Source organism: Coleofasciculus sp. H7-2 (genome assembly GCF_042747725.1).
Taxonomy (GTDB): Bacteria; Cyanobacteriota; Cyanobacteriia; order Cyanobacteriales; family FACHB-T130; genus FACHB-T130.
This window is the reverse complement of record NZ_JBHZGO010000034.1, coordinates 1-57,671: the sequence shown is the minus strand read 5'-3', so window position 1 is coordinate 57,671 and position 57,671 is coordinate 1. Positions and strand designations below refer to the sequence as shown.

The following is a 57,671-nucleotide window of genomic DNA, read 5'->3' as shown; positions in this document are numbered from 1 at the left end:
GCTCCTGAGTTTTTTAAACGCTGGTCATTTGTTACAAATGTGTATGGTGAACGAGTGCAAGTGGATCACTGTGTCCTGACCCTTCCTGATTTTCCACGTCTCGAAAATTATGCTGAAGCTTTGTGTCAATTGGGCGGTCGGATTGTGGAAGGACCAGGACTCTTTCCTCTCGAATTTTGTCCCAAAACCTATGTGCTTACCAACGATTTATGGTTGCATTTGTTGACAATATTGATGCCATCGGGTGGGTTGGTGGTTCTGGCTGCGCCCCACGCACCAGACGATCAACTTGACCGCTTCCTACATGAGCGGGGAAACGCTGGCGTCCACCATGTTGCGATTCGCGTTGACGATGTGCATAGTGCTGGTTTAGTTTGGCAGAAAAAAGGGTTTCATCCATTGTCTAGCGAACCGCTGAAGGGTGATTCCCTATGCCAATGGTTTTGGCAAAACTCGGCAGGACAAATTATCGAGCTGATTGGTCGTAGCCCTGAAAATAACGCAACTTTTTACTGCCAGAATATAGGGGGTCTTCGCCTCTCGGAGGTGACAGGGGTTCACTGAAAATGACTGTGTTTCAATAGACAGAGGAGCCGCTCTTAGAGTATGTTTGAAAAGTAGGGGATTTCGCATTCGGTAAACAAGCTATTGCACAAAATAGAAAATGTCGCCCGTAGGCGTAAGCCTTGCCGAAGGCTATGCTTCGCTCGTAAATAGCGATGGTGTCATAACCGACTTTTCTTCTCAAACATCTTCTTAGCGGCTCTCTTTCTACCTCCCCAAAAGCGATACATTAAGTTTAAATAGTCCCTCACGCTTGATAAGAGTTATGTATCAGGTACAATCTCCTGCTCAGCCAGAGGTCATCTACCCGGACAGCGACGGCAAACCTATGTCAGACAATACCAAGCAGTTTCGCTGGATTGTCGTCATCCAGCAGAATTTAGAATGGCTTTTTGCCAAGGAGCCAAATGTGTTTGTGGCTGGAGACTTACTTTGGTATCCAGTTGAAGGAAATAATAAGATTCGGAATGCTCCTGATGTTATGGTTGCTTTTGGTAGACCTAAAGAAGATCGGGGTTCTTACCAGCAATGGAAAGAGGAAAATATTGCGCCGCAGGTTGTATTTGAAATTCTTTCTCCTGGCAACACTCTGACCGAAATGAACAAAAAACAGGTCTTTTACGACCGCTACGGCGTAGAAGAATATTACCTGTACGACCCCGATAAAAACGATCTAAGTGGCTGGTTACGTTCTGGCGGTAGCGAAACAGTAGCGCCTTGGGCGCATCGCTTGGATGTGATTGACTCAATCGATAATTGGACGAGTCCCAGGCTAGGAATCCGCTTTGATGTGTCTGGAGAAGAGTTGCAGATTTATCGTCCTGATGGAGAGCGATTTGCTACTTATGTAGAGATTTCTCAACGGCTAGAGCAAGAACGGCAAAGGGCAGAACAAGCTGAACAACGTGCGGAACAAGCTGAGCAACGTGCAGCAAGGCTTGCAGAACGGCTAAGAGCGGCGGGGATCGATCCAGAGGCGTTTTAGAATTGATGATGGTGCGATCGCTATCTATATCTGGGAATCTGGGATGAAATCGGAGAAAAGCGACCTAAGCCCATAATTCCCCTATCCAATCATCCCCCGCTTCCCAATCCCGACAAGGTTCTTCTTTGGGGCCAGAAGGATGAACAGCGCAGATAATTTCGCACTGTCCGTAATAGAAACGGCATCTCCGACAGGTTTGGAGAGCTTCTATATGGACGGTTTCAATGACTCCACCCACCGAGGGGATCGTGTCTCGAAGTTCTTGCTGACAGGAAAGGGTTGGTAGCCACACGCCAATCGAGAGTTGGTCGTTGATTCCCTCCGGTTCCCCAAAAAAATTGTCGTTGATAGCACCCGGTACGCATTGGCAAGCCGTGATTCTACCTCCGACTCGACTGATAGCCTGACGAATGACCTTAAGAGTACACTTAGCTTCAACCGTAAAGTAACCGCAGATATCAATACGTTGCGTTCCCGCCGTGGCTACGAGAGTCAGACTGGTGCGAATAAATCCTGCTTGAATAACCAGCAATCTCAAGTGATGGTCGAGTTCTTGAAAAACCGGCTCAACCTCCGACATAATTTTGCTAGTTATTTCCTCAGTTAGACCAAGCGCTCTTTGTAACTGCTGCCAAAGTGCCTGTAGCGTCTTCAAAAGCCGTAATAATAGGGACTCTAGCTTTTGGTCAACCTGAATTGGATACTCTTTTATTACCTGGAATCCATTTTCTAAATGGTGGGCGGTTTCTTGAATAGTTGTTAGTCCCAACATCGCTGCTCCGCTTTTGATGGAATGAGCGGCGAAAAAGAGCTGATTAATTTCTTCTGGGTCTTTGATAGTGCTTGTTCCAGACAGCAAACCTTGCTCAATTGTCTGGATATATTCTTTCGTTCCCTCAATAAACAAGTGATTGAGGTGATTGTTGAGTTCCTCAAAAACTGGCTCAACTTTCGACATAATCTTGTGAGTCAGCTCATCATTCAGCCCAGAAGACCAAGAAAGCTGCTGCATCAGAGCTTTTAGGGTATCAAAAACCTGTTGTAAGAGTGACTCTAGCTTTTGATCGACCCTAATAGGACAAGCGTTGAAGACTTGGAAACATTTTTCTATGCGGTAAGCGGTTTTCTGAATGCTGAGGAATCCCAGCATTGCTGCACCGCCTTTGATACAATGAGCAGCCCGAAAAACCTCATTAATCTTTTCTGGGTCTTCAATGGTGCTTTGTAGATCCAGGAGACCTTGCTCAAGTGTATTGAGGTGGTCAATTGCCTCTTCAATAAAGTAGCCAATGATTCGCTGATGTTGTCCCGACATCATTCTCTTTTCTCCTTGTTTTCGCGTAGGGTATGTTCTACCGCAACGCGCTAGGCTTCGCTCAAGAGTAAACTCCGCACGGGTCGCGTAGCGTATGCGCTCTCTTCGCTGCTCTCCCCGGTTTTAGCACAGCTTGAGGCTGATTGAGGTTTTTTCAAGAATTGTTGCCAGCGATTCCCCGATCAATGTTTCTAAAGTTTCAATAATGCCGACTCCAGTTGTAAGCCACAAGCGATCGCCATTGCATAGCACCGATACGGCAATCTCGGCGCAAAAGTGCGAAAACTTCGTGAAAAATGAGCCAGCACAACTCCTTTATTGCTTATACCATTTCACTTTATGTCTGCAACAGATCGGTCTGCTGCCCCCTTGTTAAAAGGGTTGGGGGGATCGGATGTGTAGCATCAAAAAAGTGAATTGGTATTAGGGGGTTTTTAACATTTTCAGGACTTACGCAAAGCTTATACATATAGCGTTTTTTCGGGTTCAATCCCCCTGTGGTTGCCCTCAGATGTCGCGCAAGTTGCGTAAGTCCTAATTTTTATAAAAAAATGCTGCGTGCAACGAAACCCGCTGAGCAAGTAAAAATGTCCGACGACTCGCATTCGCGGCTAAACAAACAAAGCCTGCTCTCGTCAGGCTTCGTTCTTCTAGCCCCAGGCTTCTAGCCTGTGGGCGTATATTTGCTGGCATCGGGATGCTCCCATCAATCATTCTTTGTAAATAATCAAGCTCTTCCTGTTCACGCTTGCTTGTTGCCTTTGTTTTTTTGCCTTTTTCTGACTAACCAGAAAACAAAGGCGACAATAAGAGCAACAAACACAATTTTAGAAACAGGCCCAAGATACTCATCTACAAGCTCATAGTTTTCGCCCAGTGCGTATCCGGCATAAGTCAGCAAACCCACCCATAAAATAGTGCCAAGGGTTGAGTAGACTAAAAAAGGCACCAAGTGCATACCGCTGATGCCTGCCGGAAGCGAAATTAAAGTGCGAACTCCAGGCACCAAACGGCAGAAAAACACTGCTTTAGGGCCGTGTTTATCAAACCAATTATCTGCTTTTTCGATATCCTTGCCTGATAGCCCAATCCACATACCATACTTGTTAGCTAATCGCTTTAAGTTTTCCTCGCCTACGAGTTTACCCACGTAGTACCACGGCAATGCACCCAGCATCGTGCCGATCACCCCCGCCGCGATCGCTGGAAAAAATTGTATCTTGCTATTTGGTAGCGTTGATGCATACCCTGCCAAGGGCATAATCAGTTCGGAAGGGATGGGGGGAAACAGGTTTTCTAAAAACATCAGCAGTCCAATTCCCAAGTGACCGAGGGAATTCATGGTGTTCGTTATCCATTCCTGCATAAGTTAGTGTTGGGTATTAAGGGGTCAGTTATTTTAATTCAAAATTCCAATACTTCTAGCGATCGCGCTGTCTTAACATCACAATTAAACTGTTAAGTTTAGTTAACGACCTAAGTTTGCTTAACTTTATCAGGTTTTCGAGATTCTGAGAATTGATTTATCTGAATCTTCATCGTAAATTTGCAAATGTCCAATTTTTGCCGTAAAAATTTTATTGGCAATTTGAAGTAGCAATCCTCATTTTTACTTGCCCATTTTCACCAGAGATAGGTTTCAGTTTTCGGCAAGCTCAGTTTGACTGCATTAGGAATATTGTCAGGTATAAAAACTGTTAGGTAAACCTGCCGCTTCTCCTGGTCAATTCCCACAAATTAGGCTTTATTTGCAGAATTTTCGGTAACACAAACAAACCGGATAAGCGGCAATAGTTGTTACCGCATGATGACGAAGGGTGGGCAATGCCCACCCTTGCCGATTTAGGTTCCAGAAGTCCAAGAATTGATGTACTCAATTTGGTCGGGTGTCAAGCTATCAATTTGAACGCCCATTGCTTGCAACTTCAGCCGTGCAATTTCTTTGTCAACCTCGACTGGAATGGAGTGCAAACCGGGTTCCAGCTTGCCTTTGTTCTTAACAAGGTGTTCGCAAGCTAAAGCTTGGTTGGCAAAGCTCATATCCATCACTGCGCTGGGATGTCCTTCCGCAGCCGCCAGGTTAATTAAACGTCCTTCGCCCAGCACAATAACAGATTTACCATTCTGGAGGCGGTATTCTTGGGTGAAGTTCCGCGCTTGCTTAACTTCAGTCGCTTTGGCACCCAATGACTTTAGGTCAATTTCAATATCAAAGTGACCGGAGTTGCAAACCATTGCCCCGTCTTTCATCACATCGAAATGTTCGGCGCGAATGACGTGCTTGTTGCCGGTGACAGTAATAAACAAATCGCCTACAGGGGCGGCTTCTGACATTGGCAGCACTCGGAAGCCATCCATCACCGCTTCAATCGCTTTGGTGGGGTCAATTTCGGTGACAATCACGTTGGCACCCATTCCCCGCGCCCGGAGTGCCGTGCCTTTGCCGCACCAGCCATAACCGGCAACGACAATCGTTTTACCAGCTAGCAAGACGTTGGTGGCGCGAATAATGCCATCCAGGGTTGATTGCCCGGTGCCGTAGCGGTTATCAAAGAAGTGCTTGGTGTCGGCGTCGTTGACATTGATGGCGGGGAAAGTCAAAACACCATCTCTGAACATGGCGCGGAGGCGGACAATGCCCGTTGTGGTTTCTTCGGTGGTGCCAATCAAATCGGCAATCTGGTGTTGACGTTCCTGAATCAGGGTAGCGACCACATCGCTACCATCGTCGATGATGATGTTGGGTTTGTGGTCGAGGGCGATTCGCACGTGGCGGCTGTAAGTCTCGGCGTCTTCACCTTTGATGGCAAATACGGGGATGCCATGATCGGCGACGAGGCTGGCAGCCACGTCATCTTGAGTGGAGAGGGGGTTGCTGGCAATGAGGAGGGCGTCGGCACCCGCAGCTTTGAGGGCGATCGCCAAGTGCGCGGTTTCTGTCGTTACGTGGCAGCAGGCGATTAACCGGATACCGGCGAGGGGTTTTTCTTGGGCAAAGCGATCGCGAATTTGCCGCAACACGGGCATTTCTCGACCAGCCCATTCAATCCGTTGTCTACCTTGGGACGCGAGGGACAGGTCTTTAACTTCGTGTTTGGGCGGTGTAAAAGTTGCAGTCATGAGATTGCTTTCTCAACAAATATTAACTTGCAGGTTTTTACTAGGTTACTCGACCAGACCGCTAAAACGGTAGCCTCATTTTTTAGCCCCACGCCACCAGCTAGACAAAAGTTTGAGGCTGGGAGAAATCCGGAATCGAGTCAGAACCCTTACCCTGCCAAGTTGCTGCTTAACTTCTAGCTTTGGCGTGAAGTTAGTTGAGAAAGGGGTTGTTAGGCTGGGTGCGGGTTATTTGGACAAGCAAATGTACTTTACTCCAGCCGGAGATTTGGTTTAACCGTTCTCTCCCTGCAAAATCTCATCTGGATGGACACGAATCCAACTCGCCAATTCAGTACAAATGTACTATAATAAAAGGGTAGGCAAATTCAGTCCTTGCATTCGCTCTAACCCCAGATGGAGTCAAGTATTCAAGCCATGACCAAGCACTACATTCTCAGCCTGAATCCGACCGCTCAGCATGACTGGGATCGCTGCACTCTCAGAAACCCCATCACTGCTGAACGCCCAGACTTGGCGAGTTTGATTGCCGAAGCTGTGGGAGCGGATGCCGGTTCTTACCTGGTGGCTGTCCATGTTGAAGTCCAAGTTTTGGAAAAAGCACCAAATCTGCAACCAGAGCGCCACCTGGATGTGCCAGTGACGCCGAAACAGCTAAAGGAATTAGTCGCGTAGGGGCGGAATACCGAATTAATTTGGCATCCCAGCCATCGTTGTTGTAAACCCGCCCTCCGGTTTGAAGTTGGTATCCGGTGAGGCTGGGGCTACAAGAACGCCGCCTCCTTTGATCAAGGCTAGTACAGATTTTTCTACAGCTTCTCATCTCCGGACGACTGTAGGGACAAGGCAGCGCCGTGCCCTTACCGACGACAGGAACGAAGTCCGCTTTTGGCGGGCTAGTACAGATTTTTCTACAACGAGTATTCTTCAAGAAGAAGATGCAAATGAAACTGAGTCAATATCCATCTGCGATCGCTCAAGCTGCCCATACTGTAAATGAAGTGGATGCTCAGCTTGCCGCCGCTCATCTGGTGATTAACCGCATGGAAGGCAATGCTGATAAAACGGTGGCATTTGAGCAAGATTTGAAAAATGACAATCAACGCAAGGCGCGTCGCTTTGAATTACTGATGGTGAATTTGGAGTATCAGCAGGCGCTGAATACTATGATGCGCTTAAGTGCTGAAAAAGCGAATGCGGTGGCTCACCTGGAGTATCTCCGCAACCAGTTTAGCGTTGCCAAGCTGGAAACACGTCTGGCGATCGCTCGACAGCTTGCCGGTTCCGAAGCCTTAGAACTGGTGGGTGTCTAAGCGATAAAAGCTTCACCGATTACCAGAAGATGGGATAAATCGGTGTTTCTACAAACAAGCCGGGGTGGGCAATGCCCGCCCTTTTTTTGTCGCTCCACAATGGCAATGCTTTGGCACAATAGTTGTAATTGTCTATCAGAATTCCAAATAGGCTACCTTTAACAACAATCTCATGACTATCGTTACATCGGCAGAAATTGAAAATTTTCGCTCCGAATTGGCAGATTATCCAGACGCGCTGGCAGCTTTGGATGTAATCGAGGATTGTGAAGGAGATTTAGAAGATGCGGCGATGGTGCTGGCAATTCGAGTGGGGCAGCAACCAGAGATAGCTAACGCCGAATGGTTGCCTATTTTAACTAAAAAATGCCGCGCTGTTATCTGCCAAGAAGAATTTCGCGACGAGCTAGTCAAGGGAAAATTTGCCCACATGATGGGACATTTGGCAGCAACAAAACTTTGCCCAAGTCTTCTAGTAACGCCCGTTTTGATGTATGTGGCGCAGCAGGGTGTGGACAATTTTTGCGAACCTTTCGATCCGCTAACTTAGCCACACAAGTCTGTTTTTCAACGCCAAGAACGCCAAGGTACGCACAAGAAGGATTCCCTTAGCGTACCTTGGCGCTATCCTTAGCGTTCTTGGCGTTTAAATAAGAATCTAGCAATGCTGTTTAGGCTTGTGGGGAATCAGGAAATTGACGCGATCGCACTTCGCTACTATAATCCTGCACTGCCTGGGTAATCGTTTCTCGCAGATTGGCGTAAGATTTGGCAAAGGGCGGCTGTTGTTCGGATAGTCCTAGCAAATCGGCAGTGACGAGTACCTGTCCATCGCAATGCACCCCAGCACCAATTCCTATCGTAGGAATCGATAATTTTTGGGTAATCTGCAATCCTAAATCGGACGGGATATGCTCCAAAAGCACGGCAAAAGCACCTGCTTGTTCTAGCGCGATCGCTTCAAGTAAAATTTTCTGTGCCGCTTCTGGTGTTTTTCCCTGCTGTCGGTAGCCTAACTGATGTACCGATTGGGGAGTCAGACCAACATGACCCATCACCGGAATGCCTGCTTGCACGACTCTGGCAATCGTTTCCACCATTGCCGGATATCCTCCCTCCATTTTCACCGCCTGAGCGCCGGTTTCTTTTAATACTCTCCCGGCTGAGTGCATCGCTTGCTGGGGACTTTCTTGATAACTCAAGAATGGTAAATCGCACACGACTAACGCCTGTTTGACACCGCGACGCACCGATGAGGCATGGTGTAGGATTTCATCTAGCGTCACTGGCAGGGTTGTCTGATAACCGAGTGCTACCATCCCCAGAGAATCCCCCACCAGAATCACATCCACACCGGCGGCGTCTAAAAGTTGCGCGATCGCATAATCCCAAGCCGTCAACACTACAATGGGACGCCCCTGTTGTTTCCACTGGATTAATTGCTGGGTGGTGACTGCCATTTTTAGATGCGATGATAGAGAAGGTTGTTAGCGATTGGTAGGGATAGGCAGCGCCCACCCTACTTGTAAAAATTAACAACTATTTCAGCGCTCCGGTTTAATCGTTTGCACAAATCTTAGAAAATCGTCAGTTTCCCAGCCATCTTCAATATCTAGGGTCTGCACGTTAAAAACCCCTACAGAATTGTCAGTAAGTTCCACTTCCATTGGCACTGTTCTACCAAGACCATAGGCGCTCACTACCTGTTCTACCAGAGTACAAGGCATATTAAACGTACCCATATCGATTCTGCCGTTGTTAGCTCGGTAATCCCAAACGACTACCTTTTCAATTCCAGCAGAATAGGGTTGCTGACAGTAAAATCGATGACTCAAGGCAATCATCCGCGCCATGTGGACATCGTAGCGGCGCATCTCACCCCCGAAAGCAGAAACAGTTGTGTTTCGATCGGGTACTTCAAAGTAACCCAGTCGCACTTTAGCACTGGCATCGAGGGTATTTTCTAGGCGGATGGTATTGATCGGAATGTCTGCTGGACTAGCAGCTTGAGCGATCGCACACAAAGCAGTAGCAGCGATCGCTGTACTCGCAACGGTTTTGGCAATTTTTTTCAGCATGGAAGCGTCAATCTGTTAATGACTCAAACAACCTGTAACAGACTTCAACTTCCGGCTGACTTATTCCGTCAAACTAGAGCTTGACAAATTGTTCACTCTTCTGCCCGAACGAAAGCTAAGTGCGGTGTCACGCGCCCCGTGGTCAAGCTGATCCAAGCGAGTCCTTCACTGGTTCCCACCCACAACTTATCGGCGACATCCGTGGATAAAGAGAGAATCCGACTGGAAGGGAGGTCAGCAACTCGATCCAGCACCGCACCCGTCTGCGGATTCAATCTCAATAAACCATTCTCCGTCCCCACCCAAACGCTCCGATCTTGTGCAAAGCGCACAGCGGTAACATTGCGCCCCCGGAGTGGCGTCACCGACCGCAGCACGTCCCCGGTTTTAGGGTCAATCACTAGCAAACTGCTGGGCGTTCCCGCCCAAATCCTCCCCTGTGGATCTAGGGTCAGGGCTTGCACTGTGGTGCCGGGGACATTCTTCAGCCGCTTCATCACAAAGGCATTGGTGGTATTAATTCGCACTAACCCTTCTAGCGTTCCCACCCATAGCTGACCTTCTCGGTCGAGGGTGAGGGCATTCGCTGAGACTCCGGGAAGCTTTTGCACCGTTGTCATCAATAATCCCTGGTCGGGGCTGATCATGGCAAGACCGCGATCGCTCCCTACCCACAGATAACCCCGCTCGTCAATCAATAGCGACAACACCCGGTTAGACGGTAAGGTAAAGTTTTGCGCCGTCACTTCATTACTGCGGGGATCTACTCGCAGCAATCCTTCGTAGGTTCCCACCCAAACTCGTCCCACCCGGTCTTGCGCTAACGCGCCGATGGTGTAGTTGGGTAGAGCAATCCGAGCTAAAACGTTGCCTGTCTTCGGGTTGATCCGCGCTAAACTCTGCCAGGAACCGACCCAGAGACTGCCGGTATAACCCGGTTGCAAGGCGGTGACGCGATAATCTGCGGGTAGGGGGATGGCTTCTTGCCGTCGGCGTTCGGGGGGCAAGGGACGACCTCCAGGCGGCGGCGACGAGGGTGGATAGGTGCGGAGGTCATCTCCTCGGTCTATCTCCGTGGATTGTTGAGCCAGTACGCCACTACCACTGGTCTGCGGAGCTGATTGGATGATTCCCCAGACTGGTACGCTTAAAGAAAGCAGGGTAGCACTAATAAACAAACCGATACGCGCACTCAAGAATGCCATCGCTAATCTCCTTAGAAGAGGCTTTGCTAACGCGCCTCTGTTCATTTAGCTGAAATATAAGATTTTCCTACTACATTTAAGCCTGTGTTAGCGACAGATTGAAAAAGTAGAACTGAAGTAGCGATCGCGGATTCGCCTAACTTGAGTATATGTACTTAAAAAATTAATCACAAACGCCAAATGTTTTCAGTTTGCCATCGACAAAGTAGAAGGCATTGGAACAGTATGCAAGGGTGCCGATTTCTAAATATTGAGGCACACCCGCTGAATCAGTTGGCAGTGCTTTCCATAGTTCAATTGCTGCTTTTGCTTTAAAGATTTGCTGTTCAGATGTTCCATATTTCAAAGGAGAATATTCACGGGCGGCTGATCCTAGCTCTCCGGATGGTTTGAAGCTGATAGCTGTGTAAATAATGCCTTCTGAGGACTCCGGGAGATGGATGAAATCCTTGACCACGGCTGGGTCGAACTGTCCGCTAGTCTGGTTAATGGCGATCAAAAATCGGAAATTATTATTTTTAGGGTTGACTAACAACAGAGCGTAATCTTTCTGCCTGTCTTCGTTGAAGTCAGCGCTGAAAATGCTACAGGTGGTTCGCTGTCCGGGATTTTCCCGCTCGTAGGCACGAATTGAAGCCACAAAGTCAGATGCTTTCGCCAACCGATACTCACCCAAGCTGGCTTTGAGCGCTGCGGGTATTTCTCCTTGGCACTGAGGTTCTGGTAGCGCTGCCACGGGTGAGAAGGTTTTAGTACCGCTGGAAGCGGAGTTAGGGCGAGAGGGCGTCAAATCGGTCAACGTACTCACCGGCAGATGGTTGGATACAGCAATCGTACTACAAGCTGCCAGGATCAAGGATGCGGCTAGGAGAGAAACTCTTTTAAGCATTGCCAAGGAAAAACAACGACCCTATAACATTCGGCGGGCGATCGCTATTTTCAGGGTATTTTTATCCACTTACTAATTGCTTACAAAAGTCAAGTCTTCCTTTGTAACAAAATATTTAGATTTATATGCAATAAGTAAAGCTTATGTTTACAAATAGAAGATTGTAATTTCAACTTATTGGCTTGCTGGTATAGTTAAAAATTAATAAAGAAAAAAGTACGGGATCGCTTAAACCCGGAACAACATTCAGGATTTCCTCAGGAAGGAAGAAATGTCTTACTCTCAAACCAAAACTCAGACAAAATCTGGCTATCAAGCCGGAGTTAAAGATTACAAACTGACCTACTACACCCCGGATTACACCCCCAAAGATACCGATATTTTGGCGGCTTTCCGGGTCACGCCTCAGCCTGGAGTTCCTCCTGAAGAAGCGGGTGCTGCTGTAGCTGCGGAATCTTCCACAGGTACCTGGACAACCGTGTGGACAGACCTATTGACCGACCTAGACCGTTACAAGGGTCGTTGCTACAACATCGAGCCAGTCGCCGGAGAAGACAACCAGTATATTTGCTATGTTGCCTATCCCATAGATTTGTTTGAAGAAGGCTCTGTCACCAATATGCTCACCTCCATCGTGGGGAACGTGTTTGGTTTCAAAGCTTTGCGTGCCCTGCGTCTGGAAGACTTGCGGGTTCCGGTTGCTTACCTGAAGACTTTCCAAGGTCCTCCCCACGGAATTACCGTTGAGCGCGACAAACTCAACAAGTACGGTCGTCCTCTATTGGGTTGCACGATTAAGCCCAAGCTGGGTTTGTCTGCTAAGAACTACGGTCGTGCCGTTTACGAGTGTCTGCGCGGCGGTCTAGACTTCACCAAAGACGACGAAAACATCAACTCCCAGCCATTCATGCGCTGGCGCGATCGCTTCCTGTTCGTTCAAGAAGCTATCGAGAAAGCTCAAGCTGAAACAGGTGAAATCAAGGGACACTACCTCAACGTCACCGCCCCCACCTGCGAAGAAATGATGGAACGTGCTGAGTTCGCAAAGGAACTGGGTACACCCATCGTCATGCACGACTACCTGACTGGTGGCTTCACCGCTAACACCACCCTCGCTAAATGGTGCCGTCGCAACGGTTTGCTGCTGCACATCCACCGCGCTATGCACGCCGTGATTGACCGTCAAAAGAACCACGGTATTCACTTCCGCGTTCTCGCCAAGTGTCTGCGGATGTCTGGTGGCGATCACCTGCACTCCGGTACCGTCGTTGGTAAACTGGAAGGCGAAAAAGGCATCACGATGGGCTTTGTTGACCTGATGCGCGAAGACCACATTGAAGAAGACCGCTCTCGCGGTATCTTCTTCACCCAAGACTGGGCTTCTATGCCTGGTGTGATGCCCGTGGCTTCCGGTGGTATCCATATTTGGCACATGCCAGCTCTGGTGGAAATCTTTGGTGATGACTCCTGCTTGCAGTTCGGTGGTGGAACCCTCGGTCACCCCTGGGGTAACGCACCTGGTGCAACCGCCAACCGTGTCGCCCTTGAAGCTTGTGTCCAAGCTCGTAACGAAGGTCGCAACCTGATGCGCGAAGGCGGCGACGTGATCCGCGAAGCTTGTAAGTGGAGTCCTGAGTTGGCTGTTGCCTGCGAACTTTGGAAGGAAATCAAGTTTGAGTTTGAGGCGATGGATACTCTGTAATTAGATTGCGGAGTAGTGAATGTTGAGTGCTGAGTTAAACTTAAACAAACTCAACACTCAACACTCAAAATTCAGAACTCTTTAGGTCTGGGGTCAAAAATGGATCTCAAGCAAATTGCCAAAGACACTGCTAAGACACTGATCAGCTACCTGACTTATCAGGCAGTGAAAAATATCGTGGCTCAGTTGAGCGAGACAAATCCTCCTTTGGCAATTTGGCTGAGTAACTTTTCCAAAACGGGCATCATCCAAGATGGAGAAGCTTACGTCAAGGAATTACTCAAAGAAAATCCAGAGTTAGCGCTTCGGATTATGACTGTGCGCCAGCATCTTGCAGACGAAGTAGCAGACTTTTTACCTGAGATGACTCGCACTGGCATTGAGCAAGCCAATATCACATATCGGCGTCAACATCTGGAGCGAATTACGCAACTTACTTTACCTGACCCCAGCCTCCAGCCGGAACAACAAACTGAATCACCAGGCGAGTCTGGATAACCTCGACCGTCACCTGACAGAACTCTTCAACTTTGGACGTTAGACCGCATCAAGCGTCCGCTTAGCAGACATACTTACAAGGAAGACCACACAACTATGAAAACTCTACCTAAAGAGATTCGTTTCGAGACCCTATCCTATTTGCCACCGCTCACCGACGCGCAAATAAACAAGCAAATCCAATACATCCTCGACCAAGGCTATATTGCAGGGGTTGAATTCAGCGAGAGTTCTGCACCGGAACAGCACTACTGGACACTGTGGAAACTGCCTCTGTTCAATGCTACGACAACGCAAGAAGTTCTCAATGAAATCAAAGCTTGCCGTTCTGAGAACCCCAGCGCCTATGTCCGAGTCATGGGCTTTGATAACATCAAGCAGTGCCAAGTTCTCAGCTTCATCGTTGGGAAGCCAAACCAAAGAGGTTACTAAACCTTAATCAGTTAGGTGGGCACTGCCTAACCGACTCATCGATAACTCGTGCAAAATTGGAGAGGCAGAGCAATCTACCTCTCCAATTTGTTTGTTTGATGCCTAGCAATCGGAGCATTCACTTTAACAGACTATGACCTACTACATTTCTCCCCGTTTTTTAGACAAGCTGGCGGTTCATATCACCAAAAATTTTCTTGACCTCCCTGGAGTACGAGTTCCTCTGATTCTGGGAATTCACGGACGGAAGGGAGAGGGAAAATCTTTTCAATGTGAATTAGTATTTGAGCGGATGGGCATTGAACCCATCCATATGTCGGCAGGGGAACTGGAAAGTCCAGATGCAGGAGATCCAGGGCGTTTGATCCGCTTGCGCTATCGGGAAGCCGCAGACTTGATCAAGGTGCGCGGCAAGATGTGTGTGCTGATGATCAATGATTTGGATGCTGGGGCAGGGCGCTTCGATCAAGGCACCCAATACACGGTGAATACTCAGCTGGTGAATGGGACGCTGATGAATATTGCCGATAAACCAACAGATGTGCAACTTCCTGGCAGTTATGATTCAACGCCCCTACCCAGAGTGCCGATTATTGTCACTGGAAATGACTTCGCCACGCTGTATGCGCCGTTGATTCGGGATGGTCGGATGGAGAAGTTCCACTGGCAACCCGATAGAGATGACAAGATTGGCATCGTCGAAGGCATTTTTGAGACAGATGGACTGTCTCGCAGCCAGATTGAACAGTTAGTCGATTGCTTTCCCGATCAAGCGATTGATTTCTTTGGTGCAGTGCGATCGCGCATTTATGATGAACAAATCCGCTTTTTCATCCACGAAATCGGGATTAACCGAGTTTCTACTAGGGTGGTCAACAGTGTTGAAGGACCACCAGTGTTTAAAAAGCCTGATTTCACCTTTTCTCGCTTGATCGAGTTTGGCAACCTGATGGTCCAAGAACAGCAGCGAGTTCAGAATTCACGGTTGGTACAAGAGTACAATACAGGGCGACGCTCCGTGACTCAAGAAGCTGGGGACGTGGCTCGGATGCCATCTATGCCCAAGGAAAATCGGAAGACAGTTGTCCGAAATGAGCTGGCGAATGAGCCATCCCACTCTGATGAGTCTCTTCAAGGCAATGGTCACAGCAGCAACGCTCAGGTAAATAGTGCCCGAATTAGTCCAGAGGTGCAGCAACAGATCCGCGATCTCCTCGCCAAAGGATATCGCATTGGTATGGAACACGCAAATGCACGTCGGTTCCGTAGCCAATCCTGGCAAAGCGGCGATCCCATTCAGACAACAGATGCATCGGAAGCGATCGCTGCTTTGGAAGCCTGCTTGAGCGAGCATAATGGGGAGTACGTGCGCCTAATTGGCATTGACCCCAAAGCCAAGCGGCGCGTTGCAGAAACGATTATCCAACGACCGAATAGTTAAGCGCTAATCGTAGATGATTGACTGCAAGCGATCGCCCCAAAAGAGCGATCGCTTTTTGTTTATCCTGGCGAATCGACGATTCAATAAGAGCGAAATGGGAACAAAAGTCTGTTTATTTCGTCGCTCTTGGCGGCTATGGATTTACAACAACGAAGTGAGCGATCGCGATTAAAATATAGAGGCTCATCTAAATCACAAAATCAATCCAATTTCTGTAAAGTTTAGGTAAAGTTGCACAATTTTTGGGCAATTTTTTTATGAAGTTTTCATGGCTGAGATAGCGATCGCTTTATTACTTTAGTTGTTACCGTTGGTTAGCGATCGCTATCTCATAATCAATCGCTCAAACAAGCTGCCTGTGCATCTTTCGACACGTCTTTGGTTCGCTATATTTGCACTTTGGATAAAAAAATCATGCAGTCCATAATCATCCTCTGGACTGATGTGTAGCTATGTGAAGCCTCTTACGATGAGATGACACTAAAAGTCTATTTACCGATACCTTGAACCGAATAATTTTATCGAAATCAGGCTGTTCTTCAATACGAGCAACTAAGCTTTTTCAGGGTGTTTCTAATTGCAAAGAGCGAATGGGTGGCGAAAAACAAATTTTTGATTGAACAGAAAAACCTGCTATGTTGCGATCGCTATTGCCAACTAAAGAGCTTTTTAGAAAGCTCAAACCAGCTCTTAAAATTGCATTGTGTTTGTTGTATAGAAACTGAAAACGTCAAAGCGTTTAATCCCGATTCCTTCACGAGAGGGATGATAACCAACTCCTGAAAAGTAGCGAAGTGAAGGCTGTGTATGCTCTACTAAGCGAAGGTTATACAAAATTTAGTCAAGATTGCCGTTTAGTCCTTGAGGCAGCTATTCAAAAAGACTACGATCGCAATAACCCTAGTGTAAGCCTAATTCTTTGACTATGAAACGCCCGATTACCTCTCCTAATGAAGATTTGGCTATTACTGATGCAAGCATTTCTAAATCTTCCTCAAAGTCAGCACGGTCTCAAGGAAATTGGATGCGTTACTTAGTCCTAGGACTATTAACTAATGCAGCTATTTGGGGAGCCGCTTTATATTATATAAAAGTTACAAAACCGAATTACAGCAGCGAGTTGGCTCTTACTTTACCCTCAACAGGTTCAGCCAGTAACATTAACCTGCCAGGAATTGGACAAGCCTCCTCTAAAAGCGACTCTCCGTACATGAGTACGAATCAAGATCCCAGAGAAAACTATAAATTTCTGGCTCTCAGTAAGCCAGTATTGGAAACTGCTGCTAATAAGCTCAATATGCCCTTGCAAGATTTTGGTAAACCCAGGGCTAAAGTATTAGACAACACCACGCTAATGACCTTTGAGTTTGAAGGAACGACTCCCGAAGAAGCTTATAAAAAATCTTTAGCTCTCTACGAAGCATTGCAAGCAAAAATCAATGAACTGAGAATTAAAGAAACCGCTCAGCAGGATAAAACGCTACAATCCACGCTTGGGGAATCCCAAAAAAAATTGAAAGCAGCGCAAACACGGCTGTCTGAGTACAAAGCCCGTTCGGGTTTAACTTCTACGGATCAACTTACTAACCTTTCACAAAATATTGAACAGCTACGCCGACAGCGGGCTGAAGTATTAGCTAAACAGCAAGATGCGAATGCCCGTTTTCAAGGGCTATCTAGTAACTTAGATTTATCGCCTAAACAAGCTTCAGATGCTTTTGTTCTTCAAGCTGACTCGCTATTTCAACAATACTTACAAGACTACAGTGAAGCGAATAGCCTCTTCGTTGCTTTGCAGTCCAAGTTTTTACCGGATCATCCTGCTTTAATTCAGCAGCAGGCCAAACTAGATGCCGCTCAAGCTGCTTTACTGAGGCAGGGTCAATCTCTTTTAAAGCGACCCGTGACGATAGCAAGCCTAGAGGAACTCAACCTGAGCAAAAGTGGTGGATCTGGAACCTCGCGGGATGCTCTTTTCTTAGAGTTAGTGACAGTGCAGACAGAAGCACAAGGACTCCAAGCAGAAGCGCGATCGCTAAACCAACAACTCGATCTACTTGAGGGTAGGCTGAAGTCACTGGCACAGCAAGAGGTTTCGTTAGCAGACCTGATGCGGGATGTGCAAATTGCCGAAGCAGTTTTTTCTTCTACTTTAGCTAGATTGGATTTGAGCAAGTCAAATGTATCTTCCTCTTATCCTCAAATTCAAATCTTCACAGAGCCTACGATTCCGACTGCTGCTAGTGCCCCAAATAAGAAATTGGTTCTGCTAGGTGCAGCCTTAGGTTCCTTGTTTTGTACCAATGGACTGCTGTTACTGTGGCTACGCGATCGCAAAATTTCCAGGTCTTCTGCCCTAGTTAAACATACTTACTTGGAAACCAGCCCGTAATTGGCAGAAATCGATTCAGTTTTCCGGAGATAAACCGCAGCAACAATATTGTTTTGATTAGACCCAAGATGCATGAGCCAGATATCAATGAAACCTCAAAATCTTGAAGAAAAGTTGATTTGGTATTACATGATCTGGATTTATGTAATTCATATTCTTGGGCTACAAATGACCTTAGTGCCTGCACTGGCTTGGTTTTTCTTATGGCGTGTAGGGAAGAAACTTTGGAACCAAACGGAGAATACGCCAGCAGAGGAGAAAATAACCATTCCCACAACAATCTGGGTGTGGATTGTTTGTATTTTAGTCATGGAGGTGGCTTTAATTGCTGCTCACATGAACTTTAATCTAGGATTAGGTAAAATTCTTAACTCATCAATCAATTGGGTTGTAAGATATGCTCCCTTAGCGTTGTTTCCTCTTGCAGGTTGTTTAAAAATTAGACCTCAGATAATTTATAGAGCAGCTTGCATACTTTGTCTGCAAAGCTTATTTGCTGTCATCATTTGCTATACAGCGGCTAGATTAAACCTACCTTCTCATATCTATACTTCCCCTTTGCGAATCATAGAACGTAGCGGTCTCGCTTACTACAGTATTAACCTCTACGGTCTCGATCCTGAAGGAGGTGGAGTTCGTCTTGAATTGTTTACGCCTTGGGCACCCGCCTTGGGGATGGTAGGAAACATCTATTTCTTTCTGGCAGCGCAAGAATCAAACAAAAAATGGCGATTCATGGGCATGATTGGTGCGGTTGCTATGATTTTGGGTTCGGTTTCGCGCCTAGGTATCATCTGTCTTCCTTTTATCATATTTTCTACTTGGGCTTTATCAAATTTTACGAAACCTTATATACAGCTAATAGCAGGAATTGCAAGTTTTATTATGGGAGTGTTTTCTTCCTGGCTAATTAATTCATTTAGAGCTTTTTCAGATATGTTTTACCAGGCTAGAGCAGGCTCTTCCAGAGTTAGAGATATATTAGCTCGTCTAGCAGTAGAGCGTTGGCAAGAAGCTCCTATTTGGGGACATGGACTTGGTGAATTTAAAGGGCCTGCCGTTGCAACATTCAAACCAATCGGCTCTCACCACACTTGGTTTGGTCTTCTGGTAACAAAAGGAGTCGTAGGTTGTATTGCACTTGCCATTCCCTTGGCTTGGAGCTTCATAGATTTAGTAATTAAGTCGCAAAGTAGTCGAACTGCGCGAGTAGGATTGAGTATACTTTTAGTCATGTTTATGTTTACATTTGGGGAAAACATAGAAGCTCTTGCCTATGTTTATTGGCCTGGATTAGTCATGCTAGGAATTGGAATCAAAGAAAAATTTCCCGAATTTGTATTAGCTGAAACAAATATTTCTGAAAACGGGTATAAAGCCAGAACAGAAGTTTAAAACTATACTGACGATCGAGCGGAGTTCAGGTCATATTTGTTGGGATTAAATTCACGCGAAGGTTAAACTAAATGCCAGTAATATCAGTAATAATTCCGGTTTACAATGCTGAACAAACAATTCTGGAAACTATTAAATCTGTTCAGCAACAAACATTTTCAGATTGGGAAATAATTTTAATTGATGACGGATCGAGCGACAAAAGCTTAGAACTTATTAAAGAAATTGTAGGTGAGCGGATAAAAGTATTTTCCTATGAAAATGCCGGAGCCGCAGTCGCTCGCAATCGCGGTTTGATTCACGCTAAGGGTGAATTTATTGCCTTTATTGATGCAGATGATTTATGGACACCAGACAAACTAGAACTACAACTTACAGCATTGCAAAAGCATCCAGAAGCAGGGGTAGCTTATAGCTGGACTTCTTTCATAGATGAAAAAGGAAAACTTTTATATGTACAGCAACCCGTGTATTTTGAAGGAAATGTCTATCCGCAATTATTAGTAAGTAATTTTCTAGTTTGTGGTTCGATTCCGCTGATTCGTAGGCAAGCAATTGAGTCAGTTGGGGAACTCGACCCGGAACTGAAATCTACTCATGATTGGGATTACTGGCTAAGGTTAGCAGCTAAGTGGTCTTACGTTCTGGTTCCTAAACATCAGATTTTTTATCGTCAAGTACCCGGCTCAATTTCTTCCAAAATAGAGGTTAGGGAAAAATATAATCTGATGGCACTTGAGAAGGCTTTTCAGACAGCGCCAGCAGAGTTGCAATCTCTCAAGAATCAGAGTTTAGCAAATGTTTATCAGCACCTTGCAGATTTGTATTTAACTCGTAAGGCAGATCCTGATGCAGTAAAGCAAGCAGGTTATAAACTAAAAATGGCAGTTCGCTTGTATCCAAAAATGTTACTAAATAGCAGCGGTCAGCGCTTGCTGCTGAAATGGCTGGTGATGCGATCGCTTTCCCCTAAATTTGCTAACTATTTTCGGCAGATATCTACTAAGTTTCGGGATTTTCGATATCAACGGTGGAGTAAAAATTTGGCAAATATGGGCAAGGAGACACCATAAATATCGATTTATTAGTAGCCATGAAGCATCCTTTCCTGGCATCTCTAATCGCAGGAGCGATCGCACCAACTTTAACAGTTTGGGCTACAGTAATTGTCAGTTTCACGGCAATGGCTTTGACCTATTTGATCTTGATGTTCTATGTATTCAATACCAAGGAGCTTTACCTATCCCTACTAAAACAGTTCAAACGACCCCAAAGGCTCTTGATGCTTAACCGTGCAGCATGATGACAGCAGAGTATCGGATGTTAGGTGAAAGTTACGATGAGAATCGCCTTTATTGTTGGTAAACTTCCTATTCTATCAGAGACGTTCATTTTAAAACAGCTAAACGACCGTTTAGTTGAAATATACGAGAAACTGCTAATTACCTGATAGGGTATGCAGTAAATATAGAAGTCAATTTACAGGGGTAAAGTTGCTGTGAAAGTTGCAATGATTGTTGGTCGATTTCCGGTTTTGTCAGAAACATTTATCTTAAATCAAATCGCTGGTTTAATCGATCGGGGTCACGAAGTGGATATCTATTCTGACCAACCAGGAGATACTTCCAAGGTGCATCCAGCAGTAAATAAATACCAACTGCTGAATCGCACCTACTACATCAAAATGCCATCTAATATCGCCATTCGCGGGCTGAAAGGCTTGGGGTTGCTATTCGCGAACAGCTACAAAAACCCAGCGCTCTTACTGCGATCGCTCAATGTTTTTAAGTATGGCAAAGAAGCTGCTTCATTGAGGTTGCTATATGCAGCAGTCTCATTATTGGGCAAAAAAGAATACGACATCATCCATTGCCAATTTGGTCCCTTAGGATTCATTGGGATGTCCTTTCGGCTGATTGGTGCCCCCCACGGAAAATTAATTACCTCATTTCGCGGTTTCGATATTAGCCAGCATATTCAGGAATTCGGTGAAGACGTTTATAATCCCCTATTCGCCACAGGAGACCTCTTTCTTTCCAACTGCGACTATTTCAAACGCCGCCTGATCAAGCTAGGTTGCGATGAGAAGAAAATCATCGTCCTCCGTTCGGGGATCGATTGTAGCAAGTTTGTATTTACCACACGTCATCTGCCCGCTGATGGTCGCATTGGGATTGTCACCACAGGTCGCCTTGTCGAAAAAAAAGGGATTGAGTATGGAATTCGTGCCATTGCCAAGTTGGCTAAGGCATACCCAAACATTGAGTACAACATCGTTGGCGATGGGCCATTAAAGGAAGACTTGCAACAACTCATTGATGAGCTAGACGTTAGTGACAAAGTAAAATTGCTCGGTCACAAACAGCAGCAGGAACTCATTGAAATTCTCGACAACTCCCATATCTTTATCGCCCCCTGCGTGACAGCTAAGAACGGCGATCAAGATGCCCCCGTGAACGTATTAAAAGAAGCAATGGCAATGGGTTTACCAGTCATAGGGACTCAACACGGCGGCATTCCAGAACTGATTGAAGATGGGATTTCGGGCTTTTTGGTTCCAGAACGGGATGCCGATACCCTGGCTGAAAAGTTGGGTTATTTATTTGAGCATCCGGAGGTTTGGCCTGAAATGGGTCGATCCGGTCGCGCCTACGTAGAAGCGCATTACGACATTAACAAGTTGAACGAGCGGTTGGTAGAAATCTACCATTAGATAGAGATTGTTCATTAAAATCGCGTTTGGCAGGTGAAAATCTGCCATTAGAAGTATCTTAATCAAAAAATATTATGATATAAAATGTATAATTTTCTAATTGAATAATTCCAAAAATCAAGATTTAAAGCAGGGCTTTTCTAATAATTACAACTTCACCAAAACTTCACATTAAAAACAGGGGAAATCGTGTTTTTTTGGTGCTTGTATAGCAAAAATTCTGGTAACATTTACTAGAGAAAGCGAACAAAGCTAACACTGTGTTGCCTGCTATCAAAATAATTTCAAAGCAAGCGTCGGCACAGTGAAATATCATGAAAAAGCGCTCCGGCAAAAAAGTTTAGCCCGGAATAAGCAATCAACGATTGGCTGTTCAAAGGTTCAGTAGCGGTAGACACTATGAGTCGAAGTCAGACATTCGGACGGGAAACAAGGTTGCGTGGGGCTAAGGCAAAGTTAAAATTGATCTTGATGAAGCGAATCGGGAAATTCGATAAACTGACATCTCTGATTTTGGAGGTGCAGAAGAAAACTCTCTATCTAGGTTTAGTGACAATGATTTTGTCTTCTATTCTAGATAGTGTAGGAATCGGGTTGATGATCCCTTTTCTTAAAGTAATTTTGAATGAAGGAGGGGGAACTCTTCTTCCTCAAATGGCTTTAACGGAAGGGTTGAACAATTGGCTAGCGCAGCAAGGTAAAGGAACTCTCATTAGCTTGTTTGCCCTAGTTCTCATGGGATCTTTAATTCTAAAAGGGTATTTTTACTACATTTCACAAGTATTAACTTCCATTTATCGGGAAGCAGTCATCAAACGCTTGAGGAAACGACTTTATCAAACCTATTTATATTCGCCAATTGAATTTTTTGATAACGTGCAGATGGGTAAAGTAACCAGCACCTTACATACAGAGGTGATGGAAACGAACAAGCTGTTGACTAACTTCTTTTATGGCTTGACCAACCTGCTGATTTTAATCGCGTATCTGGGAACGCTGGTGATCGTGTCCTGGAAAATGACGGTTCTGACGACCTTTTTGATTACAGGCGTTGCCTTATGGCTAAGTTATTTCTTGAAAAAGATCAAAACATCGGGGGGTTTGGTTGTATCTGCTAAACGCACTCTGAACGCGATGGCTTTAGATACGTTAGGCGGTGTTCGGATCGTTAAATCTTATGGTGCGGAAGATTTTGAACTCAACCGCTTCAATAAGATCAGTAACAATTATATGGAGGCAAACATCGGGCTAGCTAAGAAGCTAAACATCATCGACCCGCTGACAGAGTTAGCGACTTTGGCTGCGGCGATGGTGGTTCTTGTCGGTAGCTACACTTTGTTTATCTCCAAGGGTCTGCTGACGACCGCAGAGCTGCTAATATTCATGCTGGTTCTGATTAGAATTGTTCCGGTACTGAAAAAGGTGAATGCGGCGAGGGGTTCTGTCCAAGAGTCTCTGCCAGCGTTAACGAAAGTCACCGAGGCGCTTTCGTTACCAGAGAGATATCCGCTTCCCGGTGGAAACCAGCGATTTACAGGGTTGCGCGATCGCATGGTTTTCCAGAATGTAAAATTTGCCTACAGCGGAAGGTCTTACGTCCTCAACGGTTTGGATCTAGAAATTCCTCGTGGCAAAACTGTGGCGCTGGTTGGCGCTTCTGGAGCCGGGAAATCCACTGTGGCAGCTCTCGTTACCCGTTTCTACGAAGTGACCGAGGGTGTTATCGAGATCGATGGTCAAGATATCCGGAACTACGATGTTGTCTCGCTACGCCAGCACATCGGAGTCGTTAGCCAGGATACCTACATCTTTAACGCCTCACTTCTGGATAACATTGCCTACGGTTTAGAGGGAATGGACAGAGAAAAGGTGATTGAGGCAGCTCGCCTTGCCAATGCCCACGAATTTATCTGTCAGTTGCCCAACCAATACGACACAGTGGTCGGAGATAGAGGCGTTAGGCTTTCCGGAGGTCAACGACAACGCATCTCAATTGCTAGGGCAATGCTGCGCGACCCGGAAATCATGATTCTCGATGAGGCCACCAGTGCCTTAGATTCGCAGTCAGAACAGTTAGTGCAAGAAGCACTGGAACGTCTGCGAACCAACCGGACTGTAATTGTGATTGCCCACCGTTTGGCTACCGTCCGGAATGCCGACAAAATTGTGGTGATGGAGAAAGGTCGAATTATCGAGCAGGGAGGGCATGACGAGTTGCTTGCCCAGCGGGGAGCTTACTGGTCTTACCACAATCTCCAGTCTTTGCCTGTGTAAAACCAGAGCTGCCCAAGCCACACAGGGCAACTACACAGTACAGACTTTAAACACAAACAAGTTTCTTTCCTGTCTAGCTGAGTTGACGCAGAGCAAACAAAACAGTCGATAAACCGTTTAGTCTTTAGCGAGGAGTTTCTGATGTTAGATCCCCAAGTTACGATTGTTGTCTCACCGCGCGAACGTTTCAGCTGCGCCCGCGAGTCGCTGGAAAGCATCTACGAACATACATCAGTACCATTCAAGTTGGTTTATGTAGACGGGGGTTCGCCCGCTCACATTCAGCGTTATTTGCAACAGCAAGCGAGTGAAAAAGGATTTCAAATCATTCGCACCAATCACTACCTCACTCCAAATCGTGCCAGAAACCTTGGTGTGAGTCAGGTTACAACCAAGTATCTCGTCTTTATCGATAACGATGTGATTGTCAGCCCAGGCTGGTTGGAAAGCTTGGTTCAGTGCGCTGAAGAGACAAACGCCACCGTTGTTGGCCCCCTGACCTGCCAAGGTACTCCAGTACACGAAATCGTCCACTTTGCAGGTGGAGAAGCCCACATTTGGCTGGAAAAAGTTGGCGAAAACCCCAGACGGCGTCTCCGCGAGAAAATGTACAAGCAAGGTCAGCGAGTAGCGGATGTGCGACCCAAGCTCGAACGTCAAGAAACCGAACTGGCAGAATTCCATTGCGTGCTGGTTCGCACTGAAATCTTTGAGAAAGTCGGCTTGCTCGATGAACAAATGTTCAATACTAAAGAACACCTCGATTTCTGCATGACAGTCGTGGAGGCGGGTGGTAGCGTTTATTTTGAGCCTGCGTGTCTCGTCACTTATGTTCCAGGCCCGCCACTGAAGTTGTCAGATATGCTCTTCTATATGCTGCGTTGGAGCGACGCTTGGGAACTCAATAGCTTGCACCGCTTGCGCGATAAGTGGAATCTGGACGAGGACGGGTACTTCAAATATCGCTACAAGCGCTTGGGATGGCGGCGATATGTGACAATCCTTAACCCGATTGCTAGGCGTCTGACTCTAGGTCTTGCAGGGGGCAGGTTGGCAAATCGCCTGGTTCCTCTAGATAAGGCGTTTAACCGTTATCTCACGGATCGTCAGGCTCGCCTGCAAGCTCAGGGGATACAGCCTCAGATGCCCGCAATACCGGAGAAGTCGGCAGTAACAGCATCCTCCCGTTAGGTTGGCGGGGTTTGCGTGTAGAACAAAGAAACGAAAGTGCGAAACGAAGGTGCGAAACGAAAGTGCGATCGCTTCGACGAAAAATCCCCTTACACAGCCTTAACCCACTCTCCATCCAGAGAGCAAGCGGGGAACTGGACAGCAAGCCGCCTTCATTATCGAGCAATTCCCCGCTTTTTCACTAAGGCTTGTGTGGAAATTGAAGATGTTGTTTTTGGCTTTTTATTCCTCAAGCGGCAAATGAACGCTTGATGTCAGAAAGCAAATTGCACTCTTTTGCAGCCAAAATCAATAAAATTCGCCTAATTCGAGTGCAACAAAAATGAAGCATCCCAATCAAAAGCAACACTATGCACTCTTTTGCCCAAACCAACATCCAACTCTTCAACCAGCTACGCGCAGAAGGCTACTCAAGCAACGATCTTAGCCGCATCCGCGATGCTTATCAGCTGACAATGCATCTGTTCGCAGGTGCCTTTCGAGCCTCTGGTAAGACCTTTATCGCCCATCTAGTCAGCACTGCTAGTATCCTGGCTTCTCTTGGTGTACCTGCGGAGGTAGTAGCGACAGGTCTGCTTCATGCTACCTATACTCATGGCGACTTTGGAGACGGGAAAAAAGGCATTTCTGATGCCAAACGCGAACAGGTAAAACGTGCTGTTGGCAAAGAGATCGAGGAGTATCTTGCTAGATATGCAACGCTATCCTGGAACAAAAAGACAATTCCTGCTATTTTTCACCGCTTTGATACGCTCAATCCGCTTGACCGCGACATTCTTTTGGTGCGTTTGGCAAATGAGCTAGAGGAATACTTAGATTTTGGTATCGTTTATTGCGGAGATTTCAAACATCAACAATACATTAATTATGACGGTCATTTCATCGTAGAAATGGCAGAAAAGCTAGGTTTTCCTAATTTAGCTATTCAACTAGCAGCAGCGTTTAAAGAAAGCGCATCCGCTGAAATCTCTAGCGAACTCTGCAACACAAATGACCAGGATGTTTCGTTTCGTCTTGCACCAAAGTCCTACCAAAAGAGCCTGTCACTTACCTTTCGGAATTGGTTGATTTATAAACCTCGCCGTTTAGTTTCTGCCATCGTCCGTAAGTTTAGTGGTTTGCGTCCCACCACCTCCCTGAAAAAGAAGGTTCCTGCTGAGAGCCAGTCGGGGTAAGGCAGAGATTCGTACAGACTCAATATCTAGTTATAAAATGCTGGCTGTAGCAGATATAAAATCAAACCAATTTTTAAAATGAAAAAGGTTTCTGTCATCATTCCATTGTATGGAGTCGAAAAATATATAGCTGCTACAGTGCAATCGGTTCTAGAGCAAACCTATAAAGATTTTGAACTTCTGATTGTCGATGATGGTTCTCCTGACCGAAGTGTAGAAATTTGTCAGCAATTCCCAGATCCTCGAATTAAAATAATTCGCCAGCAAAATTCTGGCGTCTGCGCCGCTCGGAATACAGGGATTCGCCATGCCATAGGAAAATATCTGGCTTTTTTAGATGGAGACGATCTGTGGTTGCCAGAAAAGCTAGAAAAACATATTGATCATCTAGAAAATTCGCCAACTGTAGGGCTTAGTTTTAGCCGCTCTGCTTTTATTGACGAAGCGGGACAACCCTTGGGTATCTATCAAATGCCTAAACTCAAGGAGATTGCCCCACCCTTGATCCTCTGCCGTAACCCCATTGGAAATGGCTCAGTTCCGGTAATTCGACGAGAAGTTTTTGAAGCCATTAAATTTCAAGATGCTCCTCAGGGTACTGCAAAAGATTGTTATTTCGATGAACGATTGCGACATTTTGAGGATGTCGAATGCTGGCTTCGCATTTCCTTGAAGACTGATTGGCAAATCGAAGGCATTCCTGAAGCTTTGACGCTGTACCGAGTGAATTCTGGGGGCGCTTCAGCCAACCTACTCAAGCAGTTAGAGGACTTGGAAAAAGTGCTGGAAAAAACTCGCTCCTACGCTCCAGATTTGATTGCTCAGTATGGAAACCCAGCCAAAGCCTACGAGTTGCGGAAATTAGCCCGGTGGGCAGTCCGGCTGAAAGCAGCCCCAACCGCTGTAGACATGGCTCACCGAGCCTTATCTACCCACTGGCGCATGATTCTTGACGAACCCAGGCGGACACTTTTGACTTTGGGAGCTGCCTATTCGCTCTGGTTACTGCCACGTCCTCTCTACCGCCAGATAGAAAGTTTTGCCTTAAAAATGACAGGAGCTGCCCAAAAACGGCGCATTCTTCGAGATCGATCCCGACAGATGGCATAATTAGTTACAAATTCAATTTTTTTATAAACAGCGGAATAGGTTGTAAATTATGAGGGTTGTCTACCTGATCCAAACCCATACTAATCTAGAACAAATTTATCGACTGGTTAAAGTTATTAAAAAGTCAAGTTGTGACGCTTATATAGTGATAAGTCATAACTTCAATGCTAGTCAATTAGATGTAGAACTCTTCGAGAGTTTACCTAATGTTAAGGTGCTGAGGGCTAAGAAAGTTGGAAGAGGCGACTTTTCCATTACCAAAGCTTATTTAGATGTTGTTGACTGGATTTTAAACCATAATATTCAATTTGATTGGCTAACTAATCTCACAGGTCAAGATTATCCTACTCAACCGCTCTCAAAACTTGAAAATTTTCTGGCTGCAACTGAGTACGATGGATTTTTTGATTATTTTAATGTGCTTTCTGACAAGTGTACTTGGGGAGCTAAGGATGGGCGCGATCGCTACTTCTATCAATACTGGTGGTCAGGTATAGAATTAGCCAAATGGCAACGAGGCTTATTCAAACCTTTCCGAGTGTTTATTAATAATGTTCAGCCCTTTGTTCGGATTGATTCTTCCTATGGACTCATCATCGGACAGCAGGCCACTTCAGCTCCATTTAATGAAAAATTTGTTTGCTACGGAGGCTCTTACTTTAAAACAATTTCTAGAAAGTGCGTTCAATACCTTCATGATTTTTGTTCTGCCAATCCTGATTTGGTGAACTACTACAAGAAAGTTCGCCTTCCCGATGAATCTTTTATGCAAACAATCTTAGTGAATAGTGGATTATTTAATTTCCATCCCCGCAATATGCGCTATATTGATTGGGAGAACAGCCGCCACGGTCATCCCCGCATCCTTACATCTGAAGATTTTCCAAATCTAATTAAAGACAAATATTACTTTGCTAGAAAATTTGACATAAACCGGGACAGCAAAATCTTAGATATGCTTGATGAAAGAATTTTCCAAGCGGCTTAAAAAAATGGTATTATCCATGAAAAAGTTTTCGGTTATTATTCCAGCCTACCGAGTAGAAAAGTATATAGTTGCTGCACTTGAATCAGTTCTAGCTCAAACATACAAAAATTTTGAAATTATTGTGGTTGATGACGGCTCCCCCGATGGAACCGTAGAAATTTGCCAGCAGTTTATAGACCCTAGAATTAAAATTGTTAGCCAGAAGAACAGAGGACTTGCTGGAGCAAGAAACACCGGAATCCGCCATGCTCGTGGCGACTATTTAGCTTTTTTAGATGGCGATGACCTTTGGCTACCGGAAAAATTAGAAAAACATCTCGAACATCTAGAAAATTTCTCTAACGTAGGGATTAGTTTTAGTCGCTCTGCTTTTATCGATGAAACGGGAAATTCCTTGGGTACATATCTGATGCCCAAGTTTAAGGACATTACACCGCCCGATTTACTTCGTGACAATCCAGTCGGAAATGGTTCGGCTGCCGTAGTTCGGCGAGAGGTGTTTGAAGCGATTAAATTTCAAGATAATCTTTACGGGACTGTTGAAGATTTTTATTTTGATGATAACTTTCGTCAGGCAGAGGATATAGAATGCTGGCTTCGCATCCTCCTTCAAACCAACTGGCAAATTGAGGGCATTCCTGAAGCGCTGACACTGTATCGGGTAAACGCAGGAGGTCTTTCAGCTAGTTTGCTGAAACAATTAGAAGCCCTCGAAAAGGTAATTGAAAAAACACGCTCCTACGCTCCAGAATTAATCGCTGAGTGGGAAAATCCCACTAAAGCATATCAACTGCGATATTTAGCCAGAAGTGCAATACGTTTAAAAACAGGCTCAATGGCTGTGCAGCTAATGCACCGAGCCTTGGCTGCTCACTGGCGCATCCTTTTGGAGCAGCCCCGCCGCACGCTGATGACCTTAGCAGCTGCCTACTTGCTCTATTTCTTACCCCATCCTGTTTATTACCAAATAGAGGCTCTTGCTGCCAAATTAACCGGGCTTATTCAAAGACGCCGCATTCTTCAAGACCAGTCTAGCCAATCTTTATAATCAACGACTGTTTTTACTTCTATAAAATTAATCTAACTGCTCAAATAAAGTCTTGCTGCTGCATAAATTGATGTTAGTATAGTAGCGTTTTAGCAACTGGAGCAGCCAGACAATGAAAATATTTTTAGAAATAAAAAACTTTTTCAAAGAAACAATCAAAGGTTCATTTCTCGATCCGGTTGTCAGACCACTTTTAGATATAGTAACGCCTCCGAAACGCAGCGATATTCTTAACAGGCAAGACAATGCTTTCACGATTGAAATTATGTCTCGTGTTTTAACAAAAAACTCAAACTGTATTGATGTTGGTTGTAACACGGGCGATTTACTTAGTCAAATTTTACACTATTCACCTCTAGGAGTTCACTATGCATTTGAGCCAATACCAAGGTTAGCGAATAGGCTTAGAAAAAAATTTCCCAATGTAGAGGTCAGACAAACAGCTTTGAGTGATTCAGAGACAGAAACAACTTTTTGGTATGTGGTTAATGCTCCTGCTGTAAGTAGCCTGGATAAAGAATGCTGTGAAAGCCATATTCCTGATGCACTAATGGAACCAATTACTGTTAAAACTCAGAGACTTGATGATCTACTAGCCCCAGACCTTAAAATTCATTTTATCAAGGTAGATGTAGAAGGGGTAGAATTGCAGGTTTTTAGAGGTGCTATCAGAATATTAAAAGCTTATAAACCTTACTTAGTCTTCGAGAGTGGCTTAATTAATTCTCAAGAATGGGTTGATGGCACATTGAAAGATGGTAAATGGCACGATAGCAGAATTTATGACCTGCTTGTAAATGAGTGTGGTCTACAAATTTTTAAGCTAAAGAATTGGGTAGATGATTTAGCCCCGCTGAGTCGGGATGAATTTCTTAAGTGTTCTGCCTGGAATTTTTTAGCTGCGCCTTAGTAACAAAAAAATTTGTCTGAGTACTTGTTGATCTATATAAAAAGTAGCGATTGGCTAATTTTCTATTACTTTTTAGTATGCAAGTTTTATGCAGACACAATTGGTGTTGCTTGTTACCATTATTTTAATTTTAAAAGAAATATATTACCCTTTGACTTAAGGTGGAACAATCGTATAAGTAAAGTCTATCTTAAGGGGGACGCCTGCAAGATAGGCGCTGTAACAAGATGTAAAGCGTAAACATTGCGACCAGGATTGCAAGCGTGGCTTCAGTCCCTTAAAGATTTCTTTTGACTGGGATTTGAATTATGACCATAGCTGTAAATGTAAAAAATTGGGTGCAACAAAAACGTCATTACCAGTGGCGAACAACCTACTTTTGTACACCATTACCAAATTTCGATATGTGTCAAAAGATAGAGAGCGTTTTCCTGGGTTGCAAGAGTTTTCCATCAATGTGGGATAAATAACAAAATAATGTTCGGTTGAAAAACTGAAACAAAATAAACCCACAGTTCGTCTACATATAACAGGTTTGCTATTTACCATTCTGAACTTACTACTCTAGAGTGCTTGGTTGGCAGTGAAAGTACCTATCGATCGCTGTTTTACCTTCGTGGATGCTATTGCAGTTAAACAGTTTTAGTTGAGTTTCTGAACACAAGTTTCTCTATCAACTTATAGCTTTGCTTGCAAAAACTTACTAATACTTCTTATGCAGGCAATGCTAGTTTGGCAATCGTTGCAAATTTTGTTGTGACCATATAGAGGGCAGAGCATCAGTTTTTTCTAGTGACTTGCACCTAGTGGACTCTATCTATCTCTACTTGTGGCACATCCAAGTGTTGTTTATCGCACTTGGATAAATAACCGCTGCCCTTACCTTTTCGTGCATTTTTTTTCTGGAGGTCAAAAATCGTGAAAGTTCTATATCTGATTCAAAGTCATAAGAATCCGGAACAAATTTGTAGACTGGTACAAACTATAAAAAAATCAAGTTCCAAGTCTCAAATATTGGTTAGTCATGATTTCAATGGCTGTCAGTTAGACGTAAAAAGTCTAGAAATGCAGCCAGGAGTTTATGTAATTAAAAAGAATACCAAGGGAGTACGGGGAGATTTTTCTTTAGTGCAAGCATACTTGGATGCTCTTGAATGGTTGTTTACTCACAAGATTGACTTTGATTGGCTGATCAATCTCTCTGGTCAAGATTATCCAACTCAACCACTTTATAGATTTGAGCAGTTTCTTGAAGAAACTAACTATGATGGTTTTTTACAATACTCCGATCTATTCTCCAAAGATAGCTATTACGGTCTAAAAGAGAGCCGCGATCGCTACTTATATCAATACTGGCATTCTGGCGTACAATTTTCCAAGTGGCAACGGGGACTAATTAAGCCTTTCCGGGTCTTGGTGAATAATATTCAGCCTTTTGTAAAGATTGATTCTTCTTATCAATTATCTTTGGGAGTTCAGGCTTTTTCAACTCCATTTAGCAAAGATTTTATTTGCTATGGGGGATCTTATTTTAAGATTTTGTCTAAAAAGTGCATTAGTTATATCTACGACTTTTTGAAGAATGACGAAACTCTGATTAATTATTACAAAAAGACGCGAAATCCAGATGAATCTTTTGGACAGACTATATTAATAAATAGTGGTTTATTCAATTTATGTAAGGATTATAAATTCTACATTGATTGGACTGGCAGCCGCCACGGTCATCCTCGAACACTCACTGTTGAAGATTACCCAACCATCCTTAAAAAGGATGTTTACTTTGCCCGAAAGTTTGATATGGCGCGGGACAGCATAGTTTTAGATATGCTAGATTCCAGAGTATTACCAGAGACTAGCCAAGTAACTTTAGGCATAACTTGAGAATCAACCCCTCAAATCTATCTAGTCAGCTATAATTCCTTAGTTGGAAGTAGCTGACTTTGGGAGTTGAGGCTCAACAATGTTTACTGCTGCTACTAATCATTGGTCAACCATTGAAGCGATCGCTAATGTTACATTTGTAGGGCTGGCAAGCGTCCAACCAGTTCTGACAGGCTTATTAGTCTTCGCCATCGGGATTTGCTTCGCCCATATAGCCTTCAAGCTGATTACTAAATTTAACGCTCAACAAAGCCTTTCGTTAGCTCGAACGGTTCGCCTTGCTGTCATTGCTCTGTTTGCCACAGTAGCACTTCAACACATCTGGATTGCCAGCGACATTCTCAACGGTGCATCAGGGCAGGCAGAAGTCGTCACCTCCCGAAATTACCAAACCAATGTGTCTCTGGGGGAGACTAATGTTGCAGTAGGGGGAGGGGGTTATGTTACGGGGATTTTCCTGCATCCGCTACAACAGGATCTCGTTTACATCAAAACTGATGTTGGTGGCTTCTATCGTTGGAATTCAGTAGATAAAAGTTGGATACCACTAACTGACCACTTTCCACTAGATAAGAGCAACTACTACGGCGGAGAAGCCCTAGCCCTCGATCCAAAAGACTCAAATATTGTTTATATTGCCGCAGGCAAATACGTCTGGGATGAGCCTGGAACTATCTTTAAGTCTACCGATCGAGGTGCAACCTGGAAAAAGCTGGATTTGGACTTGCCGATGGGCGGCAACCAAGATAGACGGGAGGTAGGCGAGAGACTCGCTATCAATCCGTTTAATTCCAAGATGATTTTATTTGGTTCGCGGCGCGATGGACTTTGGAAATCTTTGGATGCTGGCGCGAACTGGACTAAAGTTACTTCTTTTGCTGGAAAGCTGGAAAAAGATATTGGCATCACAGCAATTGTATTTGACAAAGATAAGTCCGGCTTAGTCTACGCCAATGCCTACGGCGATGGAATTTATAAGTCTACTGACACAGGTGTTACCTGGAGCAAGATTGACGGAAGCCCAGAAAAAACGATGCGACTAGCGACAAGTCGCAACAACACTCTCTACGTAACAATTAATGGAAGTCCTGGAGTCAAAAAGTATGCAGATGGAGATTGGAAAAACATTACTCCACATGACTCCGAAGAGGATTTTAATGGGTTGAGCATTAACCCTACTAATCCTAACGATATTCTTGTTTCTACAAAAGCGAAAAAAAATACTAAAATTTACCGCTCGTTCGATGGCGGAACTACATGGAAAGAGCAGAAACGCTCGATCAATAATAGCGTTCCTTGGTGGTCTAGCTATATGCTCTCCAATCCCTCTGTATCTGCGATTGAGTTTGATCCCCAAGTTTCTGGAAGAGTTTGGTTCACCGATTGGTACGGGATATGGCGGACAGACAATATTAACAAACAGCCCTCTGTCTGGACGAACTATCAAAAAGGACATGAAGAGATTGTCACCTTCACCTTGGTTGCGCCTCCGAGTGGCGCTTTGTTGTTGAGCGGGATGGCAGATGTAGACGGGTTTTACCACAACAATGGACTAGACACTTATCCATCTAAAACCTTCGGTGGCAACGGTCCCGCATTCCAGGACACCTACAGCATTGCTTACTATGAAAAAGATCCGTTGCAAATGGTGCGCGTTGGCGGTAATCGCTGGAACAATACTTATTCGGGAGCAACTTCGACAGACGGCGGCTTAACTTGGAAAGAATTTGCTTCATTTCCAAAAGACACGATGCCGATGCGTGTAGCGATGTCAGCGACTAATCCAAAGTTATTTGTTGTCACTGTTAGTGGAGATAAAGCTCTCCGCACAGATGATGGCGGCGCTTCGTGGCAAGAAGTTGCTGGTTTACCCAAAGGTTCCAAGGGACCTTGGAATTGGTCTGTGCCGCTGGCAGCAGACAAAGTGGATGGTGACACGTTTTATTACTATAAGAACGGCAAATTCTATCAAAGTACCAATGGGGGTTTGTCTTTTGAAGTAGTGAATTCGTCACTTCCCGATGAAAGTTGGCACTCGCTTAGAACCGTATCTGGAGTTAAAGGTGAAGTTTGGTTGAGTCTCGATAAGAAACAACTTTACCGTTCGACAGACGGTGGCAAGAGGTTCTCCAAGATGGATGCAGTCAAGAGATCCTATTTGTTTGCTTTAGGAAAGCCACAGCCGGGAAGCACGATTCCAGCGCTGTATTTGTACGGAGAAATTGATGATATGGGCAAAGGAATCTTCCGTTCTCTAGACAGAGGAAAGACATGGAAAAGGATTGGTAATCCAGAAAATCCGATTGGAAATGGTCCGAATGTGATGGAGGCAAGTTTGCAGCAGTTCGGGTTAGTTTTTATTGGTACGAATGGCAGAGGAATTTACTATGGGAATCTGTAATCTAGTAGGAACATCCTCCTAAGGCTGCAAGCAAATACATCTGTGAGGCAGTTGTGACGCAGGGATTCGGAATGCGATAGACACTTGCAATATATTTGGAACCCCACCCCAACCTTCCCTGTTTACCGGAAAGAGCTTGAGGAAAGTTCAAACAACTTTTTCAAGCAGTTTAATCGCCTGCCAAGATATCTCATCACCAAAATAGACGTTCCAACGAAACGTCTATCCTGCAACAATAAATTTTAACAGAAAGCCAACAGCTTCTATGAGGATGTTTTAAAAGTCGAAAAGGGTACAATTTGTCAATCTGAGCTGAACAAAGTAGAGCATTCGCTCTAGCAGCGCGGATGCGCTGAGAATCTAGGGTTTCACGCAAATACTGAGATGCTTCGCTGCTTACCCTACGGGAGCTTGCTACTGCATGACAACAATAGGTACTTTACAAACATCCTCTAAAACAAAAGTTTCTTTATTCCCACTTAACCCGTTCCAATTTCACAGGTTTCTTGCCCCCCTGAAAGGGCTTTTTATAAAGATTAAGCTTTTGTTTCAAAATTAACCATAAGAAAGGCATATCGTCTACTAAATACCTTTTCCATAGCCTTTGTGGCTCGGATAAAAGCCTATGTAACCACTCTATCCCCACTTCACTCATCCACTGTGGAGACCTTGGTTTATGACCTGCCTCAAAGTCAATAGATGCGCCGACAGACAAGAAAACTTTGATATTGGGTAATTTATTTTTATACTTCAATATCCACTTTTCCTGTTTGGGGGCACCTACGCCTACTGCTAATACTGTAGCGCCTGACTTGTTAATCATGTCAATAATTTCTAGGCATTCTTTTTCGCTCTTTTCAAATCCAAAAGACGGAGAATGGGAAGCGACTATAATATTTCTGCCTACTTGGTTATTGATTCGCTCTTGAGCTTTACTAGCCACTCCTTGAGCGGCACCTAGCAAGAAAATCTTAACGCTTTCATTGTCCTTGTGGTGCATATAGAAAGCGGGAAACAAATCGGAACCCGAAAGCTTTTCTTTAAGCGGCGTACCCAAGAATTTAGTAGCGTACAATACTATTTGACTGTCACACACTTTATAAGTAGCGATATTGTAAGCTTTGTAGAAATCCCGATCGGTTTGTAACTTCATCAGGTGGTCTACATTTGGTGTAAATACAATACCGCCTTCCCGATCGAGTTTTGTTAATAGCTCGGCTTTTGATAAGTTGTCAATGGATACATTAAGTACATTAATTTTTTTCATTGACTCCTCTCAGACTCCTCTCACTTTAGCAATCTACTCGTGTGGTCGCAGTAATAACGACACAATAATGAGAGTCGGGCTATCACTACCTCTACCGTGGGAGAGGACAAATCTTTATGAAGGTTTATGACCCTAGATAGATTTAAAGATTGAGGAAACAAGCTTTGCTATTATTGTGAAGTTTTTTCCGATGGAAAGAATAAAGGTAGCGATCGCGCCACGACCAGACGCAACCCCTTGGTGAAAAGATTGCCCTGTTTACCTCCGACGCGCTAAGCAAGGAAATTCGCTGCTCGCTTCCCATCTTTCGCCTGTATGAATCAGTAGCGTTAGCTGAGCAGCCGTAAACTCAAACTGTAACGGTCGCTGCTGAAATTCAGTCCAAGCTAGCTGAAAGTTCTGCCGTGTCAAATCTCTAAAAGCAACAGTCATGTGAGGAGCAAACGGACGCTGCTGGGAAACCGAATCGACAATTCCCAAGTTTGTCTCCAAATCGGTCATGAAATCGGCTTGTAACGTTAGTAGTTGCGGCGTCTTGAGGACATTGATGTAGATAACACGGGGTGGAAAAGCTCCAAATCCTTGCAGGGTAATGGAGACGGGTGAACGATGCGAAGCAAACGTCCTCAAGCATTCTTCCAGCACTGGCACTGCCTCTACCTGCCATTCAAACGGCGGTTGCAGCGTAATATGGGGGGGAGATTTCTGGGCACCTTTGCTAGCATAGGTTTGAGCAAAGTGCTGCTGAATCCCTTTGGCGTAGTCCTGAATCTCTTGCGGCGGCAAGAGAGCGATAAAGAAGCGGCGTTTTGTATTGTCCAAGAAATTCCAGCGGTAGTTTACTTGTTAAATAGATATAGCCAGATAAGGGAAGAAAGTGAATGCCCTGGTTTGTAAAGATTGAAGAAGGCATCGTTGATAAACCTATCTTTGATAAATCTATACCGGCGCATAAAGCTTATGTCCAGGATTTGATTGCCAAAGGATACCAGGCGCGTAGCGGTTACTGGCGGTCGCGGCGAGGTGGCATGATGCTATTTGAGGCGTCTTCAATGGAGGAGGCGCAGGCAATTGTCTCTCAAGATCCGCTGGTGCAAAACGGCTGTGTCAAGTATGAACTCTATGAGTGGCGAGTCGTTGCCGAATAAAAGCTAACGCTGATTGCCGCTAGAGTTTTCAGTTATTACTGAATGATGTTATGCTTTAGATGATCCGGACCCATGCGATCGCAACGCCTAAACCTTGTCAGAACCGGAAGGTAGCAGCAACACGGGATGCTTGTGATAGGCGTGGCATCCGGATCACTCGAATCGCCGCATCGCCCTCGTTTGCCTTGTAATTGGTGGGCAGTTTCTGGATTTCACGCTTATGCTGGAATCAGCAGATACTTGCAGATTCAAGGAGCGAATCATTGCGATGGCTGGTTTTGGAGATATTGTTCAAAAAGCGTTTTACTTAGGAGTAGGCTTAGCTGCTTCTGCGGGTGAGAGAGCTGGGGGAAAATTATCGGAGTTGCGATCGCAAGCTCAAAAGCTAGCCGATGAAATGGTGGCAAAAGGCGAGATGACGACAGACGAAGCCCGCCGGTTTGTCGATGATATGATGAAACAAGCCCAGCAGGCACCCGTTGAGCCATCCAGCAGCACCCAACCCGGTGAGCCGCGCCGGATTGAAATTCTCTCAGAGGATGAAGATCCAAAGTCGGCAGCGGTTCCGGATAACGATGTGGACGCGATGCGCCAACAGGTGCAAGCACTACAGGACGAACTGCGTCGGCTAAAGCGCGATTAGCTTTCCAGTCATGAACGACAAACCGCGAACAGCCGAATCAATGCTGCATAGGCAAGAGCGAGTCGCTGCGAGTAGCATCATACGCCTTGCGCGATCGCAAGGCAACGGGTGCTAATCTACGCATTGCGATCGCATCATTGATTCGCGCTATTTAGAATAGGATTGCAGATTGAATTGATTGGCGTCATCGCGTCGCCGTTAAAAACTAAGCCTTTTGTGCTGAGTATCCAAAATGGAAGAGTGGCAAAAAGATTTTTTCGAGATGCTGGAAGCAGTCGCTGATGAAGTAGAGCAATTCTTCATTGGCATCACAGAAGTAGTAGACGCTGTTGCCGAAAGCGTGCAAACTACAATTGCAACCGATATCAATCAGTGTTTGCAGGAATTATTTGAACCAATTGCTGAAATTTATTTAGAATTTGAAGAGGTTGTAGGCGAAGGTGAGCAGCCTTTTAGCTATATGGTGGATACAGTTGAACCCACTCCACAAAAAAATCCTGCGTGTATGGGTTGCCACCATTACCACGGACAAGCTTATGGGGGAAACTTGTTAGTCTGCGCCATGCATCCCTATGGCTGGGACGATAAAAATTGTCCGGATTGGGAGGGTAGTACAGACTCGTTCAACTCCAGAGATATTTTCTGATCGAAGCAGGTAAAAAAGAAGGCTGAAAAGGTTCGACCTGCATCCTTACTCAAAAGTTCTTAGTCCTTTGTTTGTTATAAATGACTAATGACTAATGCCCAACGTTCGCTAACAACTACTGATGAGTCAGTCTCCAACACAGCAACAATTATCACCTGAAATGCCGCTCTCGGAAATGAAATACGGTGAGCGCAATATTGCTGAAGGACAATTAATTACCTTCCCCAATCCGCGAGTCGGACGCCGCTACGATATTCACATTACTTTACCAGAGTTTACCTGTAAGTGTCCGTTTTCTGGCTATCCTGACTTTGCGACTATCCACATTACCTATGTTCCCGATCAAAGGGTGGTGGAACTGAAGGCGATAAAGCTTTATATCAACAGTTACCGCGATCGCTACATCTCCCACGAAGAATCCATCAATCAAATTCTGGATGACTTTGTGGTAGCTTGCGATCCTTTAGAAGCCACTATCAAAGGGGATTTCACGCCGCGCGGTAATGTCCACACAGTAATTGAAGTGCGTCATCAGAAGTCGCCTGACGCCTAGGTAGCAGCACAAATATTCACTTGCTGCTGGATACTCCACCCAGTTTCAAAATTATCTTTTTCAGAAAGCCCGTCCAACGGGCTTTTTGCTTTGTGTCATCAAAAGCCTATCTATAGGTTCAAAATATAGACACCAAATCAGCCTAAAGGTGAAGGATAAATTCTCTTGCCTCACTTAGAATTTCGCAGAGCTTCGCGGCTTTTTAGATTGCGAAATGGAGGTTTCATGGCAGTTGCACAAACTTTTAACCATGTTAAGAATAGGTTAACTCAAACAAAGTTACTTCCTCCAACTTGGTTACAATTTTTTATCATTGTCTTGCTGGTACTGGGAGTATTCTTTCGAGTCGTCAACCTAGACCGAAAAGTTTACTGGGGCGATGAGACTCTGACTTCATTACGGATTGCTGGTTACACCAAGGCAGAATTAGTCCAAGAACTCTTTGATGGACATCAGATTGGGATCGAAGATTTGCAGAAGTTTCAACAACCCAATCCGGAAAAAGGTGTAAGCGGAACCATCAACTCGATAGTAGTAGATACTCCCCAGCATCCGCCACTATATTTTTTGATGGCAAGATTTTGGGCGCAATGGTTTGGTTATTCACCAGGGATAATCAGAAGCTTGTCTGCATTAATTAGCTTGCTAGTATTTCCTTGCATCAATTGGCTATGCCGAGAATTATTTGGATTTTCCTTAGTAGGATGGGTAGCGATGGCACTCATCGCCGTCTCCCCATTTCAAGTTCTCTACGCCCAGGAAGCACGACCTTATAGTTTATGGAGTGTGGCAATCTTACTATCCAGCGCGGTGCTGCTGCGAGCCATACGACTGGGAAATAGAGACACCAAAACCCTTATTTCTACTTGGGGAATGTATGCAGCAACGCTAGCACTGGGAATTTATACCCAGTTATTTTTTGCGCTGGTTGCCATTGGACATGGAATTTATTTATTGATAATTGAAAAATTCCGATTTACCAAGACAGTCTTTGCCTATTTGCTGGCATCTTTGGCTGGGTTCCTTACTTTTGTGCCTTGGCTTTTAGTTATTATTAGCAACTTGTCTACCGTTGAAGATACAACAGGTTGGTCTCGCCAGAAAGAAACCCTGTTTTCTTGGGTGAAAGCTTGGACTCGCAATATCACTCGGACAATGCTTGATGCAGACCCAGAAGGAGGAGCGATCGCGTTTGGATTTGACAATCAATGGACAGAATTAATTCGGCTGACTTTGGTAGGAATGGTTGTATTTCTGACAGGATATGCAATTTATTTTCTGTGCCGCTATACTCCCAAACGAGTTTGGTTATTTGTCTTAACATTGATTGGAGTTAGCTGCTTACCCTTCATCTTAAAAGATTTAATTTCAGGAGGAGGATTGTCAGGTTCAACTCGGCATCTCGTACCGATTTATTTAGGGATTGACTTAGCAGTTGCTTACTTGCTGGCTAGTAAAATTAGCTTGGTTTCTAGGAGTGCTAGAACACAAAAGCTATGGCAACTTGTGCTGATTGCGGTGGTTTCAAGTGGTGTCATCTCCTGCGCCATCAGTTCTCAACAAGAAATTTGGTGGAACAAAACCCTCTCTCAAACCAAATACAATCCCCAAGTAGCCAGCATTATCAACCAAGCGACTCATCCGCTTTTGGTCAGCGATGAGTTGCTAACCTTGATTCTGCCTTTGAGTCATGCACTTGACCCGAAAGTGCGGCTTCAATTAGTAGTTAAACCAGATGTGCCTCAGATTCCGGATGGGTTCAGCGATGTGTTTTTATATAGGAGTTCCCAAAAATTGAAAAAGGCACTGAAAAAGCAGAACTACAAAATAGAGCCTGCATACGAGACGGGTGAAGTCTGGCTTTGGAAACTAGAAAAAAAGGTGTGAGTGGAAAAAATTATTGATTTGCGTAGAGACGCGATCGCTCGCATCTCTACAATCCAAAATCAAAAATCAAAAATGGTTTAGGACTGGGTAGCGATCGCTTCTATCTCAACAACTGGCACTTCATCCTGGGACGGATTGCTAACTCGATCCAAAATTTCCATCAGTTCCCGTTCAAAAACAACTTGTGCGCGGTTAGTTCTGCCGCCAACATAGAAGCGAATCTCCTGCTGAGAGGCGGCGCTAACGCCTTCTTGCAGCGCCCAAATTTGCGAATGAGAAAAATAACTCATAACCACACCCAGCATCAGCAAACCAAAGCCAGCATAAACAAACGGGATACCGGGATCGGCTTTTATTTGCAAGCCAGTGCTGCCGATAACTTCATCAATGCTAAGCCTGACTCCATTCACTGGTGCCGACATCCCAGCGCGAATGGTATTTATTAGCTGACCCTTCGGATCGTAAAGCAGCAGCGTTCCCTGCAAATCCTTCGCAATTAGGGCAACTCCCTCACTCAAATCCGGTTTAGTGGGAATCCAAGTTCCCCAGATTCGACCCTTGCCGCCAGTATTTAATGACGCCATCGGCAACTGTAAAACTGGGCTATTATTCAGCCGCACCCGGATACCTGCAATTCCCCAATCGGTTTGATAAAACGTCACGCCTCGGTAACGCAGCGGCTGATTGACGTGAATAGTTTGACGATCAACTTCTTGTTCTTGTTTATCCAAAACTGACAAATCCGAATAAAACTGGTCGATTCTGCCTTCAGGTGTATAGTCAATCCAAAAACGATTTACCCGCACCGACCAATCTTTGGGAACTTGCGGCAGCGCCCAAGAACCGGCTTCGATGATATTTTTCACCTGAAACGTATCGCCGCTGGGAACCATTTCCTGGGCGACAAAACCTGTTATGCTACCCCAAATTGCGCCCCCCAGAATAATTAACATACTGGCATGAACGACAATCGGGCCAATCCGTCCCACCAGTCCTTTACGGGCGTAAAGTTTATCTCCTTCTTGAAAAACTTTATAGCGCCGCTGCCGCAACAATTCGGTAAGTTTATTCAGCGAACCATTGTCTAGTTCCGCACTCAGGGCGAGTTTCTGAAATTGACGGGGTTGGTCGTAAAACTTCCACTGCTGTGCTGCTTTTAAAGCTGGAAACTGGCGGGTGAAGGTACAGGCAGTTAAGCTGCTGCCAAATAAAATCAGGATTGCTAAAAACCACCAGGTGCGATAAACACGATCCAATCCGATTACCTGGATTACTTTCCAAGTCAGGAAACCAAACAAAGCGGGATGCTCTGGATAGTTAGCTTGGTAGAAAGCGGGCGACTGACCCTGCTCAATGACCGTGCCAGAGATGCTAAAAAGCGCGATCGCTAATAGCAACGCGATCGCTAACCGCAAATCTGCCAGCAATGGCAACAACTCCCGCCGCCAAAACCGATAGGAAGTTGACCCCAAGTTTGAGAAAAAAGAATTTTTTGCAGTCATTTTTTGATAATTGATAATTGGTAATAGCTAATTCTTTTGATTACCATTAGCCAATCGGAATCCGAGACAGCAGCGAAAATACCCCAAATCCAACCAAAAGCACACCACTAACTGGTGTAATCCAACTCGACCACTGGCGCAACTCCAGCAACTTCTTAATAGAGGCTGTAAAAGTCCCTGCCAAAATCAACGGTGCCACATAACCTGCTGTGTACGATAGCAGCAAGACTGCACCTAATACCACGTCTTGCGTCGTGGCTATCCAACCCAGTAACGTTCCCAACACGGGAGTACTACACGGAGAAGCAACCACCCCAAAAGTTAGACCAATCAGATAGGAACGCACTCCCTCTGGTAATTCTTTGGAAATCCACTCCATCCCACCCCAAGCAGGCAACGGAAGGGGCAAAGCTTCTAGTAAATTTAGCCCCATTGCGATCGCCAGAATGCTCACAAGAATCGGCAAACCAAATCCCACTTGACCGTAGACGTTTCCCAGCAACGCCGCTAAGATGCCAAGACCTGCCAGCGTCGTTGCCAATCCCAAGGAAAACCAGGTAGCCTGGGCAGCTGCTTGGAGGCGGCTTTTGGTTTCATAGCCCCCGATGTAGCCAAGGGTGATGGGCAACATGGAAAGCATACAGGGCGTCAGACTGGTGAGCAATCCGGCTGCAAAGATAATGCCAATACTGATAACGCTGAGATGTTGCAGCTGGATGAAAACGAGAGTGTTGGCAAATTCACTGAGTTCGTAAAGCTGGGTTTGCAGACTTTCAATCATGAGGAGGTTAGTTCGTGGAATGCTGACTCTGCTTGAATTTTAGCTTACTTGGAAGGGCAGAACCGGCGGGAATGGCGGCGTCCGCACAGTCTGCTTGACAATAACACCGATCGGTATTTTTTTTATCAACGCAGGTTTCTCAAGAAATTCTTAAGGATGTTTTCAGCGATTGCCCCATTAAGCTTGCAGCGAGTCTTTTATTCAAATGTTGTTAATTATTGTCAAGTCTAAAAGCGAAAACTTTTATTCTTTTTATAAAGCAACACTAAAAAATTTGTATTTCTTAACATTAAATAGCATTTAACATTAGAGTTTTTTTCCAAATTTAGGGAACCCTAAATACAGACACATCAGGACTTACGCAACTTGCGCGACATCTGAGGGCAATCCCCCTGGGGATTGAACCGACAAGAACGCTATATGTATAAGCTTTGCGTAAGTCCTGACATATTCAGGAGCCTATATTGTCCCTCCTTCCACGAGCAGACCGATGACCTAGCCAACGAACAGCTGAGAGCCTCATTGACTATTTATGGAAAACTCCAAGAACGTCGAGGAGAGTGCTACGTCCGTGTTGAATGTTGAATTTGAGCAACTTAACTTAGTTTCGATATATCTGAACCAAAGAGGAAATTAAAAATGAAGAATTCCTTAAGCCTTCCGCAAAAGCGATGGTGCTTCCGCCTGTAGAGGAAATCGCTGCTCTGTTCGAGCTAGCAATAATGGGCGACCTCAGAGGTATTGCCAAGCGAGCCGCTCAACTGGAACAGATGAATCAGGACTGGATACCGTTTGCCAGCCATTTACGTCAATTAGCCAAGGGCTTTAAAGAAAAACAAATCTTGGAATTTATTAAACAATAGAGAGAAAGTAAATGAACGTTGAAATTCCCCATAAAGGCATAATCTTAATCGTTGATGATACTCCCACAAATTTAGGGATTTTGTTCGATTTTTTAGCGGATTCCGGCTTCAAAATTTTGGTAGCGCGGGATGGCGAAAGTGCTATTCAGAAGGTGGAATATGCACCGCCGGATCTCATCTTATTAGATGTGCTGATGCCTGGGATGGATGGGTTTGAAACTTGCCGTCTCCTGAAAGCCAATCAAGCAACAAAAGATATTCCCGTGATTTTTATGACGGCGCTCACTGAGACGGCGGATAAGGTTAGAGGTTTGAATTTGGGAGCGGTCGATTATATTACTAAACCACTTCAGCATGAAGAAGTTTTAGCTCGCGTTACTATCCACCTAAGCATCCAGAATCTAACTAAGAAACTAAAAGAACAAAATGTGCGTTTGGAACAAGAAATCCAAGAACGTACAAGGGTAGAGGAAGCGCTGTTGCAGCTCAAAGAAGAACAAGAAGAACGGGTAGAGGAACGAACTGTTGAACTTTCCCAATCTAATGCTCTGCTGAAACAAGAGATTCAAGAGCGGATTTCTACAGAGGCAGTATTACAACAATCGGAAGCACGCTATCGAGAACAAGCGCATCAGCTAGAACTTGCGTTTCGCCAACTCCAACAGACTCAAAGCCAACTGATTCAAAGCGAACAACTGGCTAGTTTGGGACAGTTAGTCGCCGGTGTCGCTCATGAAATGAATAACCCGGTTAACTTTATCTACGGCAATGTTACGCACGCAGATCACTATACCCAAGACCTGATGCACCTGCTGAACCTCTATGCTAAGGAATTTCCCAATCCGGGGCCAACTATCACTGAGGAGGCTCAGGCGATTGACCTAGAGTTTCTCGTTGAAGACCTGCCGAAACTGCTGGGTTCGATGAAGATCGGGGTTGAACGCATCCGCGAAATCGTCCAGTCATTGCGGAACTTCTCTCGCGTGGATGAGGCTCAGATGAAGCCAGTGAACATTCACGATGGGCTAGACAGCACTCTGCTGATTTTGAACAACCGGCTGAAATCCAAGCCTGATTATCCGGGCATTCAAATCATCAAAGAGTATGGCAAGTTGCCTCCTGTAGAGTGTTATGCAGGTCAGCTGAACCAGGTGTTCATGAATCTGCTTTCGAGTGTGATTGATACTTTGGAGGAGTATGACCGTAAGCGATCGCCTGAAGAAATACACTTCTCCCGCAGTACCATTCGGATTTGTACCGAAATAACCGACCGTGGCTTTGTGACCATTCAGATTACAGATAATGGCCCCAGTATGACGGAGGAAGTCCGCACTCACCTGTTTGATCCCTTCTATACGCCGAAAACGAATGGCAAAGGCACGAAGATTGGGTTGTCCCTTAGCTATCAAATTGTCGTGGACAAACATGGTGGGCAGATGCAGTGTATTTCAGCGCCCGGACAAGGTACGGAATTCATCATGGCGATTCCGATTCGACAGGATCTTCAGAAAACGCCTTCGTTCCAGTCAATTTGATCTCAAAGTCATCAGCTAAAAGACATTTAACTTGCACGGTAAATTCTGGTAGTAGGTGATGGAAATTACCTAAAACCTCTGTTTCAATTTGTGCAATTTAGATGTACGGCAGCTTATGGCTCTCGGCGTCGCCGCCTAGCCGCAGACCGACGCCCTTGTAGAGACACGATTTCGGCTTCGCTACTCTCCCGCGCCACGCGAATCAGCAGCCCCCCAGCAATCAAACTGGCAATCATGGAATTGCCACCATAGCTAAACAGTGGCAAGGGCAAACCCGTAGTAGGTAGGACGCCAGTCGCAACGCCAATATTTAGCAGTGACTGCCCCACCATCAAAATCATGGCTCCAATCGCCACCAGCCGGTGAATGGGATTTTGCGCCTTTATCGCCACAATCAGCGCCAGCGTCGCATAAGCCATCAGCAGTAGCAGCAGCAGCAAACTGCCTGCAAAGCCAAATTCTTCTGCATACACCGCAAAGATAAAATCGGTGTACTGAATCGGCAAATAAAACAGCTTCTGTTGCGATAGCCCAAAACCCGACCCCCAGATGCCGCCAGAACCAACTGCCAGTAAACTTTGAATCAGCTGGTATCCGTCTTGCATGGGGTCAGCCCAAGGATTCAAAAAAGACATTATCCGACGGCGCTGATATTCTTTCACGCTGATACTGATTGTCGCCAAGAGCAACCCACCCAGTGCCGTTCCTCCCAAGTAGGAATAAGGCAACCCAGCAGCAAGTGCGATTAGCCACAAAGTCATTCCGCAAAGCGCGGTTGTACTTAAGTTGGGCTGTAGCAAAATTCCCAAAAGCACGCAGCAAAAAATTAACAGCCAGGTCAAGCGGACTTTCCACGTTAGCCTGTCCCAATGCCCAAAGATCCGAGCGCCTTGCAACACCAGGAATGGCTTGATCAATTCAGAGGGTTGAATTGGAAATGGTCCCAAGGCTATCCAGCGGGTTGCACCATTGGTGGTGGTTCCGACTCCCGGAATCAGGGTGACGAAAATCAATGCCAACAGTAGTATCACAAACCAATCGGCGATCTCTAGGACAGAACGCAGCGGGAAGTTCACCACCAGGTTAAATGCTACTAGCCCAAGGATGACTGAGACGATTTGTCGCTTGAAGTAGTACAGTCCATCCCCAAACTCAGCATCGGCACTGGGATAGGATGCAGAAAACAGCACTACTAACCCGATAAACAGCCAGAGGAAGGTTAGCCACCGCAACAATCTGGCATCTATTGCCCAATCCTGGGCAGAGGAATTAAAAACAGGAACTAGCTGGCGTAAATTCACAGCGACTTGGCGTATAGGTGACATTCAGTGGCAGGGAATTACTCGCGCGATCGCTCTAGCGTATGCATGGAGTGCTGCTCTCTCCCCAACATTAGCAGCGGTACCGACCAAAATGATAAGGCGCTTTGCCCTATATCAGTTCATCCGATCCCGATTTTCTTGGCTTTTCTATGAATTTTTCTGACATCTAACGGCATCAGGCGATCGCCCTCTAAATCAAAAATTTATTAATTACCTCTAAAAATTAAAGCTTTAAAGAAGATTGCTTTACTGACGATCTTTGTATTGGAGTTAACCGTATGATTACTGAAATCAAAATTCTAAATTTCAGTGATTTAAGTAAAAATGCGACCTTATTACTTCGTAATATCTATAGCCGCAATTATGTATAATCACGCAGACCACTTAGAGTTTTGGATTGAGCAAGCTGAAAAAGCTCAATTAGCTCCCAGGGCTACAGAGACTATTCCCGATTCCCTATAAGTTGAGCGAGATTACTTAGAAATGCAGGTCAAAACCCATCCCATCAATGTAACGGTACTGACTGTCCTGGTGCTAGCAGGATTTCTCGGCATCGCTTACATACTATTAGCCCTCAGCTCATCTTCACTATACTCATCTACACATCCAGCGGTCGTACCTTGGATAGGCGAACAGCATCAATGTGAGACAAGCGGCAGAACTTGGAGAGAAGAGAGCGAGGAAGAATGCCTGGATTACGAACGCAGCGCTGACTTCTAAAAGAGTTTGGCTTAACATAAATTTCCGAAAAATTCTTGAAAAGAAGTCAACAAATGCTTATCCAGCAAGCTTTAGTTGCTCTTTTTTCTAATCTAGTTCTCATACCATTTCACAAATTGCCTGCAACAAAATCCTCCCAACCGTCCCCTTAAAAAGGGAGCTTCGAGAATCGAAGTGTAGCGCCAATAAAGCGAATTGCTCCAGACTTACGCAACATCACCACATCTGCCACCGCAATCCCCAGGGGGATTGCCCCTACAAAACGCTATATGTATAAGCTTTGCGTAAGTCCTGTTGCTATCAGAAAGAGGATATTTAGCCACAAAAAAAGAGGTCGTAAAGACCTCTTTGCAATTAAATCTTATCAAAATGTTGAAAATTCCGTAAACAAGCCTATTTCAGCAAATTAAAGTAGACCAGTATTTACTCCTGGCTTACCAGTAGCCAGCTCAACCTTAACGATTTTTCCACCCATTTTCATAATCCGCTGCTGTTCGCGAAACCAATTTTCGTAGGGAACGAGTTTCGTGAAATAAGTGTTTTGCAATTCCCGCTGAGTCCGAATACGGGTCTGGCTGGGAACACAGGCAGTAATTTTAAACATCCGCATGGTTGATTTCTCCTAGTCAGGTGGTGAGGAAATTTTTGATCTCAATCAATCTTTGGATTGGCGTATCTATAAGACACCGAAGGCTGGGAGTCAAGAGTCAATACTAGACCGCTAAAACTTATCAACTCAATTCGACAAGCCTTTGACGAGCTAGCATTCACTCCAGACTTCCCAGACTTCACCAGACAAAACGCAGTCGCTTAGAACTTAAGCGATGAACGAGCGCTTACGCTTAGCTCAAGCCAGAGCAGATGTAGTCTAAATAAACGCCCATTTCCTTACCGGCATCGGCACCGACCAAGCTGGCAGTAACTTCTTTCATCGCTTGGATAGCTTGCACAGTGGCGGAAACAGGAACACCCAGGGAGTTGTAGGTTTCCTTCAAGCCATTCAGCACGCGCTCATCCAAGATGGAGGGATCGCCAGCCAGCATGGCATAGGTGGAATAGCGGAGGTAGTAGTCCAAGTCGCGGATGCAAGCAGCATAGCGACGGGTGGTGTACATATTGCCACCGGGACGGGTGATGTCAGAGTACAGCAGGGACTTAGCAACCGCTTCTTTAACGATGGTGGCGGCATTGGCGCTAATGGTGGTTGCTGCACGAACGCGCAGTTCGCCAGTGTTGAAATAGCCCTTGAGCTTTTCCAAAGCACCAGTGTCAAGGTATTTACCTTGAACGTCGGAAGAATTGATAACAGCAGTAATTGCGTCTTGCATTTTTCTTGTTTCCTTATCTTACGTAGTCAGGTTCAAATCCTCAGCAGGGAAAGGGAAACACCCTACTGCATGGCACCAATCACGTAGTCGAAGTAAGCGCCTGCTTCAGAAGCATCTTCGCCAGACATCATGGAGGAAGCAGCATTCTTCATAGCGCGAACGCCTTCGGAAACTGCGTCAACCGGGGTACCTAGAGACTTATACATTTCGCGGACGCCCACCAAACCGATTTCTTCAATCGGGGTGACATCACCAGCAACAACTCCGTAGGTGATCAGACGCAGGTAGTAGTCCAGATCCCGCAGGCAGGTAGCGGTCATTTCTTCACCGTAAGCGTTGCCACCGGGAGAAACAACATCAGGACGCTTTTGGAACAGCTGGTCGCCTGCTTGCTTGACGATGCGCTCGCGGGAGTCGGTCAACGTTTGGGCAATCCGGAGGCGACGCTCACCAGAGGTCACGAAGTTCTTGATCCGGTCTAGTTCGCCTGGGCTAAGATAACGAGCCTCGGCATCGGCATTCACGATAGATTTCGTGACGATACTCATTTGTGGATTCCTCCAATCAAAAGAAAAATTTTACCAGATGGTTTGAAACATGGCATTCGCCAAGGAATGTGTGAGCCTGTCACTGCTAAAGAATACTTTTTCGGTATCTTCAGCATTTTTCAGTGTAACCATCCGTACACACTGCCTTGGACTCAGCTACCTTCCGCAAATAATTTTGCGGCATTAGGTTCACATTCCAGGTCTGTTCTTAACAGTTTTTAACATTGCTCCTCATTTTGGGGCTTTGAGGGCGATCGCCTGTCAGGTTTACTGAACTGCTCCAGGACGCAGCAGGAGCTGAGGAGTCCCATCCTCTCGCTTGGGCCAGAATCAGGGTCAGTTGAAAGTTTTTCCAACGAGCTGGCAAAAGTTACAGTTGGCAGTAAGTATGGCTATATTGACCACAAGGGACGGATGGTCAGCCAGTCCCAGTTTGATGAAGCCCTAATTGAGTAAGATTGATTACTGACATCATTGCATTAGCCGTTCGCCTGCTTTATTTCTCTCTTGCTGGAGAGGAACAGAAAAATGCGATCGCCTCCTCTCCTCTTTTCCCTGGAGCGTCCTCTGTGGTTCGATAAAAAAGCCCTCTGACCTTTCTAACAGATCAAAGGGCAGATTATTTTGTAAGGTGGGCATTACCCACCCTACAAAAACTTACAGAATTTATCGGCTAAAGCGATTACCGATGAAAGAAGGCGACATATCTGACCAGGACTGTTTCACCAAGTCAGCTGCTGCTTTCACACTGCCCAGATAATTACCCGCTGGCAGGGACGGGAAGCGGTTGTAAGGCACCACATCCTCGCCGAAGTAACGGGCATACTCAGGACTATCCACCATTGCCTCTACAGCCGCCTTCAAGCCGCTATCCGCCAGCAGTTTGTTGTACTGCCGGATTTCACCTTGGGTAGCGGGTGCGCGTCCCAGCAGGTGCCGGAACAGGAACTCAATCACCTTGGTGTTGGGATAGGGGGTATAGAAGCGACGGCGATAGATATCGGAACTCGCCAGACTCTTGACAAACTCTCGTACCGAGATTTCACCGTTGCGGAGTTTGCTATCCAGATCCGAACGGCGCAGTTCACCAGGAACTTGACCGCTGAAGATATCCATCACCTGACAGTAGATGGCATTAATCACCTGTGCAGATTCACCCTGGTTCATGCCTGGGTTCATCCGGTGAATCCGTGCAGGCTTACGCCGCGATGTCCCAACTCCAATTTCAACGGATTGCCCGTCACCGTTGCTAAAGGAACGACCCAACTCGATAAACAGCGGCTTACTCATGTCGCGCTGACGAGCTTTGGCAGCGATATCTGCGATCGCTTTACCCATCATCGGCATCTTCGCCACATCCATGCGCGACTGCACCGGCTTAAAGCTGGGAACCACCAAGTCATCATTCTGCTTGGTCAGTTGGTTATACAGCTTCTCGGTATTCGGGAAGTTTGCCGCTGGCAGCGTCGGGAAGCGGTTGTAAGGCACCGTATCTTCTCCGAACGCCTGACCATACTCTGCGCTATTCACCATTGCGCCCACAAAGCCCCGAAGCCCCTGAGAGGCAAGGATCTGGTTATACTTGCGAATTTCTACTTGGTCTAGGGGTGCCCGTCCCAAGAAGTGCTTCGTACCCAGCTCGATCACCTTGGTGTTCGGGTAGGGGGTGTAGAACTCTTTGATGTAGAGGTCTGAACCTCCCAACGCCTCAATAAATTCCTTGAGGTTGATTTCACCATTGCCCAGCTTGCTTTCCAGGTCGCTGAATTGGTTCTTCACGATATAGGGTTCAATATCGCGCTCGAAAATCTGCCGATATGTCGCCCGGATCGTGTTTTGCACCAAATTCTTGTCGCCGGTTTCCGTCAGCTTGAAGACCTTGGTTTGTTCGCGCTTCTTGCTAACACCTTGGTTGATGCGGAATTGAATGTCCGGTTCCGTCCGCAGTTGCGTGACTTGACCGAGTTCCACAAAACGAGGGGTTTCTTGCTTCTCAACGTTGGTACCTGTGTCAGCAATGCTACCAAGCCGGAGACTACGCAAGCTGACGCCCGCTGGTGTCAGATACCGCTCGTAAGGAACCGTATCTTCCCCAAACGACTCGTTGTATTCGGGGCTATCGATAATCGCGTCAACCAAGGCGTAGAAGCCTTTTTTGGCGCAAATATCAAAATACTTGTTGGTTTCCTGACGTCCGTAGGTGGGACGACCCAACAGACGACGGTGGATGTATTCAATCGACTTGGTGACGTACAGCGAAGTCCAGTACAACTTGCGGAACAAGTCGGACTTAGCCAGAACGCGGATGAACTCCCGCACTGTGGTTTCGCCGTTTTCCAGCTTGATTTCCGCCACCTTGAGGCGTTGACCTTCATAGACATCCCGCCCAAACACTTGCAGGTAGGCTGCCTTCAGCACCGCTTGGGTGGAACTTTCCGAGTATTTGACGCTGGAATTCTTTACATACCGTCTGAAGGACGTACCGCCGTTCGCTCCTGGACCAGGGAGTTGATCCAGCTTGAACACTTTCGGACCTAGGGAACCCGGAGCTTTGGGACGAGCTGCTGGGTTGCTCAGTTGGTTGTCAATTCCTGGGCCTTGGCGGATCAGGATGCGACGAGTATCCTTACCAAACGGAGCAGGTCGGGTGTTGGGATTCTTCGTTTCTTTCGGGAAGATTGCCCCAAACTGAATTTCCAGGGGGTCGTTGCCGGAACCATACGGGTGTTGGTCGGGCAGCGGTCGCTCGTAAGCGGCAAATGTGGTAATGAACTGCGGCACCTTGCGGAAAGGGGCACTGTAGTTCAACAAATCTTGCTGCGGTCCCCAGTTGCGACACTCCTGCGCTTCTTGACCTAGACCCCGGATGTAGGGCACGGTTTCTTCGCCGAAGTAGTCGGAATATTCCTTAGAGTCCACCAGGGCATCCACGAGACCGGGTAGACCTTTGTTGGAAACGATGGAGAAGTATTCTTGTACTTCTTCACGGCTGGATGGGCCGCGACCCAGGAAGTGACGGAATGCCAGTTCCAGAGCGCGACTGTTGATATATGGCTCGTAGAAGTTTTTGCGGTAAAGAAAAGATTTACCCAAGCGGCGGATAAATTCTTTCATCGAGATGTCACCATTTCTGACTTTGGATTCCAGGTCAGAGATGCCAAGGCTGTAAGCGCGAGTAATGTCGCGCTCAAAGACTTGCCGATAGGCGGCTTTGATGATTCCTTCCTTTTCCGAAGATGACAAACCGGGCTTCATGGCGTATTTAGGACGCCGCTCGGCTGAATTAAAGTAGATTTGGGGCAGTTGCAGACCTTGCTGATCGCCAGAAGGACGCTGCCGCACTTTGTCGGAGGGGGTGGGGGCGCGGAATTCGCTAATCAGCACTTCAAAGTACTGGTTGACAATCGTTGTCCCCTCATCGTCGCGCCGGAAATAACCTAAGGCGGCTGCCCGCATTTCCTGCAACGCCACAATTGTCGCTTCGCCGGAGCAAGCATTTTCGATGATTTCCCGCAAACCCCGCGTGTTGACCGCGATGATATTGGGGTCTCCGGCAACGATTGCGTATGTCAGGTAGCGCAAGAACCAGGATAAGTCCCGCAACGACTTCTGCATATTGCCCGGACCGTAACGGGCGACGTTGATCGGTCGGAAACCGGCTGGGGTAGGGCCGCCGCCGCCTGCGCTGAAGAGCGATCGCAACCCCTGCAAAAAGCCACCGCTGCTCTCCACATAGGTGACATTTCCCAGCGTCATCCCTTGTTTGACATCCGGAACGCTAGCCATCGCCAATTCGGGTTCGCGAGGCTTTTCTAAGAAAGCCATCGGGGAACCCCCGACGAAAATGCGGTTGGCTGCGCGGGACACAATCAAGTCTGCATTTTGGGTGAGCGTTTGAGCAATCTCAAGACGCTTGCTGCCAGAACTGAAATAGCTCTTCAGTTCATCCAGCTCACCTCTCCCTAAGAAGCGGTCTTGTTGTTCCGCTTGCGAAATAGTTGCAACTGGTACTGTTTGATATAGTTGCGGACGCGCAACTGAGCTTCCACCACTTGCCTTAACACTCATTGGATCTCAAAAGCTCCCTATTCTAAATCGTCACTGCGTTAAACATGACCAGAGTGCCACTGATGAATGATGAATTGTGAAGGTTGAAGGATTAAAGTTAACCGACCGCCACGGGGGCGACTTACCCTGCGAAAGTGGCTCTTTCCCTACGGCTTATGGCTTATCAACTTCATTCTTGCGCCTTCAACATCTCAGCGTTCATTTTTGAGCCTTTATCCTTCAACTGCCTGGGGTTAATCAGCTCAGCTTTTAGATTAAAACTTTTCGGGCTTCTCAGGCGGGTTTGTTAAAAAGTGTGTAGAACCCTATCTAGGTGTTCACAAGGTCATAATACTAAATGGCGGCAGATTCCCTGAGAAGATCGATAAGTTTTGTTACCTAAACAGCCGTCTACCTACAGATGACCTGCCCGGACATCTCTAACTTTACCCTTTAACGTGATATGGAAATCAGGCAGGATATCAGTTCCGCCGTCCAACGACTCTACGATACTTACCCTTTTCCACCAGAACCTCTGCTGGATAGTCCGCCTCCCGGCTACAACTGGCGCTGGAATTGGCTAGCCGCTTATCACTTTTGCACCAATCAAACACCCCAAAAACTGGATGTCCGCATTTTAGATGCCGGATGTGGCACGGGTGTGGGGACAGAGTACTTGGTTCACCTCAATCCGGCGGCTCAAGTGGTGGGAATTGATTTGAGTTCGGGTGCTTTGGAGGTGGCACGAGAGCGTTGTCGCCGTTCCGGGGCAAATCGCGTCGAGTTTCATCACAAGAGCTTGTATGACGCGCAGCAACTACCGGGTGAGTTTGATTTAATCAACTGTGTTGGGGTTTTGCATCATTTGCCCGATCCGATTCGGGGAATTCAATCCCTGGCGGCAAAGTTAGCGCCGGGAGGCTTGATGCATATTTTCGTTTATGCTGAGCTGGGGCGCTGGGAAATTCAGTTGATGCAAAAAGCGATCGCCCTCCTCCAAGGCGAACGGCGAGGCGACTACCGCGATGGCGTTCAGGTGGGGCGTCAGATATTTGCCGCTCTACCTGAAAATAATCGACTTGTCAAGCGAGAAAAAGAGCGCTGGTCTTTAGAAAATCAGCGGGATGAGTGCTTTGCCGATATGTACGTTCATCCCCAAGAAATCGACTACAATATCGAAACTCTTTTTGAACTAATTGATGCTTCGGGTTTGGATTTTGTCGGTTTTTCCAATCCCAAAAACTGGGAATTAGAGCGACTGTTGGGGAAAAATCCAGACTTGCTGGAACAGGCTAAAAATTTGAGCGATCGCGAACATTATCGTTTAATCGAATTATTAGAGCCAGAAGCTGTCACTCACTACGAATTTTTCCTGGCACGTCCTCCCCTATCCAAAGCAGATTGGTCATTGGATGAGGCGCTGTTAGCAGCCATTCCAACGCGAAATCCGTGCATGGATGGATGGCCTAGCCGCTGTCTGTTTAACTACGATTATCAGATTGTCAATTTGTCAGAAGGAGAGTTTGAATTTTTGCAAGCGTGTGATGTTAACTCAGAAAAACGTCGAAGCGTAAAAGAAATTTTGGCTGGCGTTCAGATTGACTTGGATAAAGTGCGATCGCTCTTGAAACAACAGCTAATTATGCTGACACCGAGTTAACAAATAGGTAATTGGTAATGGGTAATAGTAAATTCGAGACGACTCATTACCGATTACCCATTCCCGTTGCCAATATTTCCTACATCAATTCAGATTACTAGACATTAGTTATTTTACTTTGATTCTGGATTCGTTGGTTCTGCCTCGTAGATGATCTCGCGTTTTGGCTCTTGGTTGCTGTCATCTGGAGTTTCAGCAGGGGTTTGATTTTGTGGTTCGGCAGGAGTTTCAGCAGGGGTTTGATTTTGTGGTTCAGCAGGAGTTTCAGCAGGCGTTTTATCTGGGGCTTCGTCTTCCGCTTCAAACTCAATCGTGATAATTGGTTTAGCCTCCCGATAGATAAAGGCTTCCATATCTCCTATGGGGTTTCGGGCACTGTTAAGGCTGTCACCATCATAAGGGGGAGTGCCATTAAAGAATTTTTCAAGTCGATAGGTTTGAGCCACGGCTGGGGAACCGATAAAGGCACTTAATCCAATGATGCAGATTAACCATTGAGTTTGAGGTTTCATTTGACCAATACCTCCTCAACTACAGCTACCTGTAGTGTATATAACCACCAAAGTTAAACGAAGTTTCCAGTTTATAACCTTTAGTGACTTATGTAAAACTTGAGAGGTCAAATAAAACCGGCAACGGGAGCGATCGCTACTGTACTCTTATGATTATTTTTTCAGCATCAAAGAATATTTCGATGTCGTCAAGAGCAAGTTCTGCTGGCATCGGCAATGGAAGCAATCGCTCTTAAAACAATAGCTGATTTTGCTGACGAGTTAACAAAACTAAGCTGCGTAAAGATGCAAATATAAATAATAAGCCCTCAGCCTTTACCTAGAGGAGATAAAAACTGAGGGCATTGTTAAAACTTGCATTACTACCTTATTGAACCTGGCTGGTTGGGCTTTTGGTTCATCGGTACTGCGTTCCTTTGTAACTGGCTTTCTGACTGATTAGGGTTGTTGTTTTGCTCTGTTAAGTTGCGATTGGTGGCTGGTGTCCCATCCTCGGTTGATTCACGAACATTTGTGTCGTTAGAGGTTTCCCTATTTCCACTGGGGTTGAGGGGTTGGGTAATATCGTCGCCCGTATATGGGGGGAGACCATTGAAAAAGTCTTGTAACGGTGTGTTTTGAGCTACGGCTGGGGAACTGATGAGGGCAGTTAATCCCAGGATGCCGATCAGCCACTGGGTTTTAAGTTTCATTTGACCAATACTTCCTTTACTATGTGTAGTCTGCTACTACTCAAGTTAAACAAGTTTGCTTTTTGTAACCTCTAGCTGCCGACGTACCACCTGAGATTAAAAATCAGTCGGGTAGAACCAGCAAAGGAAGCGATCGCTACCGTACCCATTTAATGATTCTTTTGGCGTCAAAAACCGATGGCGAGGCGATCGCTGCTTTACAGATGTTTGTCACACCTCCCCTTTTTACAAACTAAACCCCTGCACCTTCCGAGAAATATTACTGTCGGTAAGACTAAAAGTTATACTAATTTCAGTTGATACAAGGTATAACATAATGGCAAGTATCAAAACCGCCATCTCGCTGCCAGAATCTATTGTTTGAGCAAGCAGAAGCGATCGCCCGCGAGATGAAAATTTCGCGGAGTGCCGTAGTTGCGATCGCACTGGAAGAATTCATTCGCCGTCGAATAGGAATTGTCCCCTTAGGAGAAAAAAGCAACGGGAAGATCGTTGTTGCATCAACCGATAACTAGACGCGCCCAATTGCCGTAAGTTAAAACAGCGATCGCATCCTTGCACTTTCCCCCCTAATAACTGTGCGCCTCCAAATCAGACTACTCAGCGCGATCGCTCTTTTGACATCTGCTGCAACGCCTTTCGCGCCTAATTTTCCAGCGCCATTCACCACAACACAGGCGTTAGCGCAAACCCTAGATGCTCGGAAAGCCGAAGCAGACCGACTTCTACAGCAAGGGATTCAGCAGTATGATACAAGTCAATTTGAGGCAGCATTACAGTCTTGGCAGCAGGCACTAAGTCTCTATCGGGAAATTAAAGACCGTTTGGGGGAGGGAGCAGCCCTGGGCAATCTGGGAAATGCTTACAATTCCCTGGGAGACTACGCCAAGGCGATTGAGTACCACCAGCAGAGTTTGGTAATAGCGCGGGAAATTAAAAACCGTTCGGGGGAGGGAGCAGCCCTGGGCAATCTGGGAAATGCTTACGATTCCCT

General features: G+C 45.8%; 55 protein-coding genes and 1 other RNA gene (1 of these 56 running past the window's edge). 38 read left to right on the top strand and 18 right to left on the bottom strand.

The annotated features are described in order from the left end of the window. Both ACFW2W_RS08640 and ACFW2W_RS08635 read left to right on the top strand, forming a co-directional pair. On the top strand, positions 1–564 hold the 3' portion of the coding sequence (locus ACFW2W_RS08640) for a hypothetical protein (RefSeq protein ID WP_378176065.1). Its footprint begins 111 nt before the window's first position; only the last 564 of its 675 coding nucleotides appear in the window; its start codon lies off the left edge, out of view; it ends in the stop codon at positions 562–564. A gap of 265 nt (positions 565–829) precedes the next feature. Further along, on the top strand, positions 830–1,549 hold the full coding sequence (locus ACFW2W_RS08635; RefSeq protein ID WP_378176062.1) for a Uma2 family endonuclease: 720 nt from the start codon (positions 830–832) through the stop codon (positions 1,547–1,549). Between the two features lie 64 nt (positions 1,550–1,613). On the opposite strand, the gene ACFW2W_RS08630 is transcribed toward ACFW2W_RS08635, so the two are convergent. The 3 genes from ACFW2W_RS08630 to ahcY form a co-directional block, all read right to left on the bottom strand. Then, positions 1,614–2,867, bottom strand: coding sequence for an Hpt domain-containing protein (locus ACFW2W_RS08630; RefSeq protein WP_378176059.1), 1,254 nt, complete (start codon positions 2,865–2,867; stop codon positions 1,614–1,616). 739 nt (positions 2,868–3,606) lie between these two features. Further along, a complete protein-coding gene (locus ACFW2W_RS08625) occupies positions 3,607–4,230 on the bottom strand; it encodes a DedA family protein (protein ID WP_378176056.1) in 624 nt (207 codons plus the stop codon). A 476-nt stretch (positions 4,231–4,706) separates the two neighbouring features. Further along, a complete protein-coding gene (gene ahcY / locus ACFW2W_RS08620; RefSeq protein WP_378176053.1) occupies positions 4,707–5,984 on the bottom strand; it encodes an adenosylhomocysteinase in 1,278 nt (425 codons plus the stop codon). A gap of 417 nt (positions 5,985–6,401) precedes the next feature. Between ahcY and ACFW2W_RS08615 the strand changes: the two genes are divergently transcribed. From ACFW2W_RS08615 to ACFW2W_RS08605, 3 genes are all read left to right on the top strand, one after another. Further along, positions 6,402–6,659: a hypothetical protein gene (locus ACFW2W_RS08615; RefSeq protein WP_378176351.1), complete on the top strand. Its 258-nt coding sequence runs from the start codon at positions 6,402–6,404 to the stop codon at positions 6,657–6,659. Between the two features lie 269 nt (positions 6,660–6,928). Then, a complete protein-coding gene (locus ACFW2W_RS08610; protein ID WP_190814945.1) occupies positions 6,929–7,297 on the top strand; it encodes a hypothetical protein in 369 nt (122 codons plus the stop codon). Positions 7,298–7,469: 172 nt separating this feature from the next. Further along, a complete protein-coding gene (locus ACFW2W_RS08605; RefSeq protein ID WP_378176050.1) occupies positions 7,470–7,847 on the top strand; it encodes a hypothetical protein in 378 nt (125 codons plus the stop codon). A gap of 121 nt (positions 7,848–7,968) precedes the next feature. Here ACFW2W_RS08605 and panB read toward each other — a convergent pair whose 3' ends face one another. The 4 genes from panB to ACFW2W_RS08585 form a co-directional block, all read right to left on the bottom strand. Then, positions 7,969–8,757, bottom strand: a complete 789-nt coding sequence (panB, locus tag ACFW2W_RS08600; protein ID WP_378176047.1) for a 3-methyl-2-oxobutanoate hydroxymethyltransferase — start codon at positions 8,755–8,757, stop codon at positions 7,969–7,971. Between the two features lie 84 nt (positions 8,758–8,841). Further along, the gene (locus tag ACFW2W_RS08595) at positions 8,842–9,375 is read right to left on the bottom strand and encodes a hypothetical protein (RefSeq protein ID WP_378176045.1); all 534 of its coding nucleotides are present in this window, start codon (positions 9,373–9,375) and stop codon (positions 8,842–8,844) included. 92 nt (positions 9,376–9,467) lie between these two features. Further along, entirely contained in the window at positions 9,468–10,580 is a 1,113-nt protein-coding gene (locus tag ACFW2W_RS08590) for a two-component regulator propeller domain-containing protein (RefSeq protein ID WP_378176042.1), read from the bottom strand. 163 nt (positions 10,581–10,743) lie between these two features. Next, positions 10,744–11,469, bottom strand: a complete 726-nt coding sequence (locus ACFW2W_RS08585) for a hypothetical protein (protein WP_378176039.1) — start codon at positions 11,467–11,469, stop codon at positions 10,744–10,746. 271 nt (positions 11,470–11,740) lie between these two features. Here ACFW2W_RS08585 and ACFW2W_RS08580 point away from each other — a divergent pair, with 271 nt between their 5' ends. The 20 genes from ACFW2W_RS08580 to ACFW2W_RS08485 all read left to right on the top strand — a co-directional run bounded on the left by ACFW2W_RS08580 (position 11,741) and on the right by ACFW2W_RS08485 (position 35,023). Beyond that, entirely contained in the window at positions 11,741–13,171 is a 1,431-nt protein-coding gene (locus ACFW2W_RS08580; RefSeq protein ID WP_378176036.1) for a form I ribulose bisphosphate carboxylase large subunit, read from the top strand. A 99-nt stretch (positions 13,172–13,270) separates the two neighbouring features. Further along, positions 13,271–13,669, top strand: a complete 399-nt coding sequence (gene rcbX / locus ACFW2W_RS08575; RefSeq protein ID WP_378176033.1) for a RuBisCO chaperone RbcX — start codon at positions 13,271–13,273, stop codon at positions 13,667–13,669. Between the two features lie 96 nt (positions 13,670–13,765). After that, on the top strand, positions 13,766–14,101 hold the full coding sequence (locus tag ACFW2W_RS08570) for a ribulose bisphosphate carboxylase small subunit (RefSeq protein ID WP_378176030.1): 336 nt from the start codon (positions 13,766–13,768) through the stop codon (positions 14,099–14,101). Positions 14,102–14,234: 133 nt separating this feature from the next. Beyond that, positions 14,235–15,542, top strand: a complete 1,308-nt coding sequence (locus ACFW2W_RS08565; RefSeq protein WP_378176027.1) for a ribulose bisphosphate carboxylase small subunit — start codon at positions 14,235–14,237, stop codon at positions 15,540–15,542. 13 nt (positions 15,543–15,555) lie between these two features. Continuing rightward, positions 15,556–15,714: a hypothetical protein gene (locus tag ACFW2W_RS08560; protein WP_378176024.1), complete on the top strand. Its 159-nt coding sequence runs from the start codon at positions 15,556–15,558 to the stop codon at positions 15,712–15,714. Between the two features lie 753 nt (positions 15,715–16,467). Next, entirely contained in the window at positions 16,468–17,934 is a 1,467-nt protein-coding gene (locus ACFW2W_RS08555; RefSeq protein WP_378176348.1) for a GumC family protein, read from the top strand. 87 nt (positions 17,935–18,021) lie between these two features. Next, a complete protein-coding gene (locus tag ACFW2W_RS08550; RefSeq protein ID WP_378176021.1) occupies positions 18,022–19,329 on the top strand; it encodes an O-antigen ligase family protein in 1,308 nt (435 codons plus the stop codon). A 71-nt stretch (positions 19,330–19,400) separates the two neighbouring features. Next, positions 19,401–20,402 (top strand): glycosyltransferase family 2 protein, encoded by a 1,002-nt coding sequence (locus ACFW2W_RS08545; RefSeq protein ID WP_378176019.1) that lies wholly within the window; start codon positions 19,401–19,403, stop codon positions 20,400–20,402. A 20-nt stretch (positions 20,403–20,422) separates the two neighbouring features. Then, positions 20,423–20,632: a hypothetical protein gene (locus ACFW2W_RS08540; protein WP_378176016.1), complete on the top strand. Its 210-nt coding sequence runs from the start codon at positions 20,423–20,425 to the stop codon at positions 20,630–20,632. Between the two features lie 195 nt (positions 20,633–20,827). Continuing rightward, positions 20,828–22,042, top strand: a complete 1,215-nt coding sequence (locus tag ACFW2W_RS08535) for a glycosyltransferase (RefSeq protein ID WP_378176013.1) — start codon at positions 20,828–20,830, stop codon at positions 22,040–22,042. Positions 22,043–22,441: 399 nt separating this feature from the next. Beyond that, positions 22,442–24,316: an ABC transporter ATP-binding protein gene (locus ACFW2W_RS08530; protein ID WP_378176010.1), complete on the top strand. Its 1,875-nt coding sequence runs from the start codon at positions 22,442–22,444 to the stop codon at positions 24,314–24,316. Between the two features lie 141 nt (positions 24,317–24,457). Continuing rightward, positions 24,458–25,507, top strand: a complete 1,050-nt coding sequence (locus ACFW2W_RS08525) for a glycosyltransferase family 2 protein (protein WP_378176007.1) — start codon at positions 24,458–24,460, stop codon at positions 25,505–25,507. A gap of 36 nt (positions 25,508–25,543) precedes the next feature. Beyond that, positions 25,544–25,759, top strand: a complete 216-nt coding sequence (locus ACFW2W_RS08520) for a hypothetical protein (RefSeq protein WP_378176004.1) — start codon at positions 25,544–25,546, stop codon at positions 25,757–25,759. A gap of 98 nt (positions 25,760–25,857) precedes the next feature. Further along, the gene (locus ACFW2W_RS08515; RefSeq protein WP_378176001.1) at positions 25,858–26,682 is read left to right on the top strand and encodes a DUF6817 domain-containing protein; all 825 of its coding nucleotides are present in this window, start codon (positions 25,858–25,860) and stop codon (positions 26,680–26,682) included. 78 nt (positions 26,683–26,760) lie between these two features. Next, the gene (locus ACFW2W_RS08510; protein WP_378175998.1) at positions 26,761–27,792 is read left to right on the top strand and encodes a glycosyltransferase family 2 protein; all 1,032 of its coding nucleotides are present in this window, start codon (positions 26,761–26,763) and stop codon (positions 27,790–27,792) included. Positions 27,793–27,841: 49 nt separating this feature from the next. Next, positions 27,842–28,780 carry a beta-1,6-N-acetylglucosaminyltransferase gene (locus ACFW2W_RS08505; RefSeq protein ID WP_378175995.1) on the top strand — a complete coding sequence of 313 codons (939 nt, stop codon included), beginning with the start codon at positions 27,842–27,844 and terminating at the stop codon, positions 28,778–28,780. A 16-nt stretch (positions 28,781–28,796) separates the two neighbouring features. Beyond that, positions 28,797–29,828 carry a glycosyltransferase family 2 protein gene (locus tag ACFW2W_RS08500; RefSeq protein ID WP_378175992.1) on the top strand — a complete coding sequence of 344 codons (1,032 nt, stop codon included), beginning with the start codon at positions 28,797–28,799 and terminating at the stop codon, positions 29,826–29,828. A gap of 112 nt (positions 29,829–29,940) precedes the next feature. Beyond that, entirely contained in the window at positions 29,941–30,738 is a 798-nt protein-coding gene (locus tag ACFW2W_RS08495) for an FkbM family methyltransferase (protein WP_378175989.1), read from the top strand. 918 nt (positions 30,739–31,656) lie between these two features. After that, positions 31,657–32,622 (top strand): beta-1,6-N-acetylglucosaminyltransferase, encoded by a 966-nt coding sequence (locus ACFW2W_RS08490; RefSeq protein ID WP_378175987.1) that lies wholly within the window; start codon positions 31,657–31,659, stop codon positions 32,620–32,622. Between the two features lie 79 nt (positions 32,623–32,701). Next, on the top strand, positions 32,702–35,023 hold the full coding sequence (locus ACFW2W_RS08485) for a hypothetical protein (protein WP_378175984.1): 2,322 nt from the start codon (positions 32,702–32,704) through the stop codon (positions 35,021–35,023). Between the two features lie 469 nt (positions 35,024–35,492). Here ACFW2W_RS08485 and ACFW2W_RS08480 read toward each other — a convergent pair whose 3' ends face one another. Beyond that, positions 35,493–36,290 carry a WecB/TagA/CpsF family glycosyltransferase gene (locus tag ACFW2W_RS08480; RefSeq protein WP_378175981.1) on the bottom strand — a complete coding sequence of 266 codons (798 nt, stop codon included), beginning with the start codon at positions 36,288–36,290 and terminating at the stop codon, positions 35,493–35,495. A gap of 258 nt (positions 36,291–36,548) precedes the next feature. Next, positions 36,549–37,112 (bottom strand): 2'-5' RNA ligase family protein, encoded by a 564-nt coding sequence (locus tag ACFW2W_RS08475; protein ID WP_378175978.1) that lies wholly within the window; start codon positions 37,110–37,112, stop codon positions 36,549–36,551. Between the two features lie 59 nt (positions 37,113–37,171). On the opposite strand from ACFW2W_RS08475, the gene ACFW2W_RS08470 reads away from it, so the two are divergent. The 6 genes from ACFW2W_RS08470 to ACFW2W_RS08445 all read left to right on the top strand — a co-directional run bounded on the left by ACFW2W_RS08470 (position 37,172) and on the right by ACFW2W_RS08445 (position 41,167). Continuing rightward, entirely contained in the window at positions 37,172–37,438 is a 267-nt protein-coding gene (locus ACFW2W_RS08470; RefSeq protein WP_378175976.1) for a YciI family protein, read from the top strand. 61 nt (positions 37,439–37,499) lie between these two features. Next, positions 37,500–37,596, top strand: an RNA gene (ffs, locus tag ACFW2W_RS08465) — signal recognition particle sRNA small type. A gap of 110 nt (positions 37,597–37,706) precedes the next feature. After that, positions 37,707–38,081 (top strand): phasin family protein, encoded by a 375-nt coding sequence (locus tag ACFW2W_RS08460; RefSeq protein WP_378176345.1) that lies wholly within the window; start codon positions 37,707–37,709, stop codon positions 38,079–38,081. A 232-nt stretch (positions 38,082–38,313) separates the two neighbouring features. Beyond that, positions 38,314–38,727, top strand: coding sequence for a hypothetical protein (locus ACFW2W_RS08455; protein ID WP_378175973.1), 414 nt, complete (start codon positions 38,314–38,316; stop codon positions 38,725–38,727). Between the two features lie 121 nt (positions 38,728–38,848). After that, complete coding sequence (gene queF / locus ACFW2W_RS08450) at positions 38,849–39,280, top strand: preQ(1) synthase (RefSeq protein WP_378175970.1); 432 nt, start codon at positions 38,849–38,851, stop codon at positions 39,278–39,280. 225 nt (positions 39,281–39,505) lie between these two features. Further along, positions 39,506–41,167, top strand: a complete 1,662-nt coding sequence (locus tag ACFW2W_RS08445) for a glycosyltransferase family 39 protein (protein ID WP_378175967.1) — start codon at positions 39,506–39,508, stop codon at positions 41,165–41,167. A 77-nt stretch (positions 41,168–41,244) separates the two neighbouring features. Here ACFW2W_RS08445 and ACFW2W_RS08440 read toward each other — a convergent pair whose 3' ends face one another. Then, positions 41,245–42,669, bottom strand: coding sequence for a cytochrome c biogenesis protein (locus tag ACFW2W_RS08440; RefSeq protein ID WP_378175964.1), 1,425 nt, complete (start codon positions 42,667–42,669; stop codon positions 41,245–41,247). A gap of 46 nt (positions 42,670–42,715) precedes the next feature. Then, positions 42,716–43,450, bottom strand: coding sequence for a cytochrome c biogenesis protein CcdA (locus tag ACFW2W_RS08435; RefSeq protein ID WP_378175961.1), 735 nt, complete (start codon positions 43,448–43,450; stop codon positions 42,716–42,718). Positions 43,451–44,121: 671 nt separating this feature from the next. Here ACFW2W_RS08435 and ACFW2W_RS08430 point away from each other — a divergent pair. Then, on the top strand, positions 44,122–44,313 hold the full coding sequence (locus ACFW2W_RS08430) for a hypothetical protein (protein WP_378175958.1): 192 nt from the start codon (positions 44,122–44,124) through the stop codon (positions 44,311–44,313). A gap of 11 nt (positions 44,314–44,324) precedes the next feature. After that, on the top strand, positions 44,325–45,848 hold the full coding sequence (locus ACFW2W_RS08425; RefSeq protein ID WP_378175955.1) for a response regulator: 1,524 nt from the start codon (positions 44,325–44,327) through the stop codon (positions 45,846–45,848). Positions 45,849–45,961: 113 nt separating this feature from the next. Here ACFW2W_RS08425 and ACFW2W_RS08420 read toward each other — a convergent pair whose 3' ends face one another. Beyond that, a complete protein-coding gene (locus ACFW2W_RS08420; RefSeq protein WP_378175952.1) occupies positions 45,962–47,173 on the bottom strand; it encodes an FtsW/RodA/SpoVE family cell cycle protein in 1,212 nt (403 codons plus the stop codon). A 480-nt stretch (positions 47,174–47,653) separates the two neighbouring features. Here ACFW2W_RS08420 and ACFW2W_RS08415 point away from each other — a divergent pair, with 480 nt between their 5' ends. Continuing rightward, positions 47,654–47,890, top strand: coding sequence for a hypothetical protein (locus ACFW2W_RS08415; protein ID WP_378175949.1), 237 nt, complete (start codon positions 47,654–47,656; stop codon positions 47,888–47,890). 406 nt (positions 47,891–48,296) lie between these two features. Here the strand turns inward: ACFW2W_RS08415 and ACFW2W_RS08410 are convergent, their stop codons facing one another. The 3 genes from ACFW2W_RS08410 to apcA form a co-directional block, all read right to left on the bottom strand. After that, entirely contained in the window at positions 48,297–48,500 is a 204-nt protein-coding gene (locus ACFW2W_RS08410) for a phycobilisome linker polypeptide (protein ID WP_190411193.1), read from the bottom strand. A 232-nt stretch (positions 48,501–48,732) separates the two neighbouring features. Beyond that, positions 48,733–49,218, bottom strand: coding sequence for an allophycocyanin subunit beta (gene apcB, locus ACFW2W_RS08405; RefSeq protein WP_378175946.1), 486 nt, complete (start codon positions 49,216–49,218; stop codon positions 48,733–48,735). Positions 49,219–49,280: 62 nt separating this feature from the next. Further along, complete coding sequence (gene apcA, locus ACFW2W_RS08400; protein ID WP_378175943.1) at positions 49,281–49,766, bottom strand: allophycocyanin subunit alpha; 486 nt, start codon at positions 49,764–49,766, stop codon at positions 49,281–49,283. Positions 49,767–50,024: 258 nt separating this feature from the next. Between apcA and ACFW2W_RS08395 the strand changes: the two genes are divergently transcribed. Next, positions 50,025–50,222, top strand: coding sequence for a WG repeat-containing protein (locus ACFW2W_RS08395; protein WP_378176342.1), 198 nt, complete (start codon positions 50,025–50,027; stop codon positions 50,220–50,222). Positions 50,223–50,432: 210 nt separating this feature from the next. Here ACFW2W_RS08395 and ACFW2W_RS08390 read toward each other — a convergent pair whose 3' ends face one another. Then, complete coding sequence (locus ACFW2W_RS08390) at positions 50,433–53,834, bottom strand: phycobilisome rod-core linker polypeptide (RefSeq protein WP_378175939.1); 3,402 nt, start codon at positions 53,832–53,834, stop codon at positions 50,433–50,435. Positions 53,835–54,276: 442 nt separating this feature from the next. Here ACFW2W_RS08390 and ACFW2W_RS08385 point away from each other — a divergent pair, with 442 nt between their 5' ends. Continuing rightward, positions 54,277–55,473: a class I SAM-dependent methyltransferase gene (locus ACFW2W_RS08385; protein WP_378175936.1), complete on the top strand. Its 1,197-nt coding sequence runs from the start codon at positions 54,277–54,279 to the stop codon at positions 55,471–55,473. Between the two features lie 113 nt (positions 55,474–55,586). On the opposite strand, the gene ACFW2W_RS08380 is transcribed toward ACFW2W_RS08385, so the two are convergent. After that, a complete protein-coding gene (locus tag ACFW2W_RS08380; RefSeq protein ID WP_378175933.1) occupies positions 55,587–55,985 on the bottom strand; it encodes a hypothetical protein in 399 nt (132 codons plus the stop codon). 362 nt (positions 55,986–56,347) lie between these two features. Next, entirely contained in the window at positions 56,348–56,677 is a 330-nt protein-coding gene (locus ACFW2W_RS08375; protein ID WP_378175930.1) for a hypothetical protein, read from the bottom strand. Positions 56,678–57,033: 356 nt separating this feature from the next. On the opposite strand from ACFW2W_RS08375, the gene ACFW2W_RS08370 reads away from it, so the two are divergent. After that, a complete protein-coding gene (locus ACFW2W_RS08370; RefSeq protein ID WP_378175927.1) occupies positions 57,034–57,192 on the top strand; it encodes a hypothetical protein in 159 nt (52 codons plus the stop codon). 102 nt (positions 57,193–57,294) lie between these two features. Further along, positions 57,295–57,671 (top strand): tetratricopeptide repeat protein (locus tag ACFW2W_RS08365; RefSeq protein ID WP_378176339.1); only part of this gene is annotated, 377 nt, incomplete at its 3' end.

Excerpts from the sequence above, each read along its gene's own strand:
- ACFW2W_RS08635 (WP_378176062.1), top strand. The coding sequence starts at position 830 with ATGTATCAGGTACAATCTCCTGCTCAGCCAGAGGTCATCTACCCGGAC.
- ACFW2W_RS08455 (WP_378175973.1), top strand. The coding sequence starts at position 38,314 with ATGGAAGAGTGGCAAAAAGATTTTTTCGAGATGCTGGAAGCAGTCGCT.
- ACFW2W_RS08425 (WP_378175955.1), top strand. The coding sequence starts at position 44,325 with ATGAACGTTGAAATTCCCCATAAAGGCATAATCTTAATCGTTGATGAT.
- ACFW2W_RS08605 (WP_378176050.1), top strand. The coding sequence starts at position 7,470 with ATGACTATCGTTACATCGGCAGAAATTGAAAATTTTCGCTCCGAATTG.
- ACFW2W_RS08440 (WP_378175964.1), bottom strand. The coding sequence starts at position 42,669 with ATGACTGCAAAAAATTCTTTTTTCTCAAACTTGGGGTCAACTTCCTAT.
- ACFW2W_RS08430 (WP_378175958.1), top strand. The coding sequence starts at position 44,122 with ATGGTGCTTCCGCCTGTAGAGGAAATCGCTGCTCTGTTCGAGCTAGCA.
- ACFW2W_RS08570 (WP_378176030.1), top strand. The coding sequence starts at position 13,766 with ATGAAAACTCTACCTAAAGAGATTCGTTTCGAGACCCTATCCTATTTG.
- ACFW2W_RS08375 (WP_378175930.1), bottom strand. The coding sequence starts at position 56,677 with ATGAAACTTAAAACCCAGTGGCTGATCGGCATCCTGGGATTAACTGCC.
- ACFW2W_RS08540 (WP_378176016.1), top strand. The coding sequence starts at position 20,423 with ATGAAGCATCCTTTCCTGGCATCTCTAATCGCAGGAGCGATCGCACCA.
- ACFW2W_RS08420 (WP_378175952.1), bottom strand. The coding sequence starts at position 47,173 with ATGTCACCTATACGCCAAGTCGCTGTGAATTTACGCCAGCTAGTTCCT.
- ACFW2W_RS08485 (WP_378175984.1), top strand. The coding sequence starts at position 32,702 with ATGTTTACTGCTGCTACTAATCATTGGTCAACCATTGAAGCGATCGCT.
- ahcY (WP_378176053.1), bottom strand. The coding sequence starts at position 5,984 with ATGACTGCAACTTTTACACCGCCCAAACACGAAGTTAAAGACCTGTCC.
- ACFW2W_RS08565 (WP_378176027.1), top strand. The coding sequence starts at position 14,235 with ATGACCTACTACATTTCTCCCCGTTTTTTAGACAAGCTGGCGGTTCAT.
- ACFW2W_RS08495 (WP_378175989.1), top strand. The coding sequence starts at position 29,941 with ATGAAAATATTTTTAGAAATAAAAAACTTTTTCAAAGAAACAATCAAA.
- ACFW2W_RS08550 (WP_378176021.1), top strand. The coding sequence starts at position 18,022 with ATGAAACCTCAAAATCTTGAAGAAAAGTTGATTTGGTATTACATGATC.
- ACFW2W_RS08415 (WP_378175949.1), top strand. The coding sequence starts at position 47,654 with ATGCAGGTCAAAACCCATCCCATCAATGTAACGGTACTGACTGTCCTG.
- ACFW2W_RS08470 (WP_378175976.1), top strand. The coding sequence starts at position 37,172 with ATGCCCTGGTTTGTAAAGATTGAAGAAGGCATCGTTGATAAACCTATC.
- ACFW2W_RS08380 (WP_378175933.1), bottom strand. The coding sequence starts at position 55,985 with ATGAAACCTCAAACTCAATGGTTAATCTGCATCATTGGATTAAGTGCC.
- ACFW2W_RS08390 (WP_378175939.1), bottom strand. The coding sequence starts at position 53,834 with ATGAGTGTTAAGGCAAGTGGTGGAAGCTCAGTTGCGCGTCCGCAACTA.
- ACFW2W_RS08595 (WP_378176045.1), bottom strand. The coding sequence starts at position 9,375 with ATGCTGAAAAAAATTGCCAAAACCGTTGCGAGTACAGCGATCGCTGCT.
- ACFW2W_RS08510 (WP_378175998.1), top strand. The coding sequence starts at position 26,761 with ATGAAAAAGGTTTCTGTCATCATTCCATTGTATGGAGTCGAAAAATAT.
- ACFW2W_RS08515 (WP_378176001.1), top strand. The coding sequence starts at position 25,858 with ATGCACTCTTTTGCCCAAACCAACATCCAACTCTTCAACCAGCTACGC.
- rcbX (WP_378176033.1), top strand. The coding sequence starts at position 13,271 with ATGGATCTCAAGCAAATTGCCAAAGACACTGCTAAGACACTGATCAGC.
- ACFW2W_RS08555 (WP_378176348.1), top strand. The coding sequence starts at position 16,468 with ATGAAACGCCCGATTACCTCTCCTAATGAAGATTTGGCTATTACTGAT.
- ACFW2W_RS08580 (WP_378176036.1), top strand. The coding sequence starts at position 11,741 with ATGTCTTACTCTCAAACCAAAACTCAGACAAAATCTGGCTATCAAGCC.
- ACFW2W_RS08385 (WP_378175936.1), top strand. The coding sequence starts at position 54,277 with ATGGAAATCAGGCAGGATATCAGTTCCGCCGTCCAACGACTCTACGAT.
- ACFW2W_RS08610 (WP_190814945.1), top strand. The coding sequence starts at position 6,929 with ATGAAACTGAGTCAATATCCATCTGCGATCGCTCAAGCTGCCCATACT.
- ACFW2W_RS08585 (WP_378176039.1), bottom strand. The coding sequence starts at position 11,469 with ATGCTTAAAAGAGTTTCTCTCCTAGCCGCATCCTTGATCCTGGCAGCT.
- ACFW2W_RS08630 (WP_378176059.1), bottom strand. The coding sequence starts at position 2,867 with ATGATGTCGGGACAACATCAGCGAATCATTGGCTACTTTATTGAAGAG.
- ACFW2W_RS08435 (WP_378175961.1), bottom strand. The coding sequence starts at position 43,450 with ATGATTGAAAGTCTGCAAACCCAGCTTTACGAACTCAGTGAATTTGCC.
- ACFW2W_RS08500 (WP_378175992.1), top strand. The coding sequence starts at position 28,797 with ATGAAAAAGTTTTCGGTTATTATTCCAGCCTACCGAGTAGAAAAGTAT.
- ACFW2W_RS08560 (WP_378176024.1), top strand. The coding sequence starts at position 15,556 with ATGATTGACTGCAAGCGATCGCCCCAAAAGAGCGATCGCTTTTTGTTT.
- ACFW2W_RS08460 (WP_378176345.1), top strand. The coding sequence starts at position 37,707 with ATGGCTGGTTTTGGAGATATTGTTCAAAAAGCGTTTTACTTAGGAGTA.
- ACFW2W_RS08410 (WP_190411193.1), bottom strand. The coding sequence starts at position 48,500 with ATGCGGATGTTTAAAATTACTGCCTGTGTTCCCAGCCAGACCCGTATT.
- ACFW2W_RS08480 (WP_378175981.1), bottom strand. The coding sequence starts at position 36,290 with ATGAAAAAAATTAATGTACTTAATGTATCCATTGACAACTTATCAAAA.
- ACFW2W_RS08525 (WP_378176007.1), top strand. The coding sequence starts at position 24,458 with ATGTTAGATCCCCAAGTTACGATTGTTGTCTCACCGCGCGAACGTTTC.
- ACFW2W_RS08505 (WP_378175995.1), top strand. The coding sequence starts at position 27,842 with ATGAGGGTTGTCTACCTGATCCAAACCCATACTAATCTAGAACAAATT.
- ACFW2W_RS08615 (WP_378176351.1), top strand. The coding sequence starts at position 6,402 with ATGACCAAGCACTACATTCTCAGCCTGAATCCGACCGCTCAGCATGAC.
- apcA (WP_378175943.1), bottom strand. The coding sequence starts at position 49,766 with ATGAGTATCGTCACGAAATCTATCGTGAATGCCGATGCCGAGGCTCGT.
- ACFW2W_RS08445 (WP_378175967.1), top strand. The coding sequence starts at position 39,506 with ATGGCAGTTGCACAAACTTTTAACCATGTTAAGAATAGGTTAACTCAA.
- queF (WP_378175970.1), top strand. The coding sequence starts at position 38,849 with ATGAGTCAGTCTCCAACACAGCAACAATTATCACCTGAAATGCCGCTC.
- ACFW2W_RS08625 (WP_378176056.1), bottom strand. The coding sequence starts at position 4,230 with ATGCAGGAATGGATAACGAACACCATGAATTCCCTCGGTCACTTGGGA.
- ACFW2W_RS08530 (WP_378176010.1), top strand. The coding sequence starts at position 22,442 with ATGAGTCGAAGTCAGACATTCGGACGGGAAACAAGGTTGCGTGGGGCT.
- ACFW2W_RS08590 (WP_378176042.1), bottom strand. The coding sequence starts at position 10,580 with ATGGCATTCTTGAGTGCGCGTATCGGTTTGTTTATTAGTGCTACCCTG.
- ACFW2W_RS08545 (WP_378176019.1), top strand. The coding sequence starts at position 19,401 with ATGCCAGTAATATCAGTAATAATTCCGGTTTACAATGCTGAACAAACA.
- panB (WP_378176047.1), bottom strand. The coding sequence starts at position 8,757 with ATGGCAGTCACCACCCAGCAATTAATCCAGTGGAAACAACAGGGGCGT.
- apcB (WP_378175946.1), bottom strand. The coding sequence starts at position 49,218 with ATGCAAGACGCAATTACTGCTGTTATCAATTCTTCCGACGTTCAAGGT.